The sequence below is a fragment of the Rosenbergiella nectarea genome, from assembly GCF_900111105.1.
Taxonomy (GTDB): domain Bacteria; phylum Pseudomonadota; class Gammaproteobacteria; order Enterobacterales; family Enterobacteriaceae; genus Rosenbergiella; species Rosenbergiella nectarea.
Window position 1 is genome coordinate 146,865 of record NZ_FOGC01000003.1, and the last position, 57,671, is coordinate 204,535.

At 47.0% G+C, this 57,671-nt stretch carries 53 protein-coding genes, 2 tRNA genes, 2 pseudogenes and 1 other annotated feature; of the genes and pseudogenes, 32 read left to right on the forward strand and 25 right to left on the reverse strand.

Going from position 1 to position 57,671, the window contains the following annotated elements; genetic code table 11:
- Window positions 1–129 precede the first annotated feature (129 nt).
- From rsxD to dtpA, 5 genes are all read left to right on the forward strand, one after another.
- On the forward strand, window positions 130–1,188 hold the full coding sequence (gene rsxD, locus BMX14_RS05300; protein WP_092673840.1) for an electron transport complex subunit RsxD: 1,059 nt from the start codon (window positions 130–132) through the stop codon (window positions 1,186–1,188).
- Between the two features lie 3 nt (window positions 1,189–1,191).
- Window positions 1,192–1,824, forward strand: coding sequence for an electron transport complex subunit RsxG (gene rsxG / locus BMX14_RS05305; protein WP_092673843.1), 633 nt, complete (start codon window positions 1,192–1,194; stop codon window positions 1,822–1,824).
- Window positions 1,821–2,525 (forward strand): electron transport complex subunit E, encoded by a 705-nt coding sequence (locus BMX14_RS05310; protein ID WP_092673846.1) that lies wholly within the window; start codon window positions 1,821–1,823, stop codon window positions 2,523–2,525. The genes rsxG and BMX14_RS05310 overlap by 4 nt, the downstream gene beginning before the upstream one ends.
- On the forward strand, window positions 2,522–3,154 hold the full coding sequence (nth, locus tag BMX14_RS05315; protein ID WP_092673849.1) for an endonuclease III: 633 nt from the start codon (window positions 2,522–2,524) through the stop codon (window positions 3,152–3,154). The genes BMX14_RS05310 and nth overlap by 4 nt, the downstream gene beginning before the upstream one ends.
- Before the next feature lie 237 nt (window positions 3,155–3,391).
- Window positions 3,392–4,873 carry a dipeptide/tripeptide permease DtpA gene (gene dtpA, locus BMX14_RS05320; RefSeq protein ID WP_092673852.1) on the forward strand — a complete coding sequence of 494 codons (1,482 nt, stop codon included), beginning with the start codon at window positions 3,392–3,394 and terminating at the stop codon, window positions 4,871–4,873.
- A 35-nt stretch (window positions 4,874–4,908) separates the two neighbouring features.
- On the opposite strand, the gene uhpT is transcribed toward dtpA, so the two are convergent.
- The 5 genes from uhpT to anmK form a co-directional block, all read right to left on the reverse strand.
- The gene (gene uhpT / locus BMX14_RS05325; RefSeq protein WP_092673855.1) at window positions 4,909–6,294 is read right to left on the reverse strand and encodes a hexose-6-phosphate:phosphate antiporter; all 1,386 of its coding nucleotides are present in this window, start codon (window positions 6,292–6,294) and stop codon (window positions 4,909–4,911) included.
- 125 nt (window positions 6,295–6,419) lie between these two features.
- Entirely contained in the window at window positions 6,420–7,289 is an 870-nt protein-coding gene (pdxY, locus tag BMX14_RS05330) for a pyridoxal kinase PdxY (protein WP_092673858.1), read from the reverse strand.
- Between the two features lie 53 nt (window positions 7,290–7,342).
- Window positions 7,343–8,617, reverse strand: a complete 1,275-nt coding sequence (tyrS, locus tag BMX14_RS05335; RefSeq protein WP_092673861.1) for a tyrosine--tRNA ligase — start codon at window positions 8,615–8,617, stop codon at window positions 7,343–7,345.
- A gap of 129 nt (window positions 8,618–8,746) precedes the next feature.
- A complete protein-coding gene (pdxH, locus tag BMX14_RS05340) occupies window positions 8,747–9,406 on the reverse strand; it encodes a pyridoxamine 5'-phosphate oxidase (RefSeq protein WP_092673864.1) in 660 nt (219 codons plus the stop codon).
- Between the two features lie 32 nt (window positions 9,407–9,438).
- Complete coding sequence (gene anmK / locus BMX14_RS05345; RefSeq protein ID WP_092673867.1) at window positions 9,439–10,560, reverse strand: anhydro-N-acetylmuramic acid kinase; 1,122 nt, start codon at window positions 10,558–10,560, stop codon at window positions 9,439–9,441.
- A gap of 210 nt (window positions 10,561–10,770) precedes the next feature.
- Here anmK and BMX14_RS05350 point away from each other — a divergent pair, with 210 nt between their 5' ends.
- Window positions 10,771–11,250 (forward strand): outer membrane lipoprotein, encoded by a 480-nt coding sequence (locus BMX14_RS05350; RefSeq protein ID WP_092673872.1) that lies wholly within the window; start codon window positions 10,771–10,773, stop codon window positions 11,248–11,250.
- 97 nt (window positions 11,251–11,347) lie between these two features.
- Here BMX14_RS05350 and slyA read toward each other — a convergent pair whose 3' ends face one another.
- The gene (gene slyA / locus BMX14_RS05355; protein WP_092673875.1) at window positions 11,348–11,791 is read right to left on the reverse strand and encodes a transcriptional regulator SlyA; all 444 of its coding nucleotides are present in this window, start codon (window positions 11,789–11,791) and stop codon (window positions 11,348–11,350) included.
- Window positions 11,792–11,930: 139 nt separating this feature from the next.
- On the opposite strand from slyA, the gene BMX14_RS05360 reads away from it, so the two are divergent.
- Genes BMX14_RS05360 through BMX14_RS05370 form a run of 3 tightly spaced genes read left to right on the forward strand, consistent with a single transcriptional unit; the run spans window position 11,931 to window position 15,060 of the window.
- Window positions 11,931–12,161: a DUF1656 domain-containing protein gene (locus BMX14_RS05360; protein WP_092673878.1), complete on the forward strand. Its 231-nt coding sequence runs from the start codon at window positions 11,931–11,933 to the stop codon at window positions 12,159–12,161.
- 17 nt (window positions 12,162–12,178) lie between these two features.
- Window positions 12,179–13,045, forward strand: coding sequence for an efflux RND transporter periplasmic adaptor subunit (locus BMX14_RS05365; RefSeq protein WP_092673881.1), 867 nt, complete (start codon window positions 12,179–12,181; stop codon window positions 13,043–13,045).
- Window positions 13,045–15,060, forward strand: a complete 2,016-nt coding sequence (locus BMX14_RS05370) for an FUSC family protein (protein WP_092673884.1) — start codon at window positions 13,045–13,047, stop codon at window positions 15,058–15,060. Before BMX14_RS05365 ends, BMX14_RS05370 begins: the two co-directional genes overlap by 1 nt.
- On the opposite strand, the gene BMX14_RS05375 is transcribed toward BMX14_RS05370, so the two are convergent.
- Window positions 15,052–15,291, reverse strand: a complete 240-nt coding sequence (locus BMX14_RS05375; RefSeq protein WP_092673887.1) for a DUF1289 domain-containing protein — start codon at window positions 15,289–15,291, stop codon at window positions 15,052–15,054. The two genes, BMX14_RS05370 and BMX14_RS05375, sit on opposite strands and share 9 nt — an antisense overlap.
- Window positions 15,292–15,422: 131 nt before the next feature.
- Between BMX14_RS05375 and nemA the strand changes: the two genes are divergently transcribed.
- The 3 genes from nemA (at window position 15,423) to rnt (ending at window position 17,736) form a co-directional block, all read left to right on the forward strand.
- Entirely contained in the window at window positions 15,423–16,535 is a 1,113-nt protein-coding gene (gene nemA, locus BMX14_RS05380; RefSeq protein WP_092673890.1) for an N-ethylmaleimide reductase, read from the forward strand.
- Between the two features lie 40 nt (window positions 16,536–16,575).
- The gene (gene gloA, locus BMX14_RS05385) at window positions 16,576–16,986 is read left to right on the forward strand and encodes a lactoylglutathione lyase (protein ID WP_092673893.1); all 411 of its coding nucleotides are present in this window, start codon (window positions 16,576–16,578) and stop codon (window positions 16,984–16,986) included.
- 75 nt (window positions 16,987–17,061) lie between these two features.
- On the forward strand, window positions 17,062–17,736 hold the full coding sequence (gene rnt, locus BMX14_RS05390; protein WP_092673896.1) for a ribonuclease T: 675 nt from the start codon (window positions 17,062–17,064) through the stop codon (window positions 17,734–17,736).
- A 13-nt stretch (window positions 17,737–17,749) separates the two neighbouring features.
- Here the strand turns inward: rnt and BMX14_RS05395 are convergent, their stop codons facing one another.
- A complete protein-coding gene (locus tag BMX14_RS05395; protein WP_092673899.1) occupies window positions 17,750–18,082 on the reverse strand; it encodes a Grx4 family monothiol glutaredoxin in 333 nt (110 codons plus the stop codon).
- A 347-nt stretch (window positions 18,083–18,429) separates the two neighbouring features.
- Between BMX14_RS05395 and BMX14_RS05400 the strand changes: the two genes are divergently transcribed.
- A complete protein-coding gene (locus BMX14_RS05400; RefSeq protein WP_092673902.1) occupies window positions 18,430–19,215 on the forward strand; it encodes a C40 family peptidase in 786 nt (261 codons plus the stop codon).
- A gap of 201 nt (window positions 19,216–19,416) precedes the next feature.
- On the forward strand, window positions 19,417–20,442 hold the full coding sequence (gene purR / locus BMX14_RS05405; protein ID WP_092673905.1) for an HTH-type transcriptional repressor PurR: 1,026 nt from the start codon (window positions 19,417–19,419) through the stop codon (window positions 20,440–20,442).
- On the opposite strand, the gene punR is transcribed toward purR, so the two are convergent.
- The gene (gene punR / locus BMX14_RS05410) at window positions 20,439–21,341 is read right to left on the reverse strand and encodes a DNA-binding transcriptional activator PunR (protein ID WP_092673908.1); all 903 of its coding nucleotides are present in this window, start codon (window positions 21,339–21,341) and stop codon (window positions 20,439–20,441) included. The genes purR and punR overlap by 4 nt on opposite strands.
- Before the next feature lie 102 nt (window positions 21,342–21,443).
- Between punR and punC the strand changes: the two genes are divergently transcribed.
- Together punC and cfa are read left to right on the forward strand one after the other, a co-directional pair.
- Window positions 21,444–22,613, forward strand: coding sequence for a purine nucleoside transporter PunC (gene punC, locus BMX14_RS05415; RefSeq protein ID WP_092673911.1), 1,170 nt, complete (start codon window positions 21,444–21,446; stop codon window positions 22,611–22,613).
- Window positions 22,614–22,823: 210 nt separating this feature from the next.
- On the forward strand, window positions 22,824–23,972 hold the full coding sequence (gene cfa, locus BMX14_RS05420; RefSeq protein WP_092673914.1) for a cyclopropane fatty acyl phospholipid synthase: 1,149 nt from the start codon (window positions 22,824–22,826) through the stop codon (window positions 23,970–23,972).
- Window positions 23,973–24,011: 39 nt separating this feature from the next.
- On the opposite strand, the gene BMX14_RS05425 is transcribed toward cfa, so the two are convergent.
- On the reverse strand, window positions 24,012–24,620 hold the full coding sequence (locus BMX14_RS05425) for a riboflavin synthase subunit alpha (protein ID WP_092673917.1): 609 nt from the start codon (window positions 24,618–24,620) through the stop codon (window positions 24,012–24,014).
- Between the two features lie 160 nt (window positions 24,621–24,780).
- Between BMX14_RS05425 and BMX14_RS05430 the strand changes: the two genes are divergently transcribed.
- The 9 genes from BMX14_RS05430 to BMX14_RS05470 all read left to right on the forward strand — a co-directional run bounded on the left by BMX14_RS05430 (window position 24,781) and on the right by BMX14_RS05470 (window position 34,476).
- On the forward strand, window positions 24,781–26,154 hold the full coding sequence (locus BMX14_RS05430; protein ID WP_092673920.1) for an MATE family efflux transporter: 1,374 nt from the start codon (window positions 24,781–24,783) through the stop codon (window positions 26,152–26,154).
- 132 nt (window positions 26,155–26,286) lie between these two features.
- Window positions 26,287–26,363 (forward strand) — tRNA-Val (locus BMX14_RS05435).
- A gap of 16 nt (window positions 26,364–26,379) precedes the next feature.
- Window positions 26,380–26,456 (forward strand) — tRNA-Val (locus tag BMX14_RS05440).
- 350 nt (window positions 26,457–26,806) lie between these two features.
- Window positions 26,807–28,231 (forward strand): PTS trehalose transporter subunit IIBC, encoded by a 1,425-nt coding sequence (gene treB / locus BMX14_RS05445; protein ID WP_092673923.1) that lies wholly within the window; start codon window positions 26,807–26,809, stop codon window positions 28,229–28,231.
- Window positions 28,232–28,268: 37 nt separating this feature from the next.
- Complete coding sequence (locus BMX14_RS05450) at window positions 28,269–29,930, forward strand: alpha,alpha-phosphotrehalase (protein WP_092673926.1); 1,662 nt, start codon at window positions 28,269–28,271, stop codon at window positions 29,928–29,930.
- Between the two features lie 99 nt (window positions 29,931–30,029).
- Window positions 30,030–31,316: a maltoporin gene (locus BMX14_RS05455; protein ID WP_092673928.1), complete on the forward strand. Its 1,287-nt coding sequence runs from the start codon at window positions 30,030–30,032 to the stop codon at window positions 31,314–31,316.
- Between the two features lie 446 nt (window positions 31,317–31,762).
- Window positions 31,763–33,175 carry a pyruvate kinase PykF gene (pykF, locus tag BMX14_RS05460; protein WP_092673931.1) on the forward strand — a complete coding sequence of 471 codons (1,413 nt, stop codon included), beginning with the start codon at window positions 31,763–31,765 and terminating at the stop codon, window positions 33,173–33,175.
- 522 nt (window positions 33,176–33,697) lie between these two features.
- A complete protein-coding gene (locus BMX14_RS05465) occupies window positions 33,698–33,934 on the forward strand; it encodes a major outer membrane lipoprotein (protein WP_048912082.1) in 237 nt (78 codons plus the stop codon).
- 128 nt (window positions 33,935–34,062) lie between these two features.
- Window positions 34,063–34,476 (forward strand): hypothetical protein, encoded by a 414-nt coding sequence (locus tag BMX14_RS05470; RefSeq protein ID WP_092673934.1) that lies wholly within the window; start codon window positions 34,063–34,065, stop codon window positions 34,474–34,476.
- 5 nt (window positions 34,477–34,481) lie between these two features.
- On the opposite strand, the gene ydiJ is transcribed toward BMX14_RS05470, so the two are convergent.
- The gene (gene ydiJ / locus BMX14_RS05475) at window positions 34,482–37,535 is read right to left on the reverse strand and encodes a D-2-hydroxyglutarate dehydrogenase YdiJ (RefSeq protein WP_092673937.1); all 3,054 of its coding nucleotides are present in this window, start codon (window positions 37,533–37,535) and stop codon (window positions 34,482–34,484) included.
- Window positions 37,536–37,712: 177 nt separating this feature from the next.
- On the opposite strand from ydiJ, the gene ydiK reads away from it, so the two are divergent.
- Both ydiK and BMX14_RS05485 read left to right on the forward strand, forming a co-directional pair.
- On the forward strand, window positions 37,713–38,864 hold the full coding sequence (gene ydiK / locus BMX14_RS05480; protein WP_092673941.1) for an AI-2E family transporter YdiK: 1,152 nt from the start codon (window positions 37,713–37,715) through the stop codon (window positions 38,862–38,864).
- Between the two features lie 230 nt (window positions 38,865–39,094).
- Window positions 39,095–40,159: pseudogene (locus BMX14_RS05485) on the forward strand (3-deoxy-7-phosphoheptulonate synthase).
- Here BMX14_RS05485 and BMX14_RS05490 read toward each other — a convergent pair.
- The 9 genes from BMX14_RS05490 to thrS form a co-directional block, all read right to left on the reverse strand.
- Window positions 40,151–41,587 (reverse strand): protein adenylyltransferase SelO, encoded by a 1,437-nt coding sequence (locus tag BMX14_RS05490; protein ID WP_092673943.1) that lies wholly within the window; start codon window positions 41,585–41,587, stop codon window positions 40,151–40,153. The pseudogene BMX14_RS05485 and the gene BMX14_RS05490 sit on opposite strands and share 9 nt — an antisense overlap.
- A 22-nt stretch (window positions 41,588–41,609) precedes the next feature.
- Entirely contained in the window at window positions 41,610–42,068 is a 459-nt protein-coding gene (locus BMX14_RS05495) for an NlpC/P60 family protein (protein WP_092674261.1), read from the reverse strand.
- Between the two features lie 121 nt (window positions 42,069–42,189).
- Window positions 42,190–42,489: an integration host factor subunit alpha gene (ihfA, locus tag BMX14_RS05500; RefSeq protein WP_048912075.1), complete on the reverse strand. Its 300-nt coding sequence runs from the start codon at window positions 42,487–42,489 to the stop codon at window positions 42,190–42,192.
- Between the two features lie 4 nt (window positions 42,490–42,493).
- Complete coding sequence (pheT, locus tag BMX14_RS05505) at window positions 42,494–44,881, reverse strand: phenylalanine--tRNA ligase subunit beta (protein WP_092673946.1); 2,388 nt, start codon at window positions 44,879–44,881, stop codon at window positions 42,494–42,496.
- 14 nt (window positions 44,882–44,895) lie between these two features.
- On the reverse strand, window positions 44,896–45,879 hold the full coding sequence (gene pheS / locus BMX14_RS05510) for a phenylalanine--tRNA ligase subunit alpha (protein ID WP_092673949.1): 984 nt from the start codon (window positions 45,877–45,879) through the stop codon (window positions 44,896–44,898).
- A 70-nt stretch (window positions 45,880–45,949) separates the two neighbouring features.
- Window positions 45,950–46,076, reverse strand: a sequence feature (Phe leader region).
- A gap of 56 nt (window positions 46,077–46,132) precedes the next feature.
- The gene (gene rplT / locus BMX14_RS05515; protein ID WP_092673952.1) at window positions 46,133–46,489 is read right to left on the reverse strand and encodes a 50S ribosomal protein L20; all 357 of its coding nucleotides are present in this window, start codon (window positions 46,487–46,489) and stop codon (window positions 46,133–46,135) included.
- A 41-nt stretch (window positions 46,490–46,530) separates the two neighbouring features.
- Window positions 46,531–46,728: a 50S ribosomal protein L35 gene (gene rpmI, locus BMX14_RS05520; protein WP_004157374.1), complete on the reverse strand. Its 198-nt coding sequence runs from the start codon at window positions 46,726–46,728 to the stop codon at window positions 46,531–46,533.
- 90 nt (window positions 46,729–46,818) lie between these two features.
- Window positions 46,819–47,361: a translation initiation factor IF-3 gene (gene infC, locus BMX14_RS05525; protein WP_092673954.1), complete on the reverse strand. Its 543-nt coding sequence runs from the start codon at window positions 47,359–47,361 to the stop codon at window positions 46,819–46,821.
- 3 nt (window positions 47,362–47,364) lie between these two features.
- Window positions 47,365–49,293, reverse strand: coding sequence for a threonine--tRNA ligase (gene thrS / locus BMX14_RS05530; protein ID WP_092673957.1), 1,929 nt, complete (start codon window positions 49,291–49,293; stop codon window positions 47,365–47,367).
- A gap of 536 nt (window positions 49,294–49,829) precedes the next feature.
- Between thrS and BMX14_RS05535 the strand changes: the two genes are divergently transcribed.
- Entirely contained in the window at window positions 49,830–50,207 is a 378-nt protein-coding gene (locus tag BMX14_RS05535) for a VOC family protein (protein ID WP_092673960.1), read from the forward strand.
- On the opposite strand, the pseudogene BMX14_RS05540 reads toward BMX14_RS05535, so the two are convergent.
- Window positions 50,204–50,535, reverse strand: a pseudogene (locus tag BMX14_RS05540) (gamma-glutamylcyclotransferase family protein). The gene BMX14_RS05535 and the pseudogene BMX14_RS05540 overlap by 4 nt on opposite strands.
- A gap of 223 nt (window positions 50,536–50,758) precedes the next feature.
- Between BMX14_RS05540 and hmpA the strand changes: the two are divergent.
- A complete protein-coding gene (gene hmpA, locus BMX14_RS05545; protein WP_092673963.1) occupies window positions 50,759–52,003 on the forward strand; it encodes an NO-inducible flavohemoprotein in 1,245 nt (414 codons plus the stop codon).
- Here the strand turns inward: hmpA and BMX14_RS05550 are convergent.
- The 3 genes from BMX14_RS05550 to BMX14_RS05560 form a co-directional block, all read right to left on the reverse strand.
- The gene (locus BMX14_RS05550) at window positions 51,991–52,509 is read right to left on the reverse strand and encodes a hypothetical protein (RefSeq protein WP_092673966.1); all 519 of its coding nucleotides are present in this window, start codon (window positions 52,507–52,509) and stop codon (window positions 51,991–51,993) included. The two genes, hmpA and BMX14_RS05550, sit on opposite strands and share 13 nt — an antisense overlap.
- A 114-nt stretch (window positions 52,510–52,623) precedes the next feature.
- Window positions 52,624–53,385, reverse strand: coding sequence for a DUF481 domain-containing protein (locus BMX14_RS05555; RefSeq protein WP_092673969.1), 762 nt, complete (start codon window positions 53,383–53,385; stop codon window positions 52,624–52,626).
- 242 nt (window positions 53,386–53,627) lie between these two features.
- Window positions 53,628–54,161, reverse strand: a complete 534-nt coding sequence (locus BMX14_RS05560; protein ID WP_092673972.1) for a YniB family protein — start codon at window positions 54,159–54,161, stop codon at window positions 53,628–53,630.
- Between the two features lie 110 nt (window positions 54,162–54,271).
- Here BMX14_RS05560 and hxpB point away from each other — a divergent pair, with 110 nt between their 5' ends.
- From hxpB to BMX14_RS05575, 3 genes are all read left to right on the forward strand, one after another.
- On the forward strand, window positions 54,272–54,943 hold the full coding sequence (hxpB, locus tag BMX14_RS05565; protein WP_092673974.1) for a hexitol phosphatase HxpB: 672 nt from the start codon (window positions 54,272–54,274) through the stop codon (window positions 54,941–54,943).
- A gap of 89 nt (window positions 54,944–55,032) precedes the next feature.
- Window positions 55,033–55,617, forward strand: coding sequence for a metal-dependent hydrolase (locus BMX14_RS05570; protein ID WP_092673977.1), 585 nt, complete (start codon window positions 55,033–55,035; stop codon window positions 55,615–55,617).
- 120 nt (window positions 55,618–55,737) lie between these two features.
- A complete protein-coding gene (locus BMX14_RS05575) occupies window positions 55,738–57,132 on the forward strand; it encodes an L-cystine transporter (protein WP_092673980.1) in 1,395 nt (464 codons plus the stop codon).
- Window positions 57,133–57,164: 32 nt separating this feature from the next.
- On the opposite strand, the gene osmE is transcribed toward BMX14_RS05575, so the two are convergent.
- The gene (osmE, locus tag BMX14_RS05580; RefSeq protein ID WP_092673982.1) at window positions 57,165–57,506 is read right to left on the reverse strand and encodes an osmotically-inducible lipoprotein OsmE; all 342 of its coding nucleotides are present in this window, start codon (window positions 57,504–57,506) and stop codon (window positions 57,165–57,167) included.
- Window positions 57,507–57,671: the final 165 nt, after the last annotated feature.

Below are 57,671 nucleotides of genomic sequence, written 5' to 3' on the forward strand. Positions count from 1 at the left end.
GCCGCAGCCATCGCCCGTGCCAAGGCTAAACGTGCCGCCCAAACAGAAGAAACGGTGAGCGAGCCTGAGGCGACTTGCGCCCAACGTTCACCCCAGACATCACACCCTTCATCGGTATCAGAGGATTAAATGGCTTTTCGCATCGCTAGCTCTCCCTACACTCATAACCGTCGTAGTACAAATCGTATTATGACGTTGGTCTTGCTTGCAGCCATTCCAGGACTCTTTGCGCAGTGGTTTTATTTTGGTTGGGGAAATTTAATCCAAATAGCCATTGCTGCAATCGTTGCTTGGGGTTGCGAAGCGGCCGTATTACGTCTTCGTAAAAAACCGGTCCTGCCAACCCTCGCGGATAACTCCGCCCTGCTCACTGCTTTTTTGCTTGGGGTAAGTATTCCCTCCTTAGCACCTTGGTGGGTGATCGTAATCGGCACCGCCTTTTGTATGATTTTCGCAAAGCAGTTATATGGTGGGCTTGGACAGAACCCTTTTAACCCAGCCATGGTCGGCTATGTTGTATTGCTGATCTCATTCCCCGTCCAAATGACGGGTTGGTTACCCCCTGAGGCATTGCAACACTCAACCTTAACCCTGACAGAAACCTGGCAGATGATCTTCACCGGGCATAACGCATCGGGTCTCACTCTACAGCAGTTACAAATGGGGGTCGATGGGGTCAGTCAAGCCACACCACTGGATAATTTTAAAACAGGATTGCGTGCAGGACATACTGCGCAAGACCTACTCGCGCAGCCGATTTACCATGGCATTATTGCGGGGCAAGGTTGGCAATGGATTAATATCGGTTTCCTATTGGGCGGTCTTTACTTGCTTGCGACCAAAGCCATCCGCTGGCATATCCCGGTCAGCTTTCTACTCTCCTTGGCGGTCTGCTCCGCCTTAGGGTGGTTTTTCTCTCCTCACAGCTTGGTATCACCGGTTATTCACCTCTTCTCCGGCGCGACCATGTTGGGAGCGTTTTTTATTGCAACCGACCCTATCTCTGCGTCCACAACTGATCGGGGCCGTCTACTTTACGGTGCATTGATAGGTGTGCTGGTTTGGTTAATCCGTAGCTTTGGTGGCTATCCCGATGGTGTCGCTTTCGCAGTACTGTTAGCCAATATCTGCGTGCCGCTCATCGATTATTACACTCAGCCTGCCGTATATGGCCACAATAAGGAATAGCCGATGATAGACTCTATCCGTAAGAATGGTATGATTTTGGCTATCTTTGCAGCGGTAACGACTGGTGTCACCGCATTGGTCAATGAGGTAACAAAACCCACCGTCGCAAAACAAATGGCTATACAAGAGAAGGCGTTACTCGATCAAGTTGTGCCTCCCCATCTTTATAATAACGATTTACAAAAAGAGTGTTATTGGGTGACTAACCCGGTTCTAGGGGATGATCAACAACATCCGTTTTATATTGCGCGTAAAGATGGCCAGCCGGTTGCCGCCGCGATTGAAACTGTCGCGCCGGATGGTTACTCTGGTGCGATTAGAATGCTGGTAGGGGCTGATTTCTCAGGCACAGTGCTGGGGGTACGGGTAACAGAGCATCATGAAACCCCGGGCCTAGGAGATAAGATCGAATTGCGTATCTCGGATTGGATTACGCATTTTGCGGGCGTCAGCATTCATGGTCCACAAGATAGCCATTTCGCGGTTAAGAAAGATGGCGGTGACTTTGACCAATTCACCGGTGCAACCATTACGCCACGTGCGGTCGTCAACGAAACCAAACGTACCACGCTCCTAATTGCCGAGTTAGGAAAAAAAATTACTACGCTACCTAAATGTGGGGATAAAGCGCCATGAGTGAAGCGAAAGAACTGCTAATTGGTGGGTTATGGAAGAATAACTCATCTCTCGTACAATTATTAGGCCTTTGCCCGTTACTGGCCGTCACCTCGACCGCGACCAATGCCTTGGGACTTGGCTTGGCGACCACGTTAGTGTTGACACTCACCAACAGTGCGATATCGCTATCACGTCGTTGGATGCCCTCTGAAATTCGAATCCCAATCTATGTAATGATCATCGCCTCGGTGGTAAGTTGCGTGCAACAGCTGATCAATGCCTATGCCCATGGGTTATATCAGTCTCTCGGCATCTTTATCCCCCTAATTGTCACCAACTGTATCGTAGTGGGTCGTGCTGAAGCCGTGGCTTCTCGTGCAAATGTCGGCCTCTCCGCCCTCGATGGTTTTGCTATCGGTATGGGGGCAACTTGTGCCATGGTGACCTTAGGATCCATTCGAGAAATTATCGGAAATGGGACAATTTTTAACGGGGCCGATCAGCTTCTCGGGCCTTGGGCAAAAGTGCTGCGGGTTGAAGTGTTCCATTTTGACTCGCCAATGTTACTAGCCATGTTACCTCCGGGCGCTTTTATCGGCTTAGGCATGTTGCTCGCGGCAAAATATTTAATCGATCAACGTACTAAACAAGCGAGTGCGCGCAAAGCCGCACAGCACGCCCAGGTTGCAGAGTCTACTTCGGTAGGACATGCAGGATGAATAAGCTTAAGCGTCGGGAAATTTTAACTCGCCTGCGAGATAACGACCCGCACCCGACTACTGAGCTAGTGTTTAACTCTCCATTCGAACTGCTGATAGCGGTATTGTTATCCGCTCAAGCCACTGATGTCAGTGTCAATAAGGCCACAGTCGGACTTTTTTCTCAGGCCCCCACCCCGCAAGCGATGCTCAATCTCGGCGTGGAAGGGGTTAAAGAACATATCAAGACCATTGGGCTGTTTAATACTAAAGCCCTTAATGTGATAAAAACCTGCCAGATCCTTGTTGAACAGCATCAGGGGCTTGTCCCCGAAAACCGTGAAGCTCTCGAAGCACTGCCTGGCGTTGGACGCAAGACAGCAAATGTTGTGTTAAATACTGCGTTTGGCTGGCCGACTATCGCCGTCGATACCCATATTTTCCGCGTGGCGAATCGAACAAACTTCGCGCCAGGTAAGAACGTCGATCAGGTCGAACAACACCTTTTGAAAGTGGTTCCTGCTGAGTTTAAAGTAAACTGCCATCACTGGTTTATCTTGCATGGCCGCTATACCTGCATAGCGCGTAAACCGCGCTGCGGCGCTTGCCTAATCGAAGATCTTTGCGAATATCGTGAAAAAACCGATTAAAATATTTTCTGCTAGTTAAAATCTTTAAAGGCTATTTACTATCGTATGTAAGCTTTATCACATTTCTTATCACTATCAGATTACTATTTAACCATATAAGAAAAACTTCTTGCCCTGACCCGAAATATCGGACACATTAGCTCCTTACACTTTTTTACATCAATAATCTTCGTGGTTTACCCCGCGGATCACAGCAATTCCTAGCACTATTTTAGGATTGGCAACACCGAGGTTTATGTGTCTACTGCAAACAAACAACATCATAATAACGAAGAGGTGAGTTTGAATGTTTTCAAACAGCCTAAAGCGTTTTACCTTATTTTTTCGATCGAACTCTGGGAACGTTTCGGATTCTATGGCTTACAAGCCATCATGGCGGTTTACCTGGTTAAACAGCTGGGCATGTCGGAATCTGACTCCATTACCCTATTCTCCTCCTTCAGCGCATTAGTTTATGGCATGGTCGCCATTGGTGGCTGGTTGGGCGACAAAGTCCTGGGGACTAAGCGCGTCCTAACGCTAGGTGTTATCGTATTGGCCCTAGGTTATAGCTTGATAGCCTTCTCCGGCCATCAGATTGCGCTGGTCTACATTGGGATGGCGACAATTGCCGTCGGTAGTGGGCTTTTTAAAGCAAACCCGTCTTCCCTACTGTCTACCTGTTATGAGAAAGATGATCCTCGTATTGATGGTGCCTTCACCATGTTTTATATGTCGATCAATATCGGTTCTCTGGTTTCGATGATGTTAACCCCGGTACTGGCCGCTAACTATGGCTGGAGTGCAGCGTTCTCACTGTCTGTCGTCGGTTTGATTATTACCCTGTTAAACTTCATCTTCTGCAAAGGTATGGTGAAAAACTACGGGTCTAAGCCGGATTTCGCGCCCTTACAGTGGGGCAAACTGCTTATGACCCTCGTCGGCGTCGTCATTTTGATCGCCCTAGCCACCTGGTTATTACATCATCAAGATATCGCCCGAATGGCGCTAGGGGTTATCGCTGTCGGAATCGTGTTGGTCTTTCTGAAAGAGACCCTAAAGTTAAAAGGGGCTGATCGTCGTAAGATGATTGTTGCTTTCATCATGATGCTAGAGGCGATTGTCTTTTTCGTCCTCTATATGCAAATGCCGACATCGCTAAACTTTTTTGCAATCCATAACGTTGAACATCAAATCCTAGGCTTTACTTTCCAACCTGAGCAATTCCAAGCGTTGAACCCTTTCTGGATTATGCTCGCGAGCCCACTGTTAGCCGTGATCTATAACAAGTTAGGCGACCGCCTGCCGATGCCTTACAAGTTTTCGATCGGGATGTTCTTATGTTCCGCTGCCTTTCTCGTGTTACCACTTGGCGCGAAAATGGCCTCAGAGCAAGGCATTGTCTCAGTTAACTGGCTGATCTTAAGTTATGCCTTACAAAGTATTGGTGAGCTGATGATCTCGGGCTTAGGTCTAGCGATGGTCGCGCAACTTGTGCCACAACGTCTGATGGGCTTTATCATGGGCTCTTGGTTCTTGACCACAGCCGGCGCAGCCATGATTGCGGGTAAAGTCGCTAACCGCATGGCTGTTCCTGAAAACGTTGTTGATCCACTGCAATCGTTACAGGTGTACAGCAATGTCTTTATGCAAATTGGACAATTTACCCTGGGTATTGCCATTGTCATGCTACTCGTTTCGCCATTGTTACAACGCATGACACGAAACGTGAATGCCTAATAAACTCACCCCGTCCTAGGACGGGTTTTTCTTTTCTAGCGTGCCATTGCTCGCTTAGCAATACTGCGTATTTTCTTCTCTTCTAGAAGAGCCACCACCGCCATGATGGCGATACAGCCTATCGCCGCAGCATCTAAGGCGGCAAAGGTTCCCGCCCATCCTGTTAAACCGAAAATAGAATGGCCATCCGCAATCATCCCCAAACCCAGTTTCGCGAAACTATCCCCTATCAAATAGGCAAAGGTTCCTTTGATCCCATCCGCTGCACTGATCGCTTTTTTCGGTACGAACCCCACCGCAGCCACACCAATCAATAATTGTGGGCCAAACACCATGAAACCGAGGAAGAATAATGATGTGAGGTATACCCACTCTTCCGTAGCGCGTTGATAGATACCTAGAGTAATGATGATAAAGACTAATGCGATACAGGCAACTAAGGCTCTTCGCCCCCGGGCCAGATCGGAGAGAAATCCCCAAAGTAAGGTCCCCACCAGGGCGCCCGCTTCAAATAAAGTAAATCCTTGAATCGCCACTTCCTTTGACAGTTTTAATTCATTATAGGCATATACGGTTGACCATTGGTCGATACCAATCCGTACCACATAAAGAAAGATATTGGCAAAGCAGAGTAACCAGATAACTTTATTTTTGAGGACATAGGTAACAAAAATTTGCCACTTAGTTAAGGTTTCATCGTCTGCCTCTTCATCCTCTTCGCTCTTAGGCTCGTCAAATAAAGCTTCAGTGTTCCCCAAACCATACGCCTCGGGGGAGTCATTACCGAAACGAAGAGCGATAAAGCCGACCATCAGCGCGATAATTGAAGGGAAAACGAACATACCAATCACGTGACCATTAAAGAAAAAGTGCGCCCCGAATAAGGCAACCCCAGCCGCGCCTGCCCCACCGAGATTGTGAGAAATATTCCATAGACCTAAATAGGTACCGCGTTTACCGCGCGGCGTCCATTTGGTTATCGTCGAATAGCTACAGGAACCGCCAGTACTTTGAAAAAAACCACTGAGTGAATAGCAGGCCACCATCAGCCATAACGCCATGGAACCCGACCCCATGCTGGCACTGAATCCCAACATACAGAGTGCAGACAATATTAGCATTAACGGTAAGAACTGTTTGGTGTTTTTTCCGTCGGCGTAATAAGACAGTAAGGTTTTCCCTACACCGTAGGTAATCGAGAACCCCAGTCCGATAAGCCCTAGCTGCGTAAGACTCAGACCATACGTCGTGACCATATCGTTTTGCGCAATATTGAAATTTTTGCGGATCAGATACATGGTCATATAACAGATAAAAACGACGAGATAAGATTGTATAAACGGTTTGAACCACATTTTACGACGAACGCTGGCGGGCAGATCCAGCATAGGAAGTCGTTTTTGTTTTAAAAATTGCAGCATAGTCCCATTCATCCATGAGAGTTAGTGTGGGGGAGAGTCTAGGAGATATTCGTGTAAGATATGCTGATGTTTATCAAAGCTTGAAGAATGTGACCTCTAGCCGTGAGATAGAGGTCACACTTTTATTAGATAGTATCGATCGTTATCGCGCGGAAGTGATGGGTTGGCGTTGCTATCTCATCCTGGGCGGCCACCAATTGCAGTTCATATTCGCCCATACTATGGGTTTTCAGCATTACCCCATACACTGCAGCGGTGATATGTTCCAACGCTTGCTCATAGCGCTTACCTTGCAACAAATTAACCAGCAGTAAGCCACTAGTAAGATCCCCTACGCCGACCGGCTGTCTCACGCCGAAATCAATTAACGGGCGCTGGATGTGTAAGGCTTCATCTTCCGTTACCAACAACATCTCAAATTGGTCACTGCGTAGCCCAGCGCGTGACAGGTGTTTGACCAAAACGACTTTCGGTCCTTTAGCGATAAGCGAACGGCTCGCTTCAATCGCTTCGTTAAGGTCATTTATCGTGCGGCCACTCAGCATTTCTAGTTCTAACAAGTTAGGTGCAACGATGTCGCTGGCCGGCATAGATACCTGACAATGGAACTCTGCTACGCCCGGGGCGACAATACAGCCCTTCTCGGGATGTCCCATAACGGGATCACAAAAATACCATGCGTTTGGGTTAGCCGCTTTCACTTGCTGCACAATTTCTAAGATCTTTTCACCCTGCTCGGCCGAGCCTAAATAGCCACTCAATACTGCATCACAGGTTTTTAAGCGATCAATCGCGGCGATGCCTTGAACGATATCCGTGAGATGCTCAGCGGGCATTACCGTGCCTGTCCATTGTCCATATTGGGTATGGTTGGAGAATTGAACCGTATTTAAAGGCCAGACGTTAGCGCCCATCCGACGCATAGGGAACTCAGCCGCGGCATTGCCCGCGTGACCATAAACGACATGGGATTGTATTGCTAAGATATTTTTCATGTTTGCACGTCTATTATTATCAATAAAAAAAAGGCCGTTTCCGGCCCCTTTTACTATGCCCAATCAATCAGGCAGTAGTGTTTTTTTCCACGACGCAATAAGGTAAATCGTCCATGTAATTTATCACTGTCTGTGAACCGATACTCAGCATCCTCTTGTTTAGCGCCATTAACCGAAACGGCTTTAGAGCTAATCATCGTCCGAGCTTGACCACGAGAGGGTACCAATTCCGCCGAGACTAAAGCTTGTTGTAGATCAGCTTCTGCGCTAAGGCTGATAGTCGGCATGCCGTCTTGCGCTAATTGTGCAAAGTCACTGGCTGTGAGGTCGCTCAAGGTTCCTGCAAATAAGCTTTGAGTAATACGTTTCGCCGCTTCCAGCCCTGACTCACCGTGCACCATACGCGTCACTTCTTCAGCTAACACATACTGCGCACGCGGGGCTTTACCGCTTTGTTGATCTTCAGCTTCGAGTGCATTGATTTCATCAATGCTCATGAAGGTGAATAATTTTAGGAAGCGATAAACGTCGGCATCAGCCGTATTGATCCAAAATTGATAGAACTTATAAGGGCTGGTTTTAATCGGGTCTAACCACACTGCACCGCCTTCGGTTTTACCAAACTTAGTCCCATCTGACTTCGTGATCAGCGGTACCGTTAGACCAAAGACCTGGTTTTGATGCATTCTACGGGTGAGATCAATGCCTGAGGTGATATTGCCCCATTGATCTGAACCACCGATTTGTAGCGCCACGCCATATTGCTTATTTAAGCAGGCAAAGTCATAACCTTGTAACAGGTTATAGGAGAACTCAGTATAGGAGATACCTTGGTCTTCGCGATTAAGGCGCTGTTTAACCGCTTCTTTATTGATCATTTGGTTTACAGAGAAATGCTTACCAATGTCACGTAAGAAAGTTAAAACATTCATACCACCGAACCAATCGTAATTATTGGCCGCAATAGCACTATTCTCGCCGCAATCGAATTCAAGGAAAGGCGAGACTTGGCGACGAATTTTTTCAACCCACTCTTGTACGGTATCTTCAGTATTTAATTTTCGCTCGGCCGCTTTAAAGCTTGGATCACCGATTAACCCTGTGGCACCGCCAACAAGAGCAACAGGTTTGTGACCCGCATCTTGAAAACGTTTTAGACAAAGCAGTGGCACCAAATGCCCCAGATGCAAGCTGTCTGCGGTAGGATCGAAGCCGCAATACAGTGCAATAGGCCCTTGTGCCAGTCGCTCTGATAACGCCTTTTCATCCGTTACCTGGGCGATCAGCCCTCTTTCTTGCAATTGTTGGATAAGGTTACTACTGGTCATTAATGACTCCACGTTGAACAGTCTGCACCTAAACTGGTACACAGTTTCCGCCACCGGCGAATAAAGTAAGCGCCATAGAATAATTCGCTACGCACAAAGGTTCCAGCTCTGAACGCATTAATTTACGCGTTATGGCGCAAGGCGATCAATTTTCCAGCAATCATCCTGTTTTTGATAGATAAATCGGTCATGGAGACGGTGCTTTCCTCCTTGCCAAAATTCAACTGCTTCGATTGTGACGCGATACCCCCCCCAAAAACTGGGAAGTGGGACCTCACCTTGCTGGAATTTTTGTTTGATTTGTTGAAAAGCTGTCTCGAGCACACTCCGCCCGGAGATGCGGCTTGATTGCTGAGAGACCCATGCACCAATTTGGCTTTCAAATGGCCGGGAGTGAAAATAGGTCAGCACCTGCGAAACCGGAAGCTTCTCGGCACGACCAATCACCATCACTTGTCGCTCTAAAAAGTACCACGGGAAATGCAAAGAAATTCGATTATTTTCTTGTAGATGTTGGGCTTTACGACTGCCTAAATTGGTATAGAAAGTCATGCTGTTTTCATCAAGATGTTTGAGCAATACAATACGTTGATATGGCTGTCCCTGATTATCGACCGTTGCCACACACATCGCGGTGGGATCGGGTAATTGTGCTTCACACGCCTGTTTCAACCATTGATTAAATAATTCAATTGGCGTGTCAGGTAAATTCTCACGACGTAATCCGCCTAATGTATACTCGCGACGAATATCAGTAAGATTGGCAAAAGGATCGCTAGCGTGGCTCATGGTCTATTCACTCTCTCGCTAAAAATTAAAGATTAACGCCCATCGAGGGGGTTAGCGGGGTATATCGCCCCTAACACGGTAAAATCTTTCGCGCCGGTGACCGCGGGTAAATTCCCAGGTAATCCCGATACCGTGCGATAAGCTAGCCATGAAAAGGCTAAAGCTTCCATATCGTCACTGCTAATGCCTACCTCATCAGTCAGCGCGACCTGGATTGCCGGGACACGCGCCGAAATTTGCTGCATCAAGACGTTATTATGCCCACCGCCTCCACAGACTAGCAAGCGGTCCCACTCACCCTGTTGTTTGATCAGATCCGTGATGCTAATTGCCGTCAAGGCTAATAATGTGGCTTGCACATTCTCTGCCGCTATCGGGCCGCAATCTGCCAGCTTATTTTCAATCCAACCGTAGTTAAAATATTCACGGCCGGTACTCTTCGGGACAGGACGTTGGAACCAAGGATCCGCCAGCATAGCGTCCAGGAGCGCTGTATCGATCTGACCAGAGCTTGCCCACTGACCGTCTTTATCATAGGGACGCTGGTGATGATGCCATATCCAAGCGTCCATTAAGATATTCCCTGGCCCGGTATCGAAGCCTCTTACCACTTCACCCGGTGACAGTAACGATACGTTCGCTATGCCGCCTATGTTCAAAATAACTCTTCGCTCATTGGGGTGAGTCAATAGTGCTCGGTGGAAAGCAGGAACTAATGGCGCACCTTGTCCCCCCAATGCCATATCCCGTCGGCGGAAATCGCCAACCACAGTGACGCCAGTGCGCGTAGCAACCGTGTTATTATCGCCCAGCTGCATACTGAACGGGGCATCGCCTTGCGGTTCATGCCACACCGTTTGGCCATGACAACCAATGGCTACGATATCTCGGCGGGTCAGTCCCTCACGCGCCATTAATGCTAAGATAGCGTCACTGAATAGCCGTCCTAGGCGAGTATCGAGTTGACCTATTTGTGACAACGTCACAGACTGTCCTTGGTTAATACTGAGAATTTGTCGGCGGATCTCTAATGGCATAGGATGACAGTAACTCGCTTGTAGGGCCACGATATTCTGGTCAATGGCCGCGAGTACTACATCAATCCCATCTAAACTTGTCCCTGACATCACGCCAATATAGCGCCCTGTGTGCATATGACCACTCCCCTAAAAATCGGATCTGTTTTCACCTGTAACTCATATAAGCAAAATCGTTGCAACATATTGAGTTATCGTTAAGGTTGAATCGGTACACTCTAGGCTATATAACGAGTCTAGAATCATCTTTTAAGATTGTACTATACTTAAATCGAATTCTAATGCTTGCATCGTTGATTATGCACTCACTATTGAAAGGAGTTTCAAATGTTAAAACGGTTTTCAACTGTTGCCGCAGCAATGACTGTTGCGATGAGCCTAACAGGATGTGTGAACGACAATTCTTTGTCTGGGGATGTGTACTCTGCTAACGAGGCTAAGCAAGTACAAAACGTCACCTACGGTACGCTGGTTTCTGTTCGTCCCGTTAAAATCCAAGGTGGCGACGACAGCAATGCCATCGGTGCTATTGGCGGTGCAGTACTCGGCGGGTTCTTAGGTAATGCTATCGGTGGTGGCGCGGGAAGAAGCCTAGCGACAGCCGGCGGTGCGGTCCTCGGTGGTGTTGCAGGTCAAGGTGTCCAAGGTGCAGTGAATACTTCAAATGGTGTTGAACTCGAGATCCGCAAGGACGATGGCAATACTATTATGGTTGTTCAAAAACAAGCTGCGACCCGTTACTCACCTGGCCAACGTGTAGCAATCGCTACCAATGGCAGCCAAGTGACGGTTTCACCACGTCGATAAGTGATTAAACCGCTTTTTCCTTACATGCCCCTCTTATGAGGGGTTTTTAATTTGTCGATAGCAAAAAGAGTTGAACACCTCTCTATGCGTTTACTTTTTAAGCTTTCAGCTCATTTTTTTGAATTTCGACAATATTGACTTCTAAACGTGCGATTAAACTATTCAACTGTTGCCGCTCTTGGTCGGAGAGTCCTTGTAAAATATCGTTACGGCTTTGCACGATAACCGACTCGAGTTGTTCAATAATCGGGGCCGCCTGCTCCGTTAGCGAGATACGCTTTGCACGGCGATCTTCTGCACAGGCAGAACGAACAATTAACCCTTTATGTTCAAGTTGGTCGAGGGTCCTCACCAGTGAGGGTTGCTCAATACCAATCGCTTTGGCAAGTTGAATTTGTGATTGATCAGCAGGTAATTCATGTATGTTATGTAATGTGACCCAGAGTGTCTGGGTTAAGCCTAATGGCTTTAAACGATTATCAATAATGGCTCGCCATAAGCGCACGAGTCTTGCTAAATCTGTCCCCAATGAAGATTCCATAACTTTACCTATAATTAGTTTGCTAAGTAGTATAGTCAGTTTTAGACTATTTTCCGTTTTCCTTTTCGGAATTACAAATAAGTATCGGTCATAAAAGTAATTTGTTTAAGAGTTATATAGTTAAATAAGGGATTTAATAATGCCTGTGTCACAATTCCCACTGACTTCAGCCTTAACTGACTTGGTTGTCGGTGACATGCTATTTTTCCCGCCCATTTTCAAATCGGTACTACTTGGCTTCTTTTTTTGGCTGGTGATCCACCCCCTCATCCGCCAAAAAATCTATTCAGGTCAAGTCTGGCACCCCACATTACTAGACCTCTCGCTCTTCTTCCTCTGTGTTTCTGCCTCCATGGCGATACTGAGTTAGTATGATGGACAACTTACATGAAATTTAACGCGTTACGCTATTTTTCTACCTTGTTTACCTTCGCCATTGCGGTACTCGCCGCATGGTGGATGTGGAATTACTATATGCAGTCGCCTTGGACGCGTGACGGAAAAGTCCATGCGGAGATGGTGAAAGTCGCCTCTGAGGTGGAAGGACGCTTAATTGAACTTCCGGTAACGGATAACCAATTCGTTCATAAAGGGGACTTATTATTATCATTAGACCCACGCCCTTACCAAATAGCGTTAGAAAATGCTCAAGCGCAGCTTGCTAAAAGCGAGGCCGATTTACGTAAAGCCGAACATGAATCAACTCGTCGGGCCCAACTCTCCACGAATATCATCTCTGCCGAGGATCAAGATAGCTACCGACAGTCTGCCAGTGCGATGAAGGCCAGTATGCTTGCCGCCAAAGCCAACGTAGATCAAGCTGAATGGAATCTGTCTCAAACCAAAATCGTTGCCCCTGTTGACGGCTGGGTGACAAACTTCCACCTACGCAAAGGGGATTATATCAACACTGGCGTGGCGCTGTTTGCCTTAGTAGATAGCCACTCGTTCTATGTAATGGGTTACTTTGAAGAGACAAAACTGCGTCATATTAGACCGGGTCTAGCGGCGACCTTGACCTTATACAGTGATAATGCTGCACTAGCAGGCCGCGTCGAAAGCATTGGCCGAGCCATCAGTGACCAAAGTGTCGATTCAGACAGTTCGCTCGTACCAGATGTGAAACCCACTGTGCCTTGGGTAAGACTCGCTCAACGAGTTCCGGTAAGGATCGCGTTAACCGATCTGCCGCAACAACAGTTATTAGTGGCGGGAACGACCTGCACCATTGTTATTCATCCGGACACACACTAATGTCTTGGCAGTGGTTGGCTTGGGAAAACTTACCATGGATTCGTGCCACTCGCAGCCAATGGCGCTATGCCTTACGCAATACTTTTGCGATGTGTATTGCATTAAGTTTTGCGTACAGTCTCAACCTTGATCAGCCCTATTGGGCCATGACATCCGCCGCGGTGGTCAGCTTTCCCACCATTGGCGGAGCGATTAGTAAAAGTTTAGGCCGAATTGTAGGCAGTCTAGTGGGAGCCTTGGCTGCAATCCTGATTGCTGGCAACACTCTAAATGATCCGTGGTTATTCACTTTAAGCTTTGCAACTTGGTTAGGGTTTTGTACGTGGATCGCGAATCTGCATCAAAACAATGTCGCCTACGCTTTTTCTTTAGCAGGTTACACCGCCGCATTGATTGCCTTCAGTACCGTGAATATTACCGAGTTCAATCAGCTTTGGGAAATTGCCCAAGCGAGAGTGTGTGAAGCAATCACGGGAATATTAAGCGCTGGGTTAATGATGATGTTACTTCCCAGTACCTCAGATGGGGATACCTTGATGGTTACCCTCAAACAGATGCAGGCCCGATTATTAGAGCATGCGCGACTGTTATTGAATCGGGAAACAGCTGATAAGGCTCAAGTCGCGCATGAAAACATGATCGGACAGATACTGACCACTAATTTATTGCGTATTCAAGCCTATTGGAGCCACTATCGCTATCGGCGTCAAAACCGAGTGGTTAACTACGTTCTGCATCAACAACTCCGCTTAACCGGCGTATTATCGGGTTTGCGCAGGATGTTATTAAATTGGCCAGAAGCTCCACCAGCACTGTTTCACGCGATCGATATGTTGCTATCAGAATTAGAGCAGCCCGATTGTAATAAATATAAATTAGCAAAAATATTACGGACTATTACTCCAGAAATAAGCCAAGGCGACTATCGGCAACTCGCTTTTGTCAGTCGGCTACGTTATTTTTGTTGGGTTTATTTAGATGTGCAGCGCTGGACGCGTCTGGTGGATAACACTGACCCCGCGCAACGGTTGACACCTCCCAACGTCCCAGCCTTAGCGTTAGAGTCTGATCGTGCCGAGGCCTTACTGAGCGCTGGACGAACATTTTTTGCGATTGTATTGGGCTGTACCTTTCAAATGGTTACACAGTGGGATCAAGGTCCCGCGGCATTAACCTTGACCGCGATTGCTTGCGTACTCTACTCTTCAGCTCCCTCGCCCTCCGCCAGCGTCACTCTGCTGTTGAAGACTTTGCTGATCCTCTGTGTGCTGAGCTTTGTGATAAAATTTGGCGTAATGATTCAAGTTTCACAACTTTGGCACTTTCTACTGGTGTTATTCCCGCTCATCCTGACACTACAATTATTTAAGTTATTGATCCCCAAGCGCGCGGCCCTGTGGGGACAAATTGTCGTGTTTATGGGGTCCTTTATTTCGGTCAGCAACCCGCCCACTTGGGATTACGGTGCAGTACTCAATGGTGATGTGGCAAAAGTATGTGGCGTGATCTTCGCCTGGCTAGCGTTCGTGTTAATACGTCCCAGTTCCGATGACCGTAAAAGCCTGCGCCATATCAGAGCCATTCGGCGCGGTTTCTTGGATCAACTTCGTCCTAACCCCCTGGCCAGCCGAAATCATTACGAGTCGAAACTCTATTTTCATATTAATCAATTGAAGTCCAGCAAAAATGCCCAGGCCAAACTCTGGTTACTCCGTTGGGGGGTCGTGTTACAAAACAGTGCACATATTGTTTGGGAACTTCGGGGGTGGCATACTCGATCGCCACTGTTAAGCGCCCAACGTGATCGGTGCTTTCAGATCTTACACACGATTATCAGCGAACGCGGTGTTCGCAGTTCACAGCTGGATACGGTGCTAGACGAACTCAGGGCACAAAGCACTGAGCTTTCACATCGCAAGGAACCTGATGCGATACGCTTAGCGGGGATTTTATGGCGGCTTAGCTGTTCGCTGGCACAGCTCGGCTATTCGGTCCCCCCGCAACCCTCAAAATAATTCCCCTTGCTCGGTAACGTCTTCAAGAGTGATCGGTGCAACACGCTGAGCGGCACGTTGCCTCAGCGTGCACAGTCGTAATACATTTAGCTTCTGAGCATCAGAGAAGCCCTGCCATCCGAAGCGTTCTTCACGACTGCGAAAGCATCCTAAGCAGTAGCCGCGAGCATTGGCTTGGCACAGCCCTCGGCAAGGATTTGGCAGCGAAAACATTTCAAGTTGTTCGGCCATAGCCCCTCCTTCGCTTGTATCACTTATCAACCCGACTTGTTGTTCTGTGCGATGCCATGCACACCCCCTTGTCGATCGGCGTAACGGTAACTACTCTATGGTAAACCATCATATTATAGCAGGAGAGTATTATGTCAGCGTTATCCCTCTTTTCCCCTCTGAAACTTGGTGCTATCACCACTCAAAACCGTATTTTTATGGCACCCTTGACCCGTTTGCGCAGCATCGAGCCTGGCGATATTCCTACGGATTTGATGAAAACCTATTATCAGCAGCGCGCCTCAGCGGGCTTGATTATTACCGAAGCCACGCAAATTTCCTTTGAGGCCAAAGGCTATGCCGGTGCACCTGGATTACACACTGCTGAGCAGGTAACTGCTTGGCAAGCAATTACCGATGCGGTACACGCTCATAATGGAAAAATTGCCGTACAGCTTTGGCATACAGGTCGTATTTCTCACTCTTCTTTGCAACCTAATAACGCTGCGCCACAGGCGCCGTCTGCCCTACCTTCACAGACCAGAACCTCATTAAAGAATGAGAAAGGTGAAGTATATCGCAGTGAAACGACTCTCCCACAAGAGATGAGTGTCGCGCAAATTAAACAAGTGGTGAAAGATTTCGAACAAGCCGCTATCAATGCACAACAAGCGGGCTTTGATCTGCTCGAACTGCATGCTGCGCATGGTTATCTATTACATGCCTTTTTATCACCCGACTCTAACCTTCGGACTGACGAATACGGTGGCAGCCGCGAAAACCGTGCGCGTATTGTCTTTGAAATTATTGAGGCCGTATCGCGCGTTTGGGGCGCTGGACATATCGGTATTCGCCTCTCACCCGTTGGCACCTTTCAGGCATTAGGTAATGGGCCGCACGAAGAAGATGATGCGGTTTGGCTCATCGAACAGTTGAATCGTTTTGGTCTGGCCTATTTGCATTTGTCTGAACCAGACTGGGCTGGCGGTAATTCATATTCCACGACGTTTAGACAGTCGGTACGGGCTGCCTTCAGCCAAACTATAATTGGCGCAGGTGCGTATACCTTAGAGAAGGGCGAAGCATTGCTCGCGGAGGGATTAATCGACGCCGTTGCCTTTGGCCGCGACTTTATTGCTAATCCAGATTTAGTTGACCGTTTTGCGCAAGGTGCTCCGCTTAATGCGCAACATCCTGAGTCCTTTTATGGCGGTAACGAACAAGGTTATACCGATTACCCATTTTTGCCACAAACAAAAAGCTGATATCCTATTCCACTGATAACGAGCAATGTAACGAGGTTTTATGCGTTTTTTACATACCATGATCCGTGTTGGGGATCTTGACCGCGCAGTCGATTTTTATACCCGTGTGTTAGGGATGCGTCTCTTACGGACCAGTGAAAACAGTGAGTATCAATACACTCTCGCCTTCGTGGGCTATACAGACGAGTCTGAAGGTGCGGTATTGGAGCTTACGTATAACTGGGGCGTCGAACGCTACGACTTGGGCAAAGGGTACGGACATATCGCGCTTGAAGTCGACTCGGCGGCCGAAACATGTGAGCGCATTCGCCAAGCGGGTGGCAACGTTACGCGTGAAGCCGGTCCGGTCAAAGGCGGGAAAACTGTCATTGCTTTCGTTGAAGACCCCGATGGCTATAAAATCGAATTAATCGAGAAAAAAGATGCAGGTCTTGGATTAAATAACGATTAATCGCGGTTAAAGGGCTGCACCGCAGCCCTGTTTTTGTCATACTTGCCGACTATTTTCACTGTAATTGAGAACCAGATGTCAGATACTGCCAATGCCCACCTACTCAAACACCGTTTTCGTGGATTTTACCCCGTCGTCATTGACGTCGAAACCGCCGGTTTTAATGCTGAAACGGATGCATTATTAGAGATTGCGGCAATCACTGTGCGAATGAATGAAGATGGCTGGTTAGTTGAAGATCAAAAGATTCATTTTAATATCACCCCATTTGAAGGGGCGATTCTTCATCCAGAAGCATTGGCCTTTACCGGCATTAATCCCAACGATCCTGAACGTAAGGCCGTCAGTGAATATGATGCCCTGCATGCTATTTTCAAGATGGTAAGAAAGGGTATGAAAGAGACCGATTGTTCAAGAGCGGTCATTGTGGCCCATAATGCTCATTTTGATCACAGCTTCACTATGGCCGCGGCACAGCGTGCTGGCTTAAAACGTAATCCTTTCCACCCCTTTGCCACCTTCGACACTGCCGCGTTAAGTGGGCTGGTGTTGGGACAAACGGTACTCGCTAAAGCCTGTATTAGTGCAGGGATAAGTTTCGATAGTGAACAAGCGCATAGTGCCCTTTACGATACCGAGCAGACGACTGCACTGTTTTGTGAGTTAGTGAATAGATGGAAGCGTCTTGGGGGCTGGCCATTGGCCACCGAACAGCAACAAGTGGTGGAGACCTCCCCACCACTAGCATAAATCGCGAATCGCGCTATTCCGCTGCGCGAGACTTGTCTGCAGTCTCTTTAATGAGAGATTGCAGCTCGCCGCGCTGATACATTTCCATAATAATGTCACATCCCCCCACTAATTCACCGTCAACCCACAGTTGTGGGAAAGTTGGCCAGTTAGCGTAAGCAGGAAGCTCTGCACGAATGTCTGGGTTTTGCAGAATATCTACGTAAGCAAAACGCTCACCACAGCCTGACAGCGCTTGGACGGCTTGCGCAGAAAAGCCACAGCTTGGCAATTTAGGAGACCCTTTCATATAAAGCAGAATTGGGTTTTCGGAGATTTGTGTTTTAATTTTTTCAAGAGTGCTCATTTTGCTTCCTCAACAACAGCTTAGTTTCTTATAGTGTACCGTTTATCGTGGTCGGTGTGAAATTCCATAATGGTTTAGTTCACTGCATAGGCAATAGATAGGAATTATCTTATTAACCACTAATTATGTGATATAGATCACGACGATGTAACCATTTTCCCCTACTCTAGCCAAATTGATGGATAAGTAATGAACGCAATCACGCTTAGTAACAGATTTAATTAAATTCTCGCTTAACTTTTCGAAAAGTTCTGGATTAGAATGGCTTATGGGGCTGACAACGTTGTCAGAGGTTATTTTTACTCACTGACTCTTTTTTTGAGTACATCACTGACTAAATACTAAATATGCGGCTAATAATTACGCTTTCAATTCTTGCATTTATGCAACTCTTTTTTACAGTCGCCGAAGCGGCCCCTCACCGACATCTTAATGCCACTGCGCATAAATCGGTAAAAAAAGTGGCTGCAGAAGACACTCGTCGCAAGCGGAAACAGGTCAAAACTGCTACTAAACGCACTAAACAGCCTCCACCTCATAAAGTTAAGCATATTGCCAAAAAAACACTCTCCCCTTCGCACTCCTCCAAATCTTCTAAACTTGCAAAGGCTCGTATCACTCGTAAGAAGTATTACGCTGGGCAGAAAGTGTTAGCGCGCCATAACATACGCATCGCCTCCCCCCACTCTGCAGCGATGGTAATGAGTGCAACACACCACCAGAAATATCAAAAAGCGCGTCAAACCGCGATGAATAAATTGATGAACCAACTCGGTAAGCCTTACCAGTGGGGGGGAACTTCCCCACATACTGGTTTCGACTGCAGCGGTTTAGTTTATTATGCTTATAAGGATCTCGTAAAATTTAAGATCCCGCGCACAGCTAACGAAATGTATCACTTGCGTGACGCTGCGCCGGTGAAAAGAAATTCTCTTCAAAAGGGTGATCTGGTGTTTTTCCGTATCCATCGCCGAGGGGCGGCTGATCATGTTGGCGTTTATGTCGGAAATGGCAAGTTTATCCAATCCCCCCGTACTGGCAAAGATATTCAAATTACCGACCTTACCGGTGAATATTGGCAAAAACACTATATTGGTGCTCGCCGCGTCATGACTCCTAACTCTGTACGGTAGCAGTAAGCCGACTTAAACAAATCCCCGCACAATTGGGGATTTTTCATTTCTAGCGCTATCAACCTCTATCCTACGTAACGATTTGTAAACGCGTAAACTTTGTTGCGCAAAAAGCTCGTTTTAGCCCCGTCACCCTGCTAGAATCCACCCCCTTTATTTTTTAGTTGCGCAAACGCAAACGCTTTCCTAGGAGAATACCCCATGGCAACGATTAAAGATGTGGCTAAACTCGCCGGGGTTTCCACCACAACTGTTTCTCACGTGATCAATAAAACACGTTTCGTTGCGGAACGGACTCAGCAAACAGTGTGGGATGCCATCAATACTCTGCACTATTCACCGAGTGCTGTAGCGCGTAGTCTCAAAGTGAATACCACCAAGACTATTGGTCTGTTGTCCACCTCGGTGGAAGCTCCTTACTGGGCTGAGATCATCGAAGCGATAGAGAAAAAATGTTTTCAGCATGGCTATACGTTGTTATTGGCTAATGCTCATACCGACTTTGAAAAACAGCGGGCCTACCTTTCGATGATGGCGCAAAAACGTGTAGATGGGTTAATGGTGATGTGTGCCGAGTACCCCGATTCTCTCTTAAAAATGCTGGAAGAGCACAGTCAATTGCCAATGGTAGTGATGGACTGGGGGAGTTCTCATGCCCATTTCACCGATACCGTTGAAGATAATGCTTTTGCGGGGGGACATTTAGCTGCCCGCTATTTGTTAGATCGTGGCCATCGCGATATCGGCTGTATTCCTGGGCAGATGGAACGCCATACTGGCGGCGGTCGTTTAGCGGGATTTATTAAAGCGTTAAATGATGCAGGAATTACTCCCCGTGAAGAATGGATCGTTCAAGGGGATTTCGAATCTGAATCGGGTTATCACGCCATGCAACAGATCCTTTCGAAAAAACAGCGCCCGACTGCAGTGTTTTGTGGGGGGGATGTGATGGCGATGGGGGCAATTTGCGCCGCAACTGAACAGGGGCTGAATGTGCCTCAAGATATTTCGGTGATCGGTTACGATAATATCCGCAATTCGCGCTATTTTAGCCCCGCGTTAACCACAATTCACCAACCCAAGATTGAATTGGGTGAAAAAGCGTTGGAAATGCTGCTTGACCGTATTGTTAATAAACGCGATGAGGCGCAACGCCTCGAGATTCATCCTCAACTTGTGGAGCGGCGCTCTGTCATTGATGGCCCTTACATCGACTATCGTCGTTAATCCCTCGTCACCAGCCACTCTTGATTAAGGGTGGCTGTATCGCCTAAATAGTCCAAAATCCATTGTAAACCGGGTGAAAAACGGTTCTCCCGCCAACTCAAATAACAGGGACTGTCTGGGATACTTATAGGCAATTCAACGAGCCTTCCTTGCTGTAGATAGGGTGTGCCAATATGCGCCGGCACCATCGCAACACATAGTCCGGTTTGTACGCAACGCATCCCTACCGGCCAATTTGGCACGACAAGTCGTCGTTGATTATCTAGGGTCCAGGTATCACGGCGAGGGAGCACTCGTGAGGTATCCTCAATCACTAGTGATGGCCATTTCCGCAGATCGTCTTCCTTAATTAGCGTTTGCCCCTGTAGAGGATGATCGTTTGCCACGACACAACGCCATGAAAGTTTACCCATATCGCGCACGCTAAAGCGCCCTGACACAGGAACAGCCTGAGTTGCACCGATAGCCATATCCACGCGCCCATCAGCCAGCGCATCCCATACACCATTAAACACTTCGTCGTGGATATGAAGTTCGATATCAGGGAAATGACGATAGAAATCCACGACCAGTTGCTCGACGCGCGACTGTTTCACAATCCTATCAATCGCGATTGAGAAGCGGCCTCTCCAGCCATTAGCGAGTTGCTGGCATTGTTGACGGGTGCCATTCATTTTTTTGATAACACTTCGGGCTTCAGTAAGAAAATGTTCGCCGGATGGCGTTAAGATAACATCACGATGGCGCCGCTCAAACAGTTCAACCGCTAACCACTCTTCCACTTGTTTTACTGAATAGCTAATTGCGGAGGGTACTCTGTGCAATTCCTGAGCAGCCCCCGAAAAGCTGCCATTACGCGCCACGCTATCAATAACAGTTAAGGTATATTCTGACCACATAGTTGCTTTCAATTATTTTGAATAGTGATGGCAAATATTACCGGTTTACAAATCACTCTGCACCCTTTTACACTCAGCGTATTATTTTGACTAGGACGCCCTATGCAACATCCAAAACTTTTCTTTGTCTACCTCGCCCTACTGAGCATGCTTGGCTTTCTGGCAACCGATATGTATCTCCCTGCGTTTACCGCTATGCAAGACTATCTGGCGACAAGTGCCAATATGGTCAGTGCGAGTCTGAGTTTATTCTTGGCAGGGTTCTGTTGCGCGCAGTTATTCTGGGGGCCTTTATCCGATAAAATTGGTCGCCGAACCGTATTAGTCTACGGCCTATCAGTGTTCACCCTGAGCTGTCTAGCCGTAGTATGGGTCACTGATGCCCGTGTTTTACTGGTCCTGAGATTCCTTCAGGCCTGTGGGGTGTGTGCAGCAGCAGTGTGCTGGCAGTCTTTAGTGCTTGACCATTTTCTTAAGGAGAAGGCGCATAAAATGTTCGCGGCGATCATGCCGCTAGTCGCCCTTTCACCCGCCCTCGCACCCTTGATTGGCGCGTGGCTGATTAGCCACTTTGACTGGCAAGCCATATTCGTGACCTTAACATTAATCAGCGCCATCTTATTGGCGCTGACTTTCTACTTACTGCCACCAGCCCGCTTGCCCTCTTCAACAAAGTCTGAGCATTTGCCTTATAAGACATTGCTGTTACAGCCGCAATTTACTGGCAACATTGTTATCTATGCCGCCTGTTCAGCCAGTTTTTTTGCGTGGTTAACGGGGTCGCCTTTTATTATGGGACAATTAGGGTTAAGCCCAAGTGAGATTGGGTTGAGCTATATCCCCCAAACCGTAACCTTCTTAATCGGTGGTTTTGGTTGCCGTGCCTTACTGAATCGTTTTAACGGCGAACAACTTTTACCTTGGTTATTGTTCGCCTACTTGGTGAGTGTCTCTGCTCTGTTAGCCGTCGGTTTATGGATGACCCCTTCGCTTACACGATTACTGGTCCCTTTTAGTGTAATGGCCATGGCAAACGGGGCTATCTACCCTATCGTGGTGTCGAAAGCATTAAAAGCGTTCCCTGAACACAGTGGTAAAGCCGCTTCTGTACAAAATTTTACCCAGCTTGGCTTATGTTTTCTCTACAGCCTCTGGGTTTCTTCACAGATTGAACAGGTTATCAGTATTACCGTGATCGCCATGGCATCCACCCTAATTTTGGCGTTAATCGGCTATTTCACCCAAGCACAGGTCAATAAACCCTCTCGCTAACGCGCGTTCCTTCCATACTTATTCTCTATTGAACTCTACCGAAGTCAGTCCTATACTGATTTCGGTGGATGACGTTATACAAAACTTTACGCAACCACTGCATTATAAAAATAATAAGTAGTCACTGATGAATAGCTGTTTACCTTTCTCCGGAAAGTCATGCAACCGCTTCCAAGCGTAGTGTGTTATTTGAACAGGTGATATACGCATATGTCTACGTCATGTATTGAAGAAGTTAATTTAAAAGAAGATCATTGGTTTCGTATTGCACATGAGCTACTCGACAGTGCAGATATTCAGATTAACGGTTCACGGCCTGGCGATATACGTGTCGTCAATCAGCAATTTTTCAAACGCGTATTACAAGAAGGTTCTTTAGGCTTAGGTGAAAGTTATATGGACGGTTGGTGGGAGTGCGACCGACTGGATATTTTTTTCACAAAGGTTCTGCGCCATAAGTTAGATCATCAACTCCCCCATCATTTTAAAGATACGTTACGCATCGCTACCGCGAGACTCACCAATCTTCAGTCGAAAAAACGGGCGTGGATTGTTGGGAAAGAACATTATGACCTGGGGAATGATCTCTTTTCATTAATGCTCGATCCTTATATGCAATATTCGTGCGGTTATTGGTCCACTGCGTCTACCCTTGAAGCCGCTCAGGAAGCCAAACTCGACTTAATTTGTCGTAAATTACACCTTCAGCCCGGTATGACTTTATTAGATATTGGTTGTGGTTGGGGGGGACTCTCGGAATATGCCGCCAAACATTATCAGGTCAAGGTCAAGGGCGTGACGATTTCTGCCGAGCAGCAGAAAATGGCTCAGCAACGCTGTGCGGGACTAGATGTTGAAATTTTACTGCAAGATTACCGCGACCTTCACGAGCAATTTGACCGTATCGTGTCGGTCGGAATGTTTGAACATGTGGGGCCTAAAAACTATGCTACCTATTTTGAGGTAGCAGCCAGAAACCTCAAACCCGATGGGCTATTTGTGTTGCATACTATTGGATCGAACCATACGAATCTCCATGTCGATCCGTGGATTGATAAATACATTTTCCCCAACGGTTGCTTACCCTCTGTCAAACAGATTGCAGAATACAGTGAACCGCATTTTGTGATGGAAGATTGGCATAACTTTGGTCCCGACTACGATAAAACGTTAATGGCGTGGTATGAAAGGTTTCTTGCCGCGTGGCCAGAACTTTCGCAGCGTTACGATCCGCGTTTTAAGCGTATGTTTACTTATTACCTCAATGCCTGCGCGGGTGCGTTTCGTTCGCGTGATATTCAGCTTTGGCAGGTGGTATTCAGTCGCGGGATTGACGGCGGATTAAGGGTGGCACGCTAAATTAAAGAAGCTCCCTTCACTCGGGAGCTTGTTTTACTGTTATTTTTTATTCAGCATTCTTTCAACAGTATCGACAATAGCTTGCGTCTGCGTATCAATTTCGATATTAACGCTGTCACCTAATTTGCGCTCAGAGAGTAATGTACGTTCCAACGTTTCGGGGATAAGATGCACGCAGAAACGCCGCTCTGTCACATCGCCTAGGGTTAGGCTACAGCCATCAATCCCAATAAAACCTTTATGAAGAATATATTTCATTAAGTTTGGATCGTTGATGTCAAACCAGACTTCACGGTTATGCTCGGATTGAATTATTTTACTTACCGAAGCTTGGGCCATAATATGACCGGACATTAAGTGCCCACCGATTTCGTCTGAAAATTTTGCTGCTCGCTCAATATTGACGCGATCTCCGACCGATAATTGTCCTAGATTCGTGACGCGTAGCGTTTCTTTAATCAAGTCAAAGCTGACGATATTGCCCTCTATCGCCGTGACAGTTAAGCAACAGCCATTGTGCGCAACCGATGCGCCAATTTGCAAGGCTTCAAGCCATTCTGCTGGGAATATCACTTTATGGGTCCGAAAAAGCGGTTGTTCTTCTATATCAATAATTTCAGCGGTGCCAAGCACAATACCAGTAAACATTTCTTCCCCCTTATTTTGCTCCAGATTATCACAGATTACGTCGTATTCATGACTAGCCAGTGCGGTGAGAGAAAATAATTATGGTTTTCTCCTTTATGAATGCACGCCATTCGGCGATGATAGCTTGAGATTGGGATAATAATTACGTTAAGGATATCCAGTGCGAAAGTATTTTAAAGAAGCTAAACAGTTACTTGTGTTAGCTATTCCTGTCATTTTGTCGCAAACCTCGCAAACCGCGATGGGGTTTGTTGATACGACAATGGCGGGTTCGGTGAGTGCAACCGATATGGCGGCCGTTGCGATCGGTACCTCAATATGGCTACCTGTGATTCTCTTCGCATTAGGGATATTAATGGCGATCACGCCCACGGTAGCTCATTTTGCGGGCTCGGGACGTAGAAACAAAGTAGGCGATCATGTTCAACAAGGTTTATGGCTTGCCACCTTCCTGTCAATTTTCGTCATTGCCATCATCTGGAATGCCGGAATATTTATTCGTGCCATGTCAGGAATCGATCCCAAGATGGCAGATATTGCTGAACGTTATCTGCACGCTCTGATGTGGGGAGCGCCTGGATTTCTTTACTTTCAAGTTATTCGCGACCAATGTGACGGCCTATCAAAGACAGCGCCGAGTATGGTCTTCGGTTTTATCGGGTTACTGTGCAATATCCCGATTAACTATATCTTTATTTATGGTCATTTTGGTATGCCTGCACTGGGTGGGGTCGGCTGTGGTGTCGCCACCGCTTCCGTCTATTGGTTAATGTTTTTGGGCCTCTGGCTATGGACCAAAAAATCTCGTAGCCTACAAGATATCCGCCCCACTGTTCGCTGGGCTAAACCCAACTTTAGAGTTATCGCTCGGATTATCACACTTGGATTACCCATCGCCTCTGCCCTGTTTTTTGAGGTAACTCTGTTTGCGGTGGTGGCAATATTAGTTTCTCCTCTGGGCGTTGTTGAGGTTGCTGGGCACCAAATTGCGCTGAACTTTAGCTCATTGATGTTTGTTATTCCGTTATCCATGGGAATTGCGAGTACTATCCGCGTAGGCTATCAGTTAGGCCGTGGGTCGACGGAAGGCGCGCGAGTCGCCGCCTGGACATCTCAAGCTGTCGGACTATGTTTTGTCTGTTGTACGGCCATCGCGACGGTCGTATTCCGGCATGATATTGCGCGGTTATATAATGATAATCCTGCTGTTGTCGCGCTGGCGGGACAGTTAATGTTTCTTGCAGCAATTTATCAATGCTCAGACAGTGTACAAGTCATTGGAAGTGGGATACTACGCGGCTACAAAGATACTCGAGCTATATTCTTTATTACCTTCATTGCTTATTGGCTATTGGGACTCCCCTGCGGCTACATTTTAGCATTAACGGATGTCGTCGTACCGCGCATGGGACCCGCTGGCTTCTGGTGTGGCTTCATCATCGGGTTGACCTCCGCGGCGATAATGATGGTTTCACGTATCATTACCTTGCAGAAAAAACCGCCTAATGTGATTTTAACTCGCGCAAGCCGATAAACAGTGCGTGAAATGATTAAAATTTCCACTCACTGATTAGATGTCAACCATTTAGCAGATATTTATGGTTTTCTGCTTGCCAGTCGCTAAGGATGCCGTTAATATTCGTCCCGCTGCCGCAATGCAGCGTGTGCGTCCGTAGCTCAGTTGGTTAGAGCACCACCTTGACATGGTGGGGGTCGGTGGTTCGAGTCCACTCGGACGCACCAAATCTAGCGTTATTCTGCGTCCGTAGCTCAGTTGGTTAGAGCACCACCTTGACATGGTGGGGGTCGGTGGTTCGAGTCCACTCGGACGCACCATAAGTCACCGAACCATTCAAACGCCTCAGCTTACCGTTTATATCCTTTCTCTCTAAAATAAATTTACTTTTATCGTAGTTTCTTTTAGTTAACTCGACTAAATAATTACCTCTCCCTTTTAAACTTTTCTATTAAAGTAATAATTAATTTAAAATATCTTTCCCTCTGAATTAATCTTATGATAAAGCTAATTTAGTGATCTTCATCCCACAGCGTTAATTGTTAACAAGCCTTTATAACGTGAGCAGGTTAAATTTTACCTCTCAACTTTAGCGAGATAATTATCAACCTTAAACCTCTGCCTCTGGCTGAAGTTAGGTCAGCTCTGCTATAAAATTAAAGGATGAATTATGAGTAAGCTGCATCAAAATGAAATTGATAGCCTCGTGAAATTACTCGGTGGGCAGGCTAATATTAATAGTGTCAGCCATTGTATTACACGTTTACGATTAGTCCTTAACGATCCAAGCCTCGCCAAACCCAAAGAGATTGAAAAGCTCCCGATGGTAAAGGGTTGTTTTACGAATGCAGGGCAGTTTCAGGTCGTGATCGGACCGCAGGTAACGGAATATTATCAAGCCTTAATGGATACCCTTGATCTCTCAAGTTCAGATAAATCCTCTATTCGCCAAGCCGCTCGAAAAAATATGTCTTTATCAGAGGCCGCCTTTTCGCATATCGCCGAAATATTTTTTCCCCTACTCCCTGCATTAATTAGTGGCGGCCTAATATTGGGGTTTAGAAATATTATTGGCGATATTCCTTTCCAGAATGGTCTGACCCTCGCTCAACTCTATCCCGTCTGGCAGACTATCTATGAATTACTTTGGTTACCCGGCGAAGCTATTTTTATGTTTTTACCGGTCGCGGTATGTTGGTCAACGGTCACTAAAATGAAAGGAACCCCCATATTAGGGATTATATTAGGTATCACCTTAGTTTCCCCTCAATTAATGAACTCTTATTTATTAGGTCAACAAATTCCGGAAATTTGGGATTTTGGTTGGTTTAGTCTGGAAAAAGTAGGGTATCAAGCGCAAGTCATCCCTTCAATACTCGCGGGGATGATGTTAGCCCTGATTGAGCGGCAGCTCACCCGCATTGTTCCTCTTTCCTTAAATTTGGTGTTAGTGCCCGTCACGTCATTACTCTTCGCCATCCCATTAGCCCATGCGCTCATTGGCCCCTTTGGTCGTTTACTCGGCGAAGGCGTGGCGTTTATCGTTCAGTATGTTATGACCGGAAGTTTAGCGCCAATTGGCGCAGCGCTGTTTGGTTTTCTTTATGCGCCTCTGGTAATCACTGGCATCCATCAAACGACTCTAGCGATTGATATGCAGATGATTCAAAGCATGGGGGGCACACCGGTATGGCCATTGATTGCGCTATCGAACATCGCCCAAGCCTCAGCAGTGGTTGCAATAATCCTAAGGGATAAACGTCGTCAACAGCGCGACGTTGCGGTTCCCGCAGCGATAGCCGCTTATCTAGGCGTGACTGAACCTGCAATGTATGGCGTGAACTTGAAGTACCGATACCCCATGCTTTGCGCCATGATCGGCTCAGCTCTCGCCGGTTTGCTCTGTGGCGTTAATCAGGTACTTGCCAATGGTATAGGTGTCGGCGGTCTACCAGGCATCCTCTCTATCCAGCCGCAGTTTTGGTTAACCTTTTTCTTCGCCATGCTTATCGCTATCGCCGTACCGATAATTCTGACCTTGTTGATCGCAAACTATTTGAGCCGTCGGCAACCCAATTTATCTGTTGAAGAGTGAATTTTCACCCGTCAACGACTTAAGGAGACATTACCTCATGGAAATAAATTGGTCCCAGGACAAAGTGATTTATCAAATTTACCCTAAAAGCTTCCAAGATACGGATCACAATGGCATTGGCGATTTAGCGGGCGTTATCCAGCGACTTGATTATTTACAGTTTCTCGGTGTAGATATTATTTGGTTGACGCCCATCTATCCCTCCCCCCAAATAGATAATGGGTATGATGTCAGTGACTATTTTACTATAGATCCGCTGTACGGCTCGATGGAGGATTTTGAACGACTGGTTCAACAAGCACACCTCAGAAATATACGAATTATGATGGATATGGTGTTTAACCATACTTCGACTGAACATCCTTGGTTTATTCAGGCATGTGACCCTACGAGCCAGTTTCATCCTTTTTACATCTGGCATGAAGCCCCTGAAAAGGGGTTACCGACTAATTGGGTGTCTAAATTTGGAGGGAGTGCTTGGCAATGGCAAGAGGACGCCGGGAAGTACTATTTACACCTATTCAGCCCGCAGCAAGCCGATCTGAATTGGGAACATCCGCCTGTGCGTCAAGCCATCAAAGCTATTTGTCAATTTTGGGCGGCTAAAGGTGTTGATGCATTCCGACTAGATGTGATTAATCTCATTTCCAAACCCGCTGAATTTGTGGATGACCCGAACGGGGATGGTCGACAACTCTATACAGACGGGCCTAAGGTGCACCAATACTTACAAGAACTCAGCCGAGATGTCTTCCAGCCCCTTGGCCTCATTACGGTGGGTGAAATGTCTTCCACCACCTTATCGCATTGCCAACACTATGCAGCACTTGATCACCGCGAACTGACCATGGCCTTTAATTTTCACCATTTAAAGGTGGATTACCCTCAAGGCAATAAGTGGCGTTTAGCCCGGCCAAATTTTGTGGAACTTAAGCAGATTATTAATTATTGGCAACAGGGGATGCATCAACGCGCCAACACGGCGCTATTTTGGGGGAATCACGATCAGCCTCGCGTCGTTTCTCGGTTCGGTGAAGATAGACACTATCGCGTCGTCTCCGCAAAAATGCTCGCGATGGTCCTCTACGGTATGCAAGGTACCCCTTTTATTTTTCAAGGCGAAGAGATTGGGATGACCAATGCTGGTTTTACCGATATTTCACACTATCGGGATATTGAAAGCCTCTCATTTTATACTGAACAAGGCAGTCGTGGCATCCCTACTGCTGAATCACTGGCGATCCTTGCGACGAAATCTCGTGATAACAGTCGGACTCCGATGCAGTGGGATGAAGGGGTCTACGCGGGGTTTAGTCACGCCGCCCCATGGATAGGCCTTAACCCAAATTACCGTCAAATTAATGTTGCTGCTGCCATCGCCGACCCAGATTCTATTTTACATACCTATCGCGCACTCATTCGCTTACGTAAGCAGTACGAGGTTATCCAGTTTGGTGACTACATCGACCTACTCCCCGAACACCCAGAAATTTGGTGCTATCTTCGCCGTTGGAATAATCAACGGTTGTTGGTCGTCGCTAATCTAACGTCTCTCTGCGTCGATTGGTCCCCACCAACCTCAGTCCCTGACTCACCCTGTCAACTGCTGTGGGCAAATTACCCTACAGTCACCGATTACCCGACCGCAGGTCGGTTAAAACCTTATCAAGCCGCATGGTGGCTATGTACAGAGGACTAATAATCCGGTGAGGCGAGTTCATGGCCGAAGCTGCCAGCCACTACCTCCCTTTATCACTACTTTTTTTTACTGTTTGATTGACCTCAGGAGTGACCAACTATGACTCAAGGAAGGGTTTCCCTCGTTGTATTTATCGCAACCACAGCAATGGTTTTTCCGGTCAGTGCCTTGGATTTTAAAGGCTATGCAAGATCCGGTATTGGCTGGAGCAGTCGCGGAGGAGAACAACAGTGTCAAACTGTTACCGGTGCGGCCAGTAAATATCGTCTCGGCAATGAATGTGAAACCTATGCTGAATTGAAACTGGGACAACAAGTTTGGCAGCAAGATGACGCGAGTTTTTATTTCGATACTAATTTAGCCTATGCCGTTTCACAACGAGCCGATTTTGAAGCCGTCTCCCCCGCGCTACGTGAGGTAAATATTCAGGCCGAGAATCTCGTCCCTGCACTCCCTGGCGCCAAGCTTTGGGCGGGTAAACGTTTCTACCAGCGCCATGATGTTCATATGATCGATTTTTACTATTGGGATATTTCAGGTCCCGGTGCTGGTATAGAAAATATTAATACTGGTTGGAGCTCGATCTCTTTTGCCGTGACGCGAAATAGTGAAACGGGTGGCTCACAGGGTTATATCTCACAACAAATGAGAGAAAAAGATGTTATCACTGATACCCTTGATTTCCGTATCGCCAATCTGAACGTCAACCCTGGTGGGTCACTGGAAATCGGTCTTGATTATGGCAGAGCCAATCCGAGCGAGAATTACGTCCTGTCAAACAATGCAAGCAAACAGGGGTACCTCTTCACCGCATCGCATCAACAAACGCTACCAAAAGGATGGAGTACCTCGGTACTGCAGTATGCGACCGATGCCATGACATCATTAAATAATGGCCGTGCTGAAGGCGCAGCAGTCAATAATAGAGGGGAAATGCTACGGCTCATCCAACATGGTAATGTTGAGTTCAATGACCGTTGGGGGTTTACCTATGTCGCAATGTATCAAGATATTCAACGTGATAATCAAAACGGGACACGTTGGCTGACTGCAGGCGTCCGCCCGATGTATCACTGGACACCCACAATGAGTACCTTAGTCGAGTTGGGCTATGATCAGGTTAAATCGCAAAAAACCCAACAGACTAATAGCCAATATAAAATAACCCTCGCACAACAGTGGCAAGCAGGGCTCGGCAATTTTGCCCGACCTGCGCTACGATTGTACGTGACTTATGCAGACTGGAAAGAGAAATGGGGATATGCGGAGTCGAACGACCTTGGTCTGAGTAAAGGTATGGCCTATTCTGATACCTCCTCCCTGAAATTGAGCCGTGGGTACAGAGATGAATTAAGCGTCGGCGCGCAAATGGAGATTTGGTGGTGATAAAGACGACTACGGGGTGAGTTGCCAGGGGCTCACACTTTGTCTTACCCCTCTAGAAGATGGTGGCCTCTCTGTGTCACATGCTATAAGTGACTTTCGAGAGGCCACAATTCATTGAGTTGCATCATTTTGCTATTACTTGTTATTTAGCCGTTAACGAATTCTAGTTGGTTTCCGGACTCTTAGTGACTATAATATCTCGGTTACCCACTGAAAAGGTCTTTACGAATAGCGTGATAAGATCCTTAACGTACAGAGTGTCTTTCACTCAAAAAATCTTTAGCTCAATGCGTAAAGCTTTCTCCTACGCATATTGCTTTCTTCGTTTCAAAGATCTCCTTTTCATTTCAAAGAATTCGTTTTACTCCACCTTAGAAGTTTTCCCAGCGGGCGTCGTTCGCTTTCCCCCGCACAAGTTCATCCATTTCAACTAATAGAAAATTATCATGAAAAAGACAAAAATCGTCTGTACCATCGGCCCTAAAACTGAATCAGAAGAGATGCTCACTAAGCTGCTTGATGCAGGTATGAATGTTATGCGTCTAAATTTTTCTCACGGTGATTACAACGAACACGGTCAACGTATCGCAAATCTGCGTGCAGTCGTGAGTAAAACCGCTCATCATGCGGCGATACTCCTTGATACTAAAGGCCCAGAAATTCGTACCATGAAGCTGGAAGGCGGTAATGATGTCTCCTTACAAGCTGGTCAGACCTTTACTTTCACTACCGATCAATCAGTGATTGGTAATCAAGAACGCGTAGCCGTTACCTACTCCGGTTTTGCCGCAGATTTAAGCATTGGTAATACTGTATTGGTCGATGATGGCTTGTTAGGGTTGGAAGTGGTAGAAGTCACCGAAAACACTGTTGTGTGTAAAGTCCTTAACAACGGTGACCTCGGTGAGAATAAAGGGGTAAACCTACCAGGCGTTTCCATCCAATTACCTGCCCTCTCTGAAAAAGATAAACGTGACCTAGTCTTTGGTTGCGAACAAGGTATCGACTTTGTTGCGGCCTCTTTTATCCGCAAACGTTCCGATGTATTGGAAATTCGCGAACACCTAAAACAACATGGTGGCGAGCATATTCAGATTATCTCCAAAATTGAGAACCAAGAAGGCCTCAATAATTTCGATGAAATCTTAGAAGCTTCGGACGGGATTATGGTGGCCCGTGGTGATCTTGGTGTAGAAATCCCGGTTGAAGAAGTAATCTTCGCTCAGAAAATGATGGTGAAGAAATGTAACCAAGCCCGTAAAGTGGTCATCACTGCAACCCAAATGCTAGATTCAATGATCAAGAATCCACGTCCAACGCGCGCCGAAGCCGGTGATGTGGCCAACGCAATCCTTGACGGGACTGATGCAGTCATGTTGTCAGGTGAAAGCGCGAAAGGTAAGTACCCGCTTGAAGCGGTCACCATTATGGCGACCATCTGTCAGCGTACCGATGCCGTGATGAAGAGTCGTATCGACGAGCTTAAAGAAGGCCGTAAATTACGTATCACTGAAGCGGTATGCCGTGGTGCAGTGGAAACTGCCGAGAAATTGGAGTCGACGTTAATCGTTGTAGCCACTAAAGGGGGAAAATCTGCGAAGTCTATTCGTAAATACTTCCCTTCAGCGACTATCTTAGCGTTAACGGACAACGAGACAACGTGTCGTCAACTTCTTCTCACTAAAGGGGTCACAACACACCTGGTTCCAGAAATTACCTCTACTGATGATTTCTACCGTATTGGTAAAGAAATCGCCTTAGCTGAAGGTTTCGCTCAAAAAGGGGATGTTGTCGTAATGGTGTCCGGCGCATTAGTCCCTAGCGGAACAACCAATACTGCCTCTGTGCACGTGGTATAACCCTAATCAATTCCTAAAGGTCAGGTTTCCCTGGCCTTTTTTTTCTTATTATTGATAAAATAATTCTCTCAAGCGTCTTCTTTTTTTTATTTGATTGGCTAATTAATAATAAAAGCGTAATTATTTCGAAAAAAAAGTTATTTGTTCCTAATTCATTTCTCACTTTATCTGAACTATCTCCTTTCAGTCCTGTCCTAGTTTCAGAATTTATTAAATTTTAGTTCCCCCCGAAAAGTTTTCGCATCGACGACTTTCAATATCTATTACTTTTTTTCTTCATTAACTCATTACATATCGATAAATAAGATTAGTGAAAGCATTTTTTGCTCACAACCCAAAGGTTAGCCCGATTGAATAGAATCTTTAACGTGAAAAAACTTATCAAAAAAATCCGAATGCACACTATTTAAGCGAATAAGCGCTTTTAAGCATCTTCTTATAAAAATTTATTCTCAACTTAAAAAACTTTGTGTAATACTTATCTGGCTACATGGATATTAACCTAATAACGAGGGTAACATAATGAATCGTACTAAACTGGTACTGGGCGCGGTAATTCTTGGTTCAACTCTGCTTGCTGGTTGTTCTAGCAACGCTAAAATCGACCAACTGTCAAGCGATGTTCAAACTCTGAACACCAAAGTTGATCAACTGAGCACCGACCTGAACTCAGTACGTACTGACGTTCAAGCTGCTAAAGATGATGCAGCTCGCGCTAACCAGCGTCTGGACAACCAAGCTCACTCTTACCGTAAGTAAGAGTCTTGGACTAGAAAATGGCACCCTTCGGGGTGCCTTTTTTTTTATTCAATCCCCAATCAACTCTTGCAAACACCTAATAACTCGCTATGATAATGATAATTGTTATCATTAAATAAGGAGCTATTATGCCTATTCCCCGCTCATTCTCGCTCTGGATAACCCGTAATCTAGAGGCTTATCAGCAAACTCTTGAAGATTTACGGGTCGAGTATTATCTCGCCGAGCGCCCGCTTTATCACAAACACTGTACCCTAAGCCAGTTACGACAATTCAACGATTTAAGTCTAAAAATTGCGGATTATTGTTATACGCAGGGAGATGACGATAATTACTTCGCTGTGTTATTTGGTCTTCATCAAAAATTGATTGATCAGCTGCACAGCAACGTTCAACGTGAGCCTTTATTCAAAGCGCAGACTCTCCAACTCGCCCGTCACTCAATGACAGGACTTTGTCAGGTGTTTATTGCACAGGGTAATTGGCAGAAGGCCAGCGAACTGCAACGTGAATTCTTGCAGTTCGCTGATTCGATGAGCTAGAAAGATTATGACCGTTGTCGGGCCATTTGTAGTAAGGCTTGTAGTGGATGTTTGATCTTATCGCCACCAAAGCGTTTTACTTGGCTTCGACAAGAAAAGCCAGTTGCTAGACAACGCTCGATCGGTTTGTCTGCGAGCTGCGGCTGCCAAGATAAACCGAAGATATTACGCGAGTTCTCGAGGTTGCGTGCTTCATGGCCATAGGTTCCTGCCATTCCGCAGCACCCTGCATTAATGGTATGCAAGGTTGCACCGAATTGGGCAAAGATGTCTTGCCACTGCACAGAGGCTGACGGTAACGCAGTCACTTCCGTACAGTGAGAGAAAAGATACCAATGCTCCTGAGCCTCAGGCGAGCGCTCAGTAGGTAAAGTCACTGTTTTAAGCCACTCGTGGGCGAGCAATACCTTAAACCCCCCCCGCGCACACCCTAACAATTTATACTCATCGCGATAACACAATACCAGTGCAGGGTCAGTTCCCACCATCGGTACCTGTAATGCCGCAACACGATTCAAGACTTCAGCACTTTTCTTGGCCGTTCGAGCAAACCGCTTTAGGAACCCTTTTACTTGCTGAGGTTTACCGTTTGGCACGAAGGGTAATAGTACCGGCTTAAAGCCTAAAACCGTAATCAGTTGCACCAAATCATTGACCAGGTTCGCTTCGTAAAAACTGGTGAAGGGATCTTGCACTACGACAACGTAATGTGCGCGCTGCTCAGTAGACATCCCCTGTAAATCTTCCAGGGTCGTGGTCAGCGCAGAGTGGCCGCTAAGCTGACGACGTAGCGTGGGATGGGACAACGCGGGCAGATCGACCATCCCCACATATCGGCGACTCAATTGATTGACCCATGGCTTCGCGAGCAAGAAGTTAACAGCTTGGGGGGCCTTCGCCATCACTGGCAGTAAAGGCTCGATATTAGCAACGATGTGGTCAGCCACGGGTCGCAGATAGCGGGTATGATAGAGTTCTAGGAAGCGCGCACGAAAAGCAGGCACATCAATTTTAATCGGACACTGTGTTGCACAAGCTTTGCAGGCAAGACAACCATTCATCGACTCTTTGACTTCATGAGAAAAATCATACTCATTTTTGTTTGCTCCCCAGCTATTTTTCACCTTCTGGCTGAGCGAGCGCAGAGAGAAACCAGTGGAGCTATCGAGAGAGTCTGGATCGATATTTTGTTCGGAAAGCAGCCGTAACCACTCACGAACTAACGTCGCCCGGCCCTTCGGCGAATGGATCCTATCGCGTGTAACCTTCATTGATGGGCACATCGGGCTGTTGACATCGAAATTGAAGCACAGACCATTACCGTTACAATCCATAGCCCCCCGCCAGCTTTCCCGAACCACCACCGGTATCTGTCGGTCGAAAGCCCCACGCGTAGGACTGTCTATCGCTAATAATGGCGTATCGTTATTCAGCGGTTGGCAAATTTTACCAGGATTTAAACGGTTATCCGGGTCAAAGACTGTTTTAATCCGACGCAACTGCTCATACAGTTCAGGGCCGAAGAAATCGGCACTGTACGCGGAGCGGTAGCCTTTGCCATGCTCGCCCCATAACAAACCCCCGTAGGAGCGCGTAAGTTTAGCAACTTGGTCTGAGAGAGTCAGCATTAGTTGATGATGCTCGGGCAGTGTCATATCCAGTGCAGGGCGCACATGTAATACCCCGGCATCGACATGGCCAAACATACCATAAGACAGATTATGGTTATCCAGAATTGCTCTGAACTCCGTGATGTAATCAGCAAGGTGTTCGGGTGGAACGGCGGTGTCCTCAACAAATGGAATCGGTTTAGCGCGCCCCTTGGCATTACCTAATAGCCCCACCGCTTTTTTGCGCATCGCATAAATTTTTTCGACTTGGTCTAGCGCTCGGCAACATTGATAGCCAATTACGCCAGCTTGCTGAGTCTCCCGTAACTGATCCAGTTTCTGGCATAGCTCAGCCACCTGTTGCTCAACCTGCTCAAGATCATCGCCCGCAAATTCCACTAGATTGATGCCTTGCATCACTTGCCCTTCTACCTCGGTAATTAATTCACTCACCGAGTGCCAAACGATATCTTCTCGCGCCAGGTTTAATACCGTAGAGTCCACTGTCTCGACCGATAACGCCTTAGCTTCCACCAAAAATGGCGCATTACGTAGCGCGGAGTCGAAGGAGTCATATTTGATGTTAACAAGCTGACGCACCTTAGGTATCGGTAAAACATTGAGTGTCGCTTCCGCAATAAAGGCCAGCGATCCTTCCGCACCACAGAGGATACGGGTTAAATCGAAGCATTCATCCTGCGCGGAAAAGACATGCCGTAGATCGTAGCCGGTAAGGAAGCGATTAAGTTTGGGGAATTTCTGTTCAATAAGCGCACGGTTGTCTAAGCAGCTACTCATTACTTCGCGGTAGATCTTCGCTTCTTGTGAGGTACCTTGTCCCGTAATCTCAGCTTGCTGGCGGGATAACGGTGCGGTATCGATCACTTCTCCATTGAGCAGCACTGCACGCAATCCTAAAACGTGGGTCGAGGTCTTACCGTATACCAATGACCCTTGTCCCGATGCATCAGTGCTAATCATACCTCCGATCGTCGCACGGTTACTGGTTGACAGCTCAGGCGCGAAGAAGAAGCCTTGCGGTTTTAGCCAGCTATTGAGCTGATCTTTTACCACTCCAGCTTCAACGCGTACCCAGCCCTCTTCTGCATTGAAGTCGAGGATCCCGCGCATATGGCGCGACAGATCGACCACGATGCCGTTCGTTAAAGATTGTCCATTGGTGCCAGTTCCGCCGCCGCGTGGTGTAAAGGTTATCTTGCGATACGTCTCGGTCGCGGCCAATTGCGTAATCGTTACGATGTCCTGTAATGATTTAGGGAAAAGAATGGCATCGGGTAAGTTTTGATAAATACTATTGTCGGTTGCCATGCTGAGGCGGTCGGCATAGCGCTGCCCAATATCTCCCGTAAATCCATGGTGTTTGAGTTGTTGTAAAAATTTACGGGTTAGGTCTGTCTGTCCAGGAGAGTGATGTAGTTGTGGAATCATATGCCCATTGCCAATTTAAAAAGTGGTCTTCGATCAACCCCTTTGTTTTAACATATTTTCAGGGCGCTGCCTTGTTGGATTACCAAAATTATTGAAAAGAGATGTTGTTCAGTCAGCGAATCAAGCATCATAGGCAAGATCAAAAGCTAGCCTTTATGAATACAAGGAACATTTACTATGAGTAGACCGCTTCCACCGGAGCGAAGTATTCCACAACGCTTACTAACATTAATATTTTTCTTATTAATGATTGTCAGCTGTTTCTGGGTTGTACAGCCCTTTATTTTAGGCTTTGCCTGGGCGGGAATGGTCGTTATTGCGACATGGGGAATGATGCTGCGAGTTCAACGACTGCTGTGGAATCGCCGGACGCTAGCAGTGATTGTGATGACATTTATTATCCTCTTAGTGTTCATCATTCCTATCGCCTTATTGATCAGTAGCGTGTTGGACAACGCCCAGCCAGTGCTACATTGGCTCAGTGCAGGGCATCTGGTTATGCCTGAGTTAACCTGGTTAGACCGCTTGCCGTTAGTCGGGCATAAAGCCTCGCGTTACTACCATCAAATGGTAGCAGGCGGTGGTGCGCAACTTCTGGCTACCGTTCAACCTTACATTGGTCGTACAACGGGCTTCTTTGTCGCACAAGCAGGGCATTTTGGCCGACTAATAGTGCATTTGGCACTGATGTTACTGTTCAGCGCTCTTCTGTACTGGCGTGGTGAACGAGTGGCCATGGGCATCCGGCACTTTGCGTTTTGGTTAGCGGGTAGCCGCGGTGATGCCGTCGTTATTTTAGCCAATCAAGCGATCAAAGCAGTGGCTCTAGGGATTGTGGTAACGGCCCTACTTCAAGGGGTTGTGGCGGGTGTAGGTCTAGCGTTAGCGGGCATTCCCTATGCCACCATCCTAACAGTATTGATTATTCTTTGTTGTCTAATCCAAATCGGGCCGCTGTTAGTCTTGATACCGGCGATTATTTGGCTTTACTACAGTGGCGACACGACATGGGGAACCGTATTGGTCATCTGGAGCGTGGTGGTCGCCTCGATGGATAGCGTGATCCGACCTATGCTGATTCGTCTTGGTGCCGACCTGCCGATGCTGATCATTTTGACCGGGGTCATTGGCGGATTAATCGCCTTTGGTATGCTTGGGCTATTTATTGGACCCGTGGTATTAGCCGTTTCTTACCGATTGGTTCATGTTTGGATGCACGAAGCCCCTTGCCCCGATGCACCACCTGAAGAGGTGCTTGAGGAGTTGTTTGAAGATACTCGGCATATTGCGGAGAAGCAGCGTCAAATCCGCGAACCTAAAGAGAGCTAATCTGCTTCTGGGAGAATTCTTACATATTACCCTGTACTGACAGGGTATTATTTTTTCAGACGCGTTAACTTTACCTGTCTTAATTATTGAATTGCTGTGTGTAGTCTTTTCCCGCCCAATGGCGGGTTTTTTTTTGCCCAGAATTCACGATGTTATTCCCCTGCATTTTCGTTTATTGTTGAGGGGGAATTATCGGCATATTGCCGGTGAGCAAGATTATAGAGCAAACCATGACGTTAACCGACGAACTAAGAACGGTGCCTGTCGGAACCTTAATGACCGCGCACCAACTGAATCAACTAGTCCCTATTACCGAAAATTGCCAATAGCTTATCCACTCCACCCGTCATGCAATGAGTCAAATTCTACAGGGTCATGATCAACGCTTAATTGTGATTATTGGTCCTTGTTCTATCCACGCCCCTGCGGCCGCTGTCGAGTATGCGACAAGGCTAAGACCGCTACAAGATAAATATCGTGACCGCCTCGAAATCGTCATGCGTACCTATTTTGAGAAACCCCGTACTATCGTCGGCTGGAAAGGTCTGATTAATGATCCCCATCTCGATGGCAGTCACGATATCAATCATGGGTTAGTGGTTGCACGGCAGTTACTCTCTGATATTAACGCCTTGGGCGTACCGACGGCGACCGAGTTTTTGGATATGGTGACCGGACAATATATCGCTGATTTCATTAGTTGGGGCGCGATAGGAGCGCGTACAACAGAAAGTCAGATTCACCGTGAAATGGCTTCAGCGCTCTCTTGTCCTGTCGGCTTTAAAAATGGTACCGACGGTAACTGCAAGATTGCGATCGATGCCGTCCGTGCCGCTCAGGTCCCCCATCTTTTTCTTTCGCCCGATAAACATGGGCAGATGTCGGTTTACCAAACGCGAGGGAATCCCGATGGCCATATTATTCTTCGCGGCGGTAAAGAGCCCAACTACCAGGCTACATTCGTCAAAGAGTGCCAAGCGGCCTTAGCGACGTTATCGCTCTCTGACCGTGTGGTGATCGATTGTAGCCACGGCAACTGTTTAAAACAGCATAAGCGCCAGCTAGAGGTCGCTAACGACATCGCTGTACAGCTCAGTCAGCCCAACCACGGTATTGCCGGGGTAATGGTTGAAAGCTTTCTGGTTGAGGGGCGTCAGGATTGGCAAGGCAAGGGTAATGATCGCTATGGCCAATCCATTACCGATGCCTGTTTAGGCTGGGAAGATACCGAACAACTGTTAGCCACACTCGCTGCGGTCTCTTCTCTTGGTCAGGCTGATCAGCCATCAGCTTGAACAACTGATGGTTAACTGTTTTCCCCACTCCGGTGGCGGCTTAGTGAAAGCACTCTCGTCAAGCTGGGTTGCGAACGGGTTCTGAAGCGCTAAATGCAGCGCTTCGAGCTCCGTGGTGTCACCTTTTTCTGCAGCAGCGATCGCTTGCTGCGCCAGGTAGTTACGCAGCACGATCGCCGGGTTGGCAGCCAGCATCCGCGCTTGACGCTCAGAAGCGTCTAGTGGCTCTTGTTGTAGCCGCTGTTGATAACGCGAGAACCAGCTGTCGAAGGCTGCCCTGTCAATAAAATCGTCCCGCAACACTCCCCCTTTATCCTCCCCTGCAGCATAACTCAGCAGTCGGAAAGTTCGGGTATAATCCGCTTTCTCGCGTCCCATTAGGGTAAAGAGCTCAATCAATAGATCATTGTCTTGGGAATGGGAGTCGTAGAGACCTAATTTGGCGCGCATTCGCTCTCCCCACGCGGCCATGAGAGCGGGTTCGTATTCCTTCAGCGCGAGCTTAAGCTTGTCCATAGGCAATAGCCCAGAAAGCGCGTGCGCTAATCGGTTGAGATTCCACAACCCCACTGTAGGTTGATTTTCAAAGGCGTAACGTCCCTGATAATCGCTGTGATTACAAATTAATTCAGGATTGTAATCATCCATAAACGCGTACGGGCCATAATCAAGCGTTAATCCTAGCAATGACATGTTGTCAGTATTCATTACACCATGAGCAAACCCCACACTCTGCCATTGTCCAATCATCGTTCCTGTACGACGTACAATATCGGCAAACCACAGAGAGTAACGGTCCGCTTGACCAATCAATTCAGGCCAAAAGTTATCGATGCTGTAATCCGCAAGTTTCTTCAATTCTTCTGTTTGTTGTCGGTAAAAGAGATGCTCAAAGTGCCCGAAGCGCAGATGGCTTTCAGCCGTGCGTACTAGCATCGCTCCCGGCTCTGCCACTTCGCGCTGCACAAGGTCACGGCCCGTTGCAATGCTTAGTGCGCGCGTGGTAGGGATCCCAAGACCATGCATGGCTTCAGAGGCTAGAAATTCACGGATCGTTGAGCGCAATACCGCCCGTCCATCGCCCATCCTAGAATAAGGCGTCTTTCCTGCTCCTTTTAGATGCCAATCCACCTTCGCACCCGAAGCCAGTTGTTGTTCACCCAGGAGCAGACCTCGGCCATCGCCTAATTGCCCGGCCCACACCCCAAATTGATGCCCGCTATAGACTTGGGCAACCGGACGCATGCCTGAAAGCAATTCACCGCCCCACCATACTGACGATTTTTGCAGAATGTCAGTGGCCGGAAGACTTAAGTCATCCGCGAGGGCGCGATTAAGATAAAGGAGTTGGCCTTCTTGCAGTGGCGTGGGCATGACCTCTGTGCAAAGTTCAGGTAGCGCATTACACCATTGATGTTCGAATTTCATTTTTTACCTCGGGCGATAGCCGTTATAAACGACGCGCTTGCCAAAAGACTTTACGCCAATAGACATTATTTAACGATGATCGCATTACGCCGCGACTGGTCGATGCATGGATAAATTGGTTCTGGGTATCGTAAATGCCAACGTGTAATCCCCCTTCACCCCAGCCGGTTTTAAAAAAGACCAGATCACCTGGAAGTAAGTCTTTTTTACGAATACGTGTACCGATATCGCTTTGTTGACGAGTCGTCCTCGGTAATTGTATGCCGAAGCGCTCACGGTAAGTACGATAGACAAAACCGGAACAATCGATGCCGCGTCGGCTCAAGCCACCATATCGGTAAGGCGTACCACGCCATTTCACCAATTGGTCACTGAGCACCTGATGCACCACACGGGGGTTTGTCAGCCGAGCATCGGGCGAAGGTGCATGGCTACTACAGCCAATGACTAAGAATGTTAGAAGTACTGCAAAAAGAGGCATACTACGACAAAGTAACGTTTTAAACATAAGCCCACACCACTCCTTGTCCTAAACGATAACGCAAGCGCTAGAGATAAAAAAAGCTGCCAAGGCAGCTTCTTTTATTATTAGGGTATCTGCATTAACCTTTCTTAGGCACCGCAGTTTCAACCCGACTTTTCAGTTTCTGGCCAGGTCGAAAAGTCACGACTCGACGAGCAGTGATCGGGATATCCTCACCGGTCTTAGGATTTCGCCCTGGACGTTGGTTTTTTTCCCGGAGATCAAAGTTACCAAATCCCGATAGCTTGACCTGTTCTCCCTTCTCCAGCGCACTGCGAATCTCTTCGAAGAAAAGTTCCACTAACTCTTTAGAGTCTCGTTTGCTTAGACCCAATTTTTCAAACAAATATTCTGACATTTCAGCTTTTGTAAGCGCCATCGGTTCAATCCCTCAAGGTTGCCTGGAATCGCTCTTTTAACGCTGCAACACAGTCAGCTACCGTGGCAGCAATATCCTCTTCTTCAAGTGTACGCGTGGAATCTTGTAGGTGCAGGCTTATCGCAAGGCTTTTGAAACCTGGCTCAACCCCCTTTCCACGGTATACATCGAATAAGTTTACGCCAACCAACTGATTTACGCCAACTTTCTTACACTCAGCGATAATATCTGCTGCATTAATGGATTCCGAGACCACAACGGCGATGTCGCGACGGTTAGCCGGGAACTTGGAGATTGGCTTGGCCTGAGGAATTTCACGCTCAGCAAGTTTGTCCCATAATAGCTCAAAGACGACAGTGCGACCGTTTAGATCGAGTTTACGTTCCAGTTCAGGATGCACCACCCCAATCCAGCCGATCACTTCTCCTGCCAGCACAATTTCTGCACTCTGACCAGGGTGCAATGCACTATGCCCAGTTCGACGGAAAATAATTTGCTCGGTTTTACCGGTTAACTCAAGTAACCCTTCCAAGTCGCCTTTGAGATCGAAAAAGTCAACATTTTGACGCTCGATCAGCCAGTGTTCGTCACAACGCGCGCCAGCAATTACCCCTGATAGCATCATTTCTTGACGGATACCTAAAGGTGCTTGGCTATCGGGGATAAAACGTAATCCGCTTTCAAAAAGACGCACACGGCTTTGTTGACGGTTTTGGTTATAGACCACCGCATCCAATAAGCCGGTCCACAGCGATAACCGCATTGCCGACATATCCGCAGAAATCGGGCTAGGCAAAATCAGGGCTTCTTGCTGCGGATGCAGCAAGGATTGTGTTTTCGGATCGACAAAGCTGTAGGTGATGGCTTCTTGATAGCCTTTATCGACCAGTAACGTCTTAATCCGTTGCAGCGCTAAACTCGCTTCACGGTGTGCAGGCATAATCAAGCCTGCCTTGACCGGCACGTCAGGAATATTGTTATAACCATAGACTCGGGCGACTTCTTCGATAAGATCTTCTTCGATCTCCATATCGAATCGCCAACTCGGCGCAACCACTCGCCACTGTTGCTCTGCCGCCGTGACGTCACACCCTAATTGCGTCAAGATTTCTGTCACTTTTTGGTCAGCAATTTCATGACCAATAAGACGATCCAATTTGCACCGGCGCAGCGTTATGACAGCGGGTTTTGGTAGATGCTGCTCAGCGATTTTCTCGATAACAGGACCCGCTTGACCTCCACAGATGGCCAGCAATAGCTCGGTAGCGCGTTCCATGGCGGCGTGTTGCCCCGCTGGATCGACACCACGCTCATAACGGTGTGAGGCATCGGTATGCAGACCGAAACGGCGAGCACGACCCGTGATCGCTAATGGGGAGAAGAAAGCACACTCCAACAAGACATGCCGGGTCGCTGAGGAAATACCTGACTCTTCGCCGCCAAAGATCCCTCCCATCGCTAACGCTTTATCATTGTCAGCAATAACGAGTACATCGTCATTTAGCGTAACAGTATTACCATCTAGCAAGGTCAAGGTTTCGCCTTGTTGCGCCTGACGCACCTCGATCTTGCCATTCAACTTAGCTAAGTCGAAGGCATGCATCGGCTGGCCACGTTCGAGTAATACGTAGTTAGTAATATCCACCATCGCGTCGATAGAACGAATACCACAGCGACGCAGTTTTTCTTGCATCCACAGAGGCGTCGGGGCATTGATATCAATATTCTCGATCACTCGTCCTAAATAACGTGGGCACGCTTCCCCTGCCGTTAATTCGATAGGGAATTGACGGTCGCTGGTCGCGGTAACCGGTACTACCGCGGGAACGTTAAATGGCATCCCATTCGCTACCGCGACGTCACGAGCAATCCCCATAATCCCTAGGCAATCAGCACGGTTTGGCGTGACACTGATTTCGATCGTATTGTCATCAAGCTGTAGATAGGTACGAATATCCTGGCCAATGGGCGCATCAGCAGGCAGTTCAATAATCCCTTCTGCTTCCACATCGATTCCTAGCTCACTGAAAGAGCAAAGCATCCCTTCAGACGGCTCGCCACGCAGCTTGGCAGGTTTGATTTTAAAGTCGCCCGGTAAAATCGCCCCCACAGTGGCCACCGCAACTTTTAGACCTTGGCGGCAGTTTGGTGCGCCACAAACGATATCGAGCAAACGCTCGCCACCGACGTTAATTTTGGTCACACGTAATTTGTCGGCATTCGGATGCTGGTGACATTCGACCACTTCCCCGACCACTACACCGTTAAACACACCGGCAACGGCCTCTACACCATCAACTTCTAAACCTGCCATGGTGATTTGATTAGAGAGTTCATCACTTGTCAGGGCCGGATTTACCCATTCACGTAACCAGAGTTCACTGAATTTCATTGGATAACCTGCCCTTATTTAAACTGTTTGAGGAAACGTAAATCATTTTCAAAGAATGCACGAAGATCGTTAACGCCGTAACGTAACATGGTCAAACGCTCCATCCCCATCCCGAAGGCAAAACCTGAGTAAACATCAGGATCGATGCCAACGCTGCGCAAGACATTTGGATGCACCATGCCACAGCCGAGCACTTCTAACCATTTACCGTTTTTACCCATCACATCCACTTCTGCAGAAGGTTCGGTGAATGGGAAATACGAAGGACGGAAACGAACTTGAAGATCTTCTTCGAAGAAATTACGGAGGAAATCGTGTAACGTCCCTTTGAGATTGGTAAAGCTAATATCTTTATCGACGATTAACCCTTCCATCTGATGGAACATCGGCGTGTGGGTTTGATCATAATCGTTACGATAGACACGGCCCGGGGCAATAATACGGATCGGCGGTTGCTCTGCCTTCATGGTACGGATCTGTACGCCCGACGTTTGCGTTCTTAGAAGACGATCTGCATCGAACCAGAAGGTGTCGTGATCGGCGCGTGCCGGATGATGTGCGGGGATATTCAGGGCATCGAAGTTATGGTAGGCATCTTCAATCTCTGGGCCCGTTTTCACACTAAAGCCGAGTTCACTAAAGAAGCCTTGGATGCGGTCAATCGTACGAGTGACCGGGTGCAGACCCCCATTCTCAATACGGCGTCCGGGTAAACTAATATCGATGGTCTCTTCCGCTAAACGCGCATTCAGTGCGGCATTCTCCAGAGACTCTTTACGCGCATTCAGATGTTCTTGTACTTGGCTTTTCGCTTCGTTAATCACTGCTCCCGCCGCTGGGCGTTCTTCGGGAGGTAATTCACGCAATTGGGTCATCTGTAAAGTAAGATGACCTTTTTTACCTAGATATTCGACACGCACCGTGTCTAATGTGGCGATATCCGTCGCCTCGTCAATCGCGCCCTTTGCTTGGGACACCAATTCTGCGAGTTGGGACATGTCTTTCCTCTTTTATCCAGTCTATCTGGGAAGTTATGCTATGTAACAATGAATAACGACAAGACTTAAAAACGACAAAGCCTCCTTAATGGAGGCTTTTCGCGCGTTTTTTCGTTTCTTATCTCATGCGCAAAAGCCTCAAGGGGTTAGAGGCTAAAGAAAAAAAAGAAACGAAAAAAAACCGTATTCATAGGTTGATTCCACATTCGAGGGTGCAAAATAAAAAAGGGAGCAAGCTCCCTTTTCTACTGACTTATGCCAGTGCTGCTTTCGCTTTTTCGACCAACGCAGTAAAGGTTGATTTGTCGAATACAGCGATGTCAGCCAAAATCTTACGGTCGATTTCGATGGACGCTTTTTTCAGTCCATTGATGAAACGGCTGTAAGAGATGCCATTCGTACGAGCTGCTGCGTTAATACGCGCGATCCACAGCTGACGGAATTGACGTTTGCGCTGACGGCGGTCACGGTAAGCATATTGACCTGCTTTGATGACTGCCTGGAAGGCAACACGGTAAACACGTGAACGTGCTCCGTAATAACCTTTAGCTTGTTTTAAGATTTTTTTGTGACGAGCACGGGCAACAACACCACGTTTTACACGAGCCATAGTAGCTCTCCTGTTTTATATTCTGAAATTAAAAAAAAGACTTATGCGTAGGGCAGGCAGGCAATAACTAGACCTAAATCGCCTTTTGACACCATGCCTTTCGGACGTAGGTGACGTTTACGCTTAGTTGATTTCTTAGTCAGAATATGACGCAGGTTCGCGTGCTTACGCTTAAAACCGCCAGAGGCAGTCTTTTTGAAGCGCTTAGCCGCGCCACGTACAGTTTTAATCTTTGGCATTTTTACAAATATCCACTTCGCATTGTTAATAATATAAAGCAACAGGCGAATACAGCGCCAGCCGAGACTGACGCAGCATTACTTGATGGCCTATTGCTTCTTCTTCGGCGCAAGCACCATTATCATCTGGCGGCCTTCGATCCTTGATGGGAAGGATTCGACCACTGCCAGTTCAGACAGATCTTCTTTCACGCGGTTAAGCACTTCCATACCGATCTGCTGGTGTGCCATTTCACGACCACGAAAACGCAGTGTGATTTTGGCTTTGTCGCCATCTTCGAGAAAACGAATCAGGTTGCGTAGTTTTACCTGATAGTCGCCCTCATCAGTGCCAGGACGGAATTTAATTTCCTTGACCTGAACAACTTTCTGCTTTTTCTTCTGTTCCTTAGAAGACTTGCTTTTTTCATAGAGGAATTTGCCGTAATCCATGATTCGACAAACTGGCGGCTCGGCATTCGGGCTAATTTCAACTAAATCGACACCCGACTCTTCGGCTTTCTCTAAAGCTTCACGCAGACTAACGATACCGAGCTGCTCGCCTTCGATCCCCGTCAGACGTACTTCATTTGCGCGAATCTCGCTGTTAATGCGGTTCGGACGCGTAGGTTGTACTCTTTTTCCGCCTTTAATACTTTATTCCTCCAACTGATGAATACTTCTGCTGCGAATTTCATTTTGCAGCTTCTCAATCAATACGTCGACATCGAAAACACCTAAGTCTTTTCCACGGCGGGTACGCACGGCAACTTTGCCTGCCTCGACCTCTTTATCACCGCAGACTAACATGTAGGGTACGCGACGTAATGTGTGCTCACGGATTTTAAAGCCAATCTTCTCGTTTCTCAAGTCTGCTTTAGCTCTAATACCCGCATTTTGTAATTTTTTAGTCAAATCGTTGACATATTCTGCCTGGCTATCAGTGATATTCATCACAACGGCTTGCATTGGCGCCAACCACGTTGGGAAGAAACCGGCAAACTCTTCGGTCAGAATCCCAATAAAGCGCTCAACGGAACCTAGTATAGCACGGTGAATCATTACTGGCGTTTGACGGTCATTATTTTCACCGACATATGTGGCGTCTAAACGTTCAGGCAGAGAAAAGTCGAGCTGTACTGTACCACATTGCCATGCACGATCCAGACAATCATATAAAGTAAATTCGATTTTCGGACCGTAGAAAGCGCCTTCACCTGGTTGATATTCAAATTCAATATCATTATTTTTCAGCGCCTGAGCCAAATCCTGCTCCGCCTTATCCCACAGCGCATCGCTACCGATACGTTTTTCAGGACGAGTCGACAGCTTCACCACAATCTTTTCGAAGCCAAAGGTGCTGTACATATCATAGACCATACGGATGCAGCTATTAACTTCATCCAGGATTTGGTCTTCGGTACAGAAAATATGGGCATCATCCTGAGTAAAGCCACGAACACGCATTAAGCCGTGTAATGCACCTGAGGGCTCATTACGATGACAACTCCCGAACTCCGCCATCCGTAACGGCAGATCGCGGTAAGACTTCAATCCTTGATTAAAGATCTGCACGTGCCCTGGGCAGTTCATCGGCTTGATACAGTACTCACGGTTCTCTGAAGAGGTGGTGAACATCGCTTCTTTATAGTTTTCCCAGTGCCCGGTTTTTTCCCATAGCACGCGGTCCATCATAAACGGACCTTTTACTTCTTGGTATTGATACTCTTTGAGTTTACAGCGTACAAACGTCTCTAATTCGCGGAAGATGGTCCAGCCATCGTTATGCCAGAAAACCATACCCGGTGCTTCTTCCTGCATATGGTAGAGATCGAGTTGCTTACCGATTTTACGGTGATCACGCTTAGCCGCTTCTTCCAAACGCTTTAAATAGGCCGCAAGCTGCTTTTTATCGGCCCATGCGGTACCGTAAATGCGTTGCAGCATTTTATTATCACTATTGCCGCGCCAGTAGGCACCCGCCAACTTCTGTAAGGTAAAGTGATGGCAGAAACGCATAGTTGGGACGTGCGGTCCCCGGCACATATCGACATATTCTTCGTGATGATACAGCGCTGGCTTGTCATCACGGCTAATATTTTGGTCAAGAATTTCCATTTTGTACGGTTCGCCACGCGCTTCAAAGGTATCGCGGGCTTCTTGCCAACTGACTTTCTTCTTGACGACTTCGTAATTTTTTTCGGCCAACTCGTGCATACGCTTTTCGAGTTTTTCGAGGTCTTCCTGAGTTAATGTGTGGTCAAGGTCGATATCGTAGTAAAAACCATTGTCGATAACAGGACCAATCGCCATTTTGGTATTTGGCCACAGTTGCTTAATCGCATGCCCCAATAAGTGCGCACAAGAGTGACGAAGGATTTCAATCCCCTCTTCATCCTTAGCGGTAATAATCGAGACGTTTGCATCGTCGGTAATAGGATCAACGGCATCGACCAGCTCGCCATTCACACGTCCGGCAATACAGGCTTTAGCAAGACCAGGACCAATGTCTTGGGCTATATCCATCACGCTGACGGCATGATCAAAACTACGCTGGCTTCCATCAGGAAGAGTAATAACTGGCATTCTATATCCTTAATTGCAGTGGTAACCCACACGACAGGCTACATGCTATGTTTGGTTTTATTGAGTTTTTATCACTAGCAGAAGATGATTGAGGAAAACGTGGATTACCACGCTTATAGCAACACAATGCGTCGCTATCTACTGGCTCAGACTAGTAATTTACAATGTTACAGGTTAAGTGTGACGACTTAAAGAGGCACCGTAGATTTCTCACTAACTCTATTTTTTTCGCGCTAGCCACTCATCCGCCCTTTATAAATTTTCATCGTTGCACTCTCTAGCTGTTCGAGTATGCCAAATGAGCCAGATATCGCTAATCAAACTCATGCCAGTCGTTGAGGCGAGTGACTCATAATAATTGCGTCTTTTCCATGCAAGTAACCCTATCGACACTGGACAGCTAAACTCATGTATCCATCTAGGACTCTCTAACACTCAACACATTAATAGAAAAATAATGTCTACCCCATGAAGGTCAATGATCGTTAGCGTGGTCTATGCTTGTTTAAACTCTACCATTTCATCTGGATGACGTTTTGATTAGCCATATCGATCATCTGGTTATTACCACTCGGTCAATCAACCCGTGCATAGAATTTTATTCACCGGTACTGGGAATGAAGGTCGAAACCTTCGGCGAAGGCCGTAAAGCCCTGATATTTGGTCAGCAAAAGATTAATGTGCATGAATATGGCAATGAAATTGATCCTAAGGCACATCGCCCAGTGCCGGGATCTCTAGATATATGCTTGATCAGCGTTAAACCCCTAGATGCAGTCAAAGCGACTTTGCAGCAGAATTCGATAAACATTGAGTTAGGCCCGATTAAGCGGACTGGCGCACGTGGGGCAATCGAGTCACTTTACGTCAGAGACCCCGATCTGAATTTAATCGAGATCTCTTGTTACGTTTAGGTTGAGGATTTAAGCCTATAAATTGACGATAGGACTTTATTGCCCTGCTCAGTAGTGACGTCGACGGGCACTCTCTCATACTCCTCACCTTCGAAGTCATCAAGAATTTTCCAGTTAGTGGCTAAGTTTTCTGAGGAGAAAAGGAAGCCATAAACACGGTTCCCACTATTATCCAACACTATCCCGGGTAGCCCATTTCTGCTCCCCAGCCCTTTTGCTCTAAAGTTCCCTCAACACTGCCGTTCAGCCAGGTCCCACCCATGTTCTCCATAATGTGGGCATTGGGTCTGCCTGGACCTAGGGTCCCGTAAACAACTAAAGTGTCCATAACTTCTCCTTATGATCCTAGCCCGGGAGTGTATAACTCCTTAGCCTGATTATTAATGAAGGTTATGTATCATCCTTATGGCCAACGGATTCTGGCCCGTCGTGGAGTGAACTTTTTTACAACAAGAACAGCTCAGTGACCTTTATTAAACATTATCAGCCTGACACTTGCTAACTTTAAAGATGCATATAGAATGCATCTTTAAAGGATAATGGAGGTTTCGATGCTAACGTCTCAACAAAAAAAAATCATTCAACAAACCATTCCGATACTTAAGGCCAACGGCACAGTATTAACGGACTATTTTTATCATCGGATGCTTAGCCAAGTTCCTGAGCTAAGGGAAACGTTTAATATGGGGCATCAACGCGACGGCAAGCAGGCTAAGGCCTTGGCTAATTCCGTGTTGGCCTATGCCGAAAATATTGACGATCCCAGCGTGTTACTCCCTGTTATTACTATGATTTGTCAAAAACACGTTAGCCTGAATATCCAAGCACCCGATTACTCGATTGTCGGCGAACATCTGCTCCACTCAATCAGTGAAGTTTTATCTGTGCCGATGGAGGATGAATTAATCGGCGCTTGGGGAGCCGCCTATCAACAATTAGCAGCGTTGATGATTGACACGGAGAAGAAGATTTATGCGCGGCTGGCGAAAGAACAAGGGGGGTGGTCTGGATGGCGCGAATTTACCATTATAAAAAAGGTTGCCGGAACCGCCAAGATTAGCTCAATTTATTTAGCGCCTACCGATAGCTTAGCCTTACCGGATTATCTGCCTGGACAATATATCTCAGTGCGGGTTAACGTCCCGTCACTCGGTTACAAGCAGCCGCGCCAATATAGCCTATCCACTGCACCGAATGGCCAGTTTTTCAGGATAACCGTAAAAGAAGAGATGCTCTCACAGGAACCCGGTTATGTCTCCTCTACTCTCCACCAGCAGATGCAAGTCGGTGACCTGTTGGAGGTCAGCGCTCCGATGGGTGACTTTACGGTTAAAGATGCCACTAAACACAATGTCTTCATCAGCGCAGGCGTTGGTATTACACCGATGGTTGCCATGCTGGAAGGGCTTACTCAAAGGGATACCTTCACCTCACCTCCTGCCATCAGTTTTATTTATGTCATACAAGATGCCGCACACTATGCCTTAGGTGAGGAAGTTAATCGGCTTACTGAACAACATTCTTGTATCAAGACCTTGATACATTATAGTCAGGCCCCTACTTCACAAGGTTGTGGACGATTTACCCTCGAATCCGTTCCCCCCTCACTATTGCTTGAGGATGCTGACTTCTATCTCTGCGGGCCGACCGGATTTATACAATCGGTCTATAACGATCTATTACATCGAGGTATCTCTTCAAGCCGTATTCATTATGAAGTCTTTACAACGGGTGGATTAGCGGCTGCCTTATTTTTATCCAATAGAGTGTATAGCGTCACGTATCACCAAAAATGAAAATAGAGAGTTATACCGCCGAGTACTAACCATAATAACGCTAGCAGAATAGTCGAGCGTCTTGAGAAGAAGATAGAATAACGATGGGCTTTATTGGCGTAATACTGCTGGGTGAAGAGTGGACGTTCATCGAATGCTTGGCCTATCACGATATCGGAGTTCAACAGGCAGTCTTGCTTATCTTGCCAGTGGTCGAGCGCTCGATAGACCGAACTAATTTCGATATAGGAATTTACACAGTTAAATACGCCAAAAATGGTCAGTAGTACGGGAATATACAGTGTGTAGAGGTCGCCCCAGTGTGGATTGGTATTGTTCATTGCTGAACAGTACGCAATGACCATAAAGGACTGGGCGGTAAAAAATGCATTAGTACGCTGAGCCAAAGAGGAGATTTCTTGATGGATCTCTTGGCGATAGAAGGTTAATCGTTCTCGCGCCGTCGAAAACAGCGCCAGCGATTTATCGTTAAATTCTGGAGGGGTATTACCGATGGACGAATCCATAGCGTTCTCCTGTAATAAAGTTAAGTGAAACTAAAGCATAGTCTCAAATAACGTAGACCGGAGAACGGTTAGGATAACTCTTAGCCACCCTGACGTTAGACGGGTGGCTAAATCTTACATATTATACGAGAGTAAGATAGAGGTTTTGGTATCAGTACGGTCTGGCGCGGATGAAGGTGGGTTATTATTCCACGTCACGTTATACGCTAATTTCAGGGAGAAATTAGAATTAATCGCCACTTGTAATCCAGTCTCTGAGTTAACCGTCGTGTCTTCACCGAATGAGCTTAACACTGAAACACCTTGGATGAATTTAGTGGTGTCGGTTAGCTGCCATTGGTAGCTTAGCGCGCCGTAAGCCAACGCAGTCGTTTTATGCCCACCTTCATTATAGTCATCGTAACGCACACCTGGACCTAATTCTGCACGCAGAGAGTGCACAGGGCCATTGAGGATTTGGCGACCATAACCGGCCACTGCGGTATCACGGCTATCATAGCCATTTAAACGATCGCTTAGCCAAGTTGCTTGACCGAAGAGATAATCATCAGCATTTAAGTTGTGACGAGTACGACCACCAATGCTGTAAGTTTCTGAAGAGCGTTCATCATTTGAAGAGGTATTTGAGGCGTTACCGAACAGACTGTACGCCATAGTATCTTGGAACCACGTCATATTGGTCTGCGCGGTAAAGCTAGAGCTTTTGGTGTTGCCGCTTTGCGCCAAGTAACCCGCAGAAGCTGCCCCATCAAAAGGTTTCTTAGCCGTAGACGGGTTATCCATCGAGGTGAATACGATGCTGTCGGCAAGCGCTTGCTGGCTCAATCCACCCAAACCTAACAACACTGTGAATGCAACTTTATTAAAAACTTTCATTAAATGACCTGTACTGACGAAAGGGGTCCAACAATGCAGAATGACTGCATACCTGAATATAAATGCATAGCTTTAGCCTTTAAGCTCCCTTTTCTAATCGTTAGGAGAGGGTCGGCTGGATGCGTATCATAACGATGAATTTCGAAAATAAAAGGGGGTAAAGTGTAAATCAGATGAATAACTGTTTCTGGTAGAAAGAAAGCGCGTTAAGCCCTGCTTAGCGCCTAACGCTACAAAAGTGATTAGATAAGTGATAACCAGTGTAATAAAATGTAACCTACTACCACGACGATAATCGGTAAAATGTACAGCAGATAATATTGTCGAAAAGGACTTTGGTTGGTTAACTGTACACGCTGAGCCTCAAGAGGCGTTTTGTCTCGTTCGCCGAATGCATTCTCAATCACTTTGTGGTCTTCGAGTTGCTCCTTAACGTAGCGATATTGCCGCCACTGGCGAGATCCCGCCGCATTAAGTGCCATACCAAAAAATATCAATATAAAAACTATCCAGAAGAGTAAGTTCGCACTATGACCAAAATCTGGAACCGGCGAATGCTGCCAAAATAGATTTAAGAATGAAGTGTTAAACCTGACCATGTCGACAATGACACGAGTAAAATCAGATAACACTGCATTGATGCTCGCCAGTTTCTCACGTTGGCTACTGAGATAATTGAGGAGCGAAACCGCCGTTGATAACGTACTAATGATAAAAATAATCCATCCAATGCATTTCTTGCATAGTGCGCTGTTACGCGCTTGTGCGAGGGTCATATTCTTGCCTATCGAGTAATTAATCTGTTAATAAATAGCATAGCTTATTTGACAAATCGATCGTAGTTGGAACAATAGCGTCAATAACTCACTGATCAGTTGGAGCGATAATGTCCGGAATACAGCCGACTAAAGCCGTCATTTTTGATATGGATGGTATTTTAATTAACTCAGAACCTTATTGGAAAACCGCCGAACAAATTGTGTTTGCGGCGCATGGTATTGACCCGGCAATACAACAGCAACTCCCTGACACCACTGGGTTACGTATTGATCAGGTGGTTAAGTTATGGCTACAGGTGGCAGGCAATAAAAGCGCAAGCGCCACCCTAATAACTCAGCAGATAATCGAATTTGTGATTGATAAAATCAAGGACGAGCGGCCACTGCTGCCTGGCGTTAAACACGCATTACAGTTATGCCAACAATCTGGCGTCAAGATTGGGTTGGCGTCTGCCTCACCGATTTCAATGATCACGACCGTCGTCAGTCTGTTTGAGTTAACCCCCTATTTTATTACCCTCTCCTCTGCTGAAGCCTTACCCTATAGTAAACCGCATCCACAAGTCTATTTGAACGCGGCGAAAGCCCTCGGTGTCGACCCTCTTCATTGCTTAGCGATTGAAGATTCGGTTAACGGGATGGTCGCCGCCAAAGCGGCACGGATGAAAGTGTTCACGGTGCCTGCACATGAGCAGTCAGAGTGGTCGGTATGGGCCTTAGCAGACCTTAAGCTTCCCTCTCTGAACGCGTTGACATTAGAAATGTTGCAAGGCAAGTAATGCGATAACTCTTGTTACAACGTCACTATTCACAAACACTGTATACTTATCTATACTGGACGTATTTCCAGTTTTAAGTGTATTCGCTCATGACCGCCGAAGGCCATTTATTGTTTGCGCTGGCGACCGCTGTCGCCGCTAAACGCTATGATTTAACTCCAATAATAAGTACCGCCGATTGGTGGCACCTTATTCCGGCGTGTTTACTCACCAGCCTGCTTCCCGATATTGACCATCCTAAGTCATTATTAGGGCAGCGACTGCGCTGGATCTCATTACCGATTTCACGGATCGTTGGTCATCGTGGGTTCACCCACAGCTTAATCGCCGTGTTAATCGGTGTTTTTCTTTTACTGAACAAACTTCCTACGAACCTGTTTATCCCCAGCGATGTCATTCAAGGCATGGTATTGGGATATTTAAGTCATATTCTTGCCGATATGCTCACTCCAGCAGGGGTGCCGCTGCTCTGGCCTTGCCGCTGGCGTTTTAGGCTACCGATCCTACCTTCGTCGAAACATCCCCAACCAGAACGCTATTTCTGTATTGCGTTATTAACCTTTACGGTATTGACCCCAGAGAGTCTCACTAAGCAATGGATTACCGTCGGGTCACAGCAAATGAATCAAACTTGGCAGCAATGGTCACCGCTGTTGTGGCGTTTTCCCCGCTGAAGATGAAAAAGTTATAAAGTAGATCTGTTAGTTATAAGCATTGGATGTACTCGACATGGTAAAGTTTGCCCCTTTTTAGTCGCCACACTGCCGAGTCGGGCACGCTATGTTGAGGTATTCATGGATTGGTCGTTAGTCATTAATATTGGGGTTTTCGTTTTACTGTTATGGATTTTATCAGCAATTGGTAATGATAAGTGGAGCTTATCTAAGCGCGTATTCAGTGGTCTGATCATTGGTGTACTGTTTGGTGTTGGCTTACAGGCAGTCTATGGTGTAGAGAGTTCAGTAATCACCACCTCTATTAGCTGGTTTAATATTGTTGGCAACGGTTATGTACAACTGCTGCAAATGGTGGTTATGCCGCTGGTATTTGCCTCCATTCTTAGCGCGGTAGCACGCTTACATAATGCGAGCTCACTCGGCAGAATTAGCTTTTTAACCATTGCCGTACTCCTATTTACCACCGCTATCGCTGCCTTAGTCGCCGTGTTCGTCACAGGGTTATTCAAACTCAATGCCGAAGGCTTAGTTCAGGGCGTAAAAGAAACTGCGCGACTCAATGCGATTCAAAGCCACTATGCTGGGCAAGTCGCCGACTTAACCGTACCACAGTTGATTCTCTCTTTTATCCCTAAAAACCCGTTTGCTGAACTGACCGGCGCCAGCCCGACATCGATCATTAGTGTGGTTATTTTCGCGGTATTCTTAGGCGCAGCCGCTATTCAATTAGTGAAGGATAGCCCTGAGAAAGGTCAGCGTGTGTTAGCCGCTATCGAGATTTTACAAGCTTGGGTAATGAAGTTAGTGCGTCTGATTATGCGTCTCACCCCTTATGGCGTGATGGCATTGATGACTAAAGTCGTTGCGACCTCTAATTATCACGATATCGTTAAGTTGGGAACCTTCGTGATCGCTTCCTATTTGGGCCTGTTAATCATGTTCGCAGTGCATGCTCTATTACTGGCGATTAATGGTATTAACCCGATCCGCTACTTCCGTAAAGTCTGGCCAGTGATTAGCTTTGCCTTTACGAGTCGTTCAAGTGCAGCATCGATCCCACTGAGTATCGAAGCCCAACAGAAACGTCTCGGCACGCCAGAGTCTATCGCCAGTTTCTCTGCTTCGTTTGGGGCAACTATTGGGCAAAACGGCTGTGCTGGCTTATACCCTGCAATGCTTGCCGTGATGATCGCTCCAACCATGGGCATTAATCCTTTCGAACCTATGTGGATTGCAACCCTGGTGGGCCTAGTCACCTTAAGTTCAGTGGGTGTCGCCGGGGTTGGCGGCGGAGCAACGTTTGCCGCGCTGATCGTCTTACCGACGTTGGGCTTACCTGTCACCTTGGTCGCTTTATTAATCTCTATTGAGCCACTGATCGATATGGGAAGAACCGCCTTAAATGTTAATGGTTCAATGACCGCTGGGACCTTAACGAGTCGCTGGTTAAAACAGACGGACCAATCGGTTATGGAAAGGGAGCAGCACGAAGAGACTTCGATTCAATCGTAGAAAAAAGGGCCAGAAGTTGGCCCTTTTTTTGATTATTGCTGAGCCACCTGTGGGTCGGTGTCGTACTCTTGGCAGCTTTGGAAGCCGTAGTTCATGACACGGTCACTACCATTGTAGCTGACGAAATAAGTGACTGGCTTGTTATCAGTCCCTTTCCCGATAACATAGGTTTCACAGGTTCCGCGCGCATGAACCATCGTGATATCGGTTGAAGGCGTACCGGCAATTTGATGCACTTGCTGACGGCTCATGCCCTTCTTCACATTCTTCACGACTGGTTGTGTGACATAGCTTTCTGCTTGACGATACGTAGTACAACCACTCAGTACCGCTAACGCTAAACCGCCTACCATAATGCCCGTTAATTTCTTCATAAAGTCCCTCTGCAAATAGCAATCATTGAGTTAGATTTATTCGTAATAATTTAAACATTTTTAAGTGTAGACATAGATTTTCGGCAAAACAAATAGTTAACATAGATCTTTAAGGGGTAAATGGCTATCCTTGCCCACTACCACGCTGCATTACCGCTTTATTAT

Coding starts and splice junctions, on each gene's coding strand:
- BMX14_RS05370 (WP_092673884.1), top strand. CDS start 13,045: ATGTCTTGGCAGTGGTTGGCTTGGGAAAACTTACCATGGATTCGTGCC.
- hxpB (WP_092673974.1), top strand. CDS start 54,272: ATGTCCGGAATACAGCCGACTAAAGCCGTCATTTTTGATATGGATGGT.
- BMX14_RS05375 (WP_092673887.1), bottom strand. CDS start 15,291: ATGGCCGAACAACTTGAAATGTTTTCGCTGCCAAATCCTTGCCGAGGG.
- pdxH (WP_092673864.1), bottom strand. CDS start 9,406: ATGAGCCACGCTAGCGATCCTTTTGCCAATCTTACTGATATTCGTCGC.
- uhpT (WP_092673855.1), bottom strand. CDS start 6,294: ATGCTGCAATTTTTAAAACAAAAACGACTTCCTATGCTGGATCTGCCC.
- BMX14_RS05365 (WP_092673881.1), top strand. CDS start 12,179: ATGAAATTTAACGCGTTACGCTATTTTTCTACCTTGTTTACCTTCGCC.
- punC (WP_092673911.1), top strand. CDS start 21,444: ATGCAACATCCAAAACTTTTCTTTGTCTACCTCGCCCTACTGAGCATG.
- pheT (WP_092673946.1), bottom strand. CDS start 44,881: ATGAAATTCAGTGAACTCTGGTTACGTGAATGGGTAAATCCGGCCCTG.
- BMX14_RS05490 (WP_092673943.1), bottom strand. CDS start 41,587: ATGAAATTCGAACATCAATGGTGTAATGCGCTACCTGAACTTTGCACA.
- BMX14_RS05560 (WP_092673972.1), bottom strand. CDS start 54,161: ATGACCCTCGCACAAGCGCGTAACAGCGCACTATGCAAGAAATGCATT.
- BMX14_RS05570 (WP_092673977.1), top strand. CDS start 55,033: ATGACCGCCGAAGGCCATTTATTGTTTGCGCTGGCGACCGCTGTCGCC.
- rpmI (WP_004157374.1), bottom strand. CDS start 46,728: ATGCCAAAGATTAAAACTGTACGTGGCGCGGCTAAGCGCTTCAAAAAG.
- BMX14_RS05465 (WP_048912082.1), top strand. CDS start 33,698: ATGAATCGTACTAAACTGGTACTGGGCGCGGTAATTCTTGGTTCAACT.
- ydiJ (WP_092673937.1), bottom strand. CDS start 37,535: ATGATTCCACAACTACATCACTCTCCTGGACAGACAGACCTAACCCGT.
- BMX14_RS05555 (WP_092673969.1), bottom strand. CDS start 53,385: ATGAAAGTTTTTAATAAAGTTGCATTCACAGTGTTGTTAGGTTTGGGT.
- pheS (WP_092673949.1), bottom strand. CDS start 45,879: ATGTCCCAACTCGCAGAATTGGTGTCCCAAGCAAAGGGCGCGATTGAC.
- treB (WP_092673923.1), top strand. CDS start 26,807: ATGAGTAAGCTGCATCAAAATGAAATTGATAGCCTCGTGAAATTACTC.
- tyrS (WP_092673861.1), bottom strand. CDS start 8,617: ATGACCAGTAGTAACCTTATCCAACAATTGCAAGAAAGAGGGCTGATC.
- BMX14_RS05425 (WP_092673917.1), bottom strand. CDS start 24,620: ATGTTTACTGGTATTGTGCTTGGCACCGCTGAAATTATTGATATAGAA.
- rplT (WP_092673952.1), bottom strand. CDS start 46,489: ATGGCTCGTGTAAAACGTGGTGTTGTTGCCCGTGCTCGTCACAAAAAA.
- BMX14_RS05350 (WP_092673872.1), top strand. CDS start 10,771: ATGTTAAAACGGTTTTCAACTGTTGCCGCAGCAATGACTGTTGCGATG.
- BMX14_RS05455 (WP_092673928.1), top strand. CDS start 30,030: ATGACTCAAGGAAGGGTTTCCCTCGTTGTATTTATCGCAACCACAGCA.
- ihfA (WP_048912075.1), bottom strand. CDS start 42,489: ATGGCGCTTACAAAAGCTGAAATGTCAGAATATTTGTTTGAAAAATTG.
- purR (WP_092673905.1), top strand. CDS start 19,417: ATGGCAACGATTAAAGATGTGGCTAAACTCGCCGGGGTTTCCACCACA.
- BMX14_RS05450 (WP_092673926.1), top strand. CDS start 28,269: ATGGAAATAAATTGGTCCCAGGACAAAGTGATTTATCAAATTTACCCT.
- BMX14_RS05395 (WP_092673899.1), bottom strand. CDS start 18,082: ATGAGCACTCTTGAAAAAATTAAAACACAAATCTCCGAAAACCCAATT.
- thrS (WP_092673957.1), bottom strand. CDS start 49,293: ATGCCAGTTATTACTCTTCCTGATGGAAGCCAGCGTAGTTTTGATCAT.
- nth (WP_092673849.1), top strand. CDS start 2,522: ATGAATAAGCTTAAGCGTCGGGAAATTTTAACTCGCCTGCGAGATAAC.
- BMX14_RS05470 (WP_092673934.1), top strand. CDS start 34,063: ATGCCTATTCCCCGCTCATTCTCGCTCTGGATAACCCGTAATCTAGAG.
- BMX14_RS05575 (WP_092673980.1), top strand. CDS start 55,738: ATGGATTGGTCGTTAGTCATTAATATTGGGGTTTTCGTTTTACTGTTA.
- rsxG (WP_092673843.1), top strand. CDS start 1,192: ATGATAGACTCTATCCGTAAGAATGGTATGATTTTGGCTATCTTTGCA.
- pykF (WP_092673931.1), top strand. CDS start 31,763: ATGAAAAAGACAAAAATCGTCTGTACCATCGGCCCTAAAACTGAATCA.
- ydiK (WP_092673941.1), top strand. CDS start 37,713: ATGAGTAGACCGCTTCCACCGGAGCGAAGTATTCCACAACGCTTACTA.
- rsxD (WP_092673840.1), top strand. CDS start 130: ATGGCTTTTCGCATCGCTAGCTCTCCCTACACTCATAACCGTCGTAGT.
- BMX14_RS05495 (WP_092674261.1), bottom strand. CDS start 42,068: ATGCCTCTTTTTGCAGTACTTCTAACATTCTTAGTCATTGGCTGTAGT.
- punR (WP_092673908.1), bottom strand. CDS start 21,341: ATGTGGTCAGAATATACCTTAACTGTTATTGATAGCGTGGCGCGTAAT.
- rnt (WP_092673896.1), top strand. CDS start 17,062: ATGTCAGATACTGCCAATGCCCACCTACTCAAACACCGTTTTCGTGGA.
- anmK (WP_092673867.1), bottom strand. CDS start 10,560: ATGCACACAGGGCGCTATATTGGCGTGATGTCAGGGACAAGTTTAGAT.
- BMX14_RS05310 (WP_092673846.1), top strand. CDS start 1,821: ATGAGTGAAGCGAAAGAACTGCTAATTGGTGGGTTATGGAAGAATAAC.
- osmE (WP_092673982.1), bottom strand. CDS start 57,506: ATGAAGAAATTAACGGGCATTATGGTAGGCGGTTTAGCGTTAGCGGTA.
- gloA (WP_092673893.1), top strand. CDS start 16,576: ATGCGTTTTTTACATACCATGATCCGTGTTGGGGATCTTGACCGCGCA.
- pdxY (WP_092673858.1), bottom strand. CDS start 7,289: ATGAAAAATATCTTAGCAATACAATCCCATGTCGTTTATGGTCACGCG.
- slyA (WP_092673875.1), bottom strand. CDS start 11,791: ATGGAATCTTCATTGGGGACAGATTTAGCAAGACTCGTGCGCTTATGG.
- cfa (WP_092673914.1), top strand. CDS start 22,824: ATGTCTACGTCATGTATTGAAGAAGTTAATTTAAAAGAAGATCATTGG.
- hmpA (WP_092673963.1), top strand. CDS start 50,759: ATGCTAACGTCTCAACAAAAAAAAATCATTCAACAAACCATTCCGATA.
- nemA (WP_092673890.1), top strand. CDS start 15,423: ATGTCAGCGTTATCCCTCTTTTCCCCTCTGAAACTTGGTGCTATCACC.
- BMX14_RS05550 (WP_092673966.1), bottom strand. CDS start 52,509: ATGGATTCGTCCATCGGTAATACCCCTCCAGAATTTAACGATAAATCG.
- BMX14_RS05360 (WP_092673878.1), top strand. CDS start 11,931: ATGCCTGTGTCACAATTCCCACTGACTTCAGCCTTAACTGACTTGGTT.
- BMX14_RS05400 (WP_092673902.1), top strand. CDS start 18,430: ATGCGGCTAATAATTACGCTTTCAATTCTTGCATTTATGCAACTCTTT.